The 54,015-nt window shown below is 61.7% G+C and carries 66 protein-coding genes and 1 tRNA gene (1 of these 67 only partly in view); 39 read left to right on the top strand and 28 right to left on the bottom strand.

The window, feature by feature from the left end; genetic code table 11:
* The 4 genes from CWO91_RS10110 to CWO91_RS10125 form a co-directional block, all read right to left on the bottom strand.
* The coding region (locus tag CWO91_RS10110) for a carboxymuconolactone decarboxylase family protein (RefSeq protein ID WP_208753009.1) at positions 1-237 on the bottom strand (237 nt) is incomplete at its 3' end.
* Positions 176-604 (bottom strand): MerR family transcriptional regulator, encoded by a 429-nt coding sequence (locus CWO91_RS10115; protein WP_130213402.1) that lies wholly within the window; start codon positions 602-604, stop codon positions 176-178. The genes CWO91_RS10115 and CWO91_RS10110, both read right to left, overlap by 62 nt.
* Before the next feature lie 144 nt (positions 605-748).
* Positions 749-1,762 (bottom strand): Bug family tripartite tricarboxylate transporter substrate binding protein, encoded by a 1,014-nt coding sequence (locus CWO91_RS10120; RefSeq protein ID WP_165405335.1) that lies wholly within the window; start codon positions 1,760-1,762, stop codon positions 749-751.
* A 110-nt stretch (positions 1,763-1,872) separates the two neighbouring features.
* A complete protein-coding gene (locus tag CWO91_RS10125) occupies positions 1,873-2,355 on the bottom strand; it encodes an outer membrane protein assembly factor BamE (protein ID WP_165405336.1) in 483 nt (160 codons plus the stop codon).
* A 98-nt stretch (positions 2,356-2,453) separates the two neighbouring features.
* Between CWO91_RS10125 and CWO91_RS10130 the strand changes: the two genes are divergently transcribed.
* The 22 genes from CWO91_RS10130 (at position 2,454) to CWO91_RS44150 (ending at position 16,674) form a co-directional block, all read left to right on the top strand.
* The gene (locus tag CWO91_RS10130) at positions 2,454-3,005 is read left to right on the top strand and encodes a ubiquinol-cytochrome C chaperone family protein (protein WP_130213338.1); all 552 of its coding nucleotides are present in this window, start codon (positions 2,454-2,456) and stop codon (positions 3,003-3,005) included.
* Complete coding sequence (locus tag CWO91_RS10135; protein WP_130213339.1) at positions 3,002-3,571, top strand: YceD family protein; 570 nt, start codon at positions 3,002-3,004, stop codon at positions 3,569-3,571. Before CWO91_RS10130 ends, CWO91_RS10135 begins: the two co-directional genes overlap by 4 nt.
* A 297-nt stretch (positions 3,572-3,868) precedes the next feature.
* Positions 3,869-4,930 (top strand): phosphate acyltransferase PlsX, encoded by a 1,062-nt coding sequence (gene plsX, locus CWO91_RS10140; protein WP_130213340.1) that lies wholly within the window; start codon positions 3,869-3,871, stop codon positions 4,928-4,930.
* Entirely contained in the window at positions 4,927-5,907 is a 981-nt protein-coding gene (locus CWO91_RS10145; RefSeq protein ID WP_128933372.1) for a beta-ketoacyl-ACP synthase III, read from the top strand. Before plsX ends, CWO91_RS10145 begins: the two co-directional genes overlap by 4 nt.
* A gap of 131 nt (positions 5,908-6,038) precedes the next feature.
* Positions 6,039-6,380: an integration host factor subunit alpha gene (locus CWO91_RS10150; protein ID WP_176945860.1), complete on the top strand. Its 342-nt coding sequence runs from the start codon at positions 6,039-6,041 to the stop codon at positions 6,378-6,380.
* A 24-nt stretch (positions 6,381-6,404) separates the two neighbouring features.
* Positions 6,405-6,983: a MerR family transcriptional regulator gene (locus CWO91_RS10155; protein WP_130213341.1), complete on the top strand. Its 579-nt coding sequence runs from the start codon at positions 6,405-6,407 to the stop codon at positions 6,981-6,983.
* 112 nt (positions 6,984-7,095) lie between these two features.
* Positions 7,096-7,173 (top strand) — tRNA-Pro (locus tag CWO91_RS10160).
* A gap of 193 nt (positions 7,174-7,366) precedes the next feature.
* Entirely contained in the window at positions 7,367-7,573 is a 207-nt protein-coding gene (locus CWO91_RS10165; RefSeq protein ID WP_130213342.1) for a helix-turn-helix transcriptional regulator, read from the top strand.
* A gap of 64 nt (positions 7,574-7,637) precedes the next feature.
* Complete coding sequence (locus CWO91_RS42830) at positions 7,638-7,895, top strand: hypothetical protein (RefSeq protein WP_165405337.1); 258 nt, start codon at positions 7,638-7,640, stop codon at positions 7,893-7,895.
* On the top strand, positions 7,876-9,180 hold the full coding sequence (locus tag CWO91_RS10170; protein ID WP_165405338.1) for an AAA family ATPase: 1,305 nt from the start codon (positions 7,876-7,878) through the stop codon (positions 9,178-9,180). Before CWO91_RS42830 ends, CWO91_RS10170 begins: the two co-directional genes overlap by 20 nt.
* A 336-nt stretch (positions 9,181-9,516) precedes the next feature.
* The gene (locus CWO91_RS10175) at positions 9,517-10,392 is read left to right on the top strand and encodes a hypothetical protein (RefSeq protein ID WP_245471191.1); all 876 of its coding nucleotides are present in this window, start codon (positions 9,517-9,519) and stop codon (positions 10,390-10,392) included.
* Between the two features lie 523 nt (positions 10,393-10,915).
* On the top strand, positions 10,916-11,440 hold the full coding sequence (locus CWO91_RS10180; protein ID WP_130213345.1) for a hypothetical protein: 525 nt from the start codon (positions 10,916-10,918) through the stop codon (positions 11,438-11,440).
* 2 nt (positions 11,441-11,442) lie between these two features.
* Positions 11,443-12,033 (top strand): hypothetical protein, encoded by a 591-nt coding sequence (locus tag CWO91_RS10185; RefSeq protein WP_130213346.1) that lies wholly within the window; start codon positions 11,443-11,445, stop codon positions 12,031-12,033.
* A complete protein-coding gene (locus tag CWO91_RS10190) occupies positions 12,026-12,214 on the top strand; it encodes a hypothetical protein (RefSeq protein WP_130213347.1) in 189 nt (62 codons plus the stop codon). Before CWO91_RS10185 ends, CWO91_RS10190 begins: the two co-directional genes overlap by 8 nt.
* Complete coding sequence (locus CWO91_RS10195; RefSeq protein WP_245471192.1) at positions 12,207-12,716, top strand: HK97 family phage prohead protease; 510 nt, start codon at positions 12,207-12,209, stop codon at positions 12,714-12,716. Before CWO91_RS10190 ends, CWO91_RS10195 begins: the two co-directional genes overlap by 8 nt.
* Complete coding sequence (locus tag CWO91_RS10200; RefSeq protein WP_130213348.1) at positions 12,713-12,931, top strand: hypothetical protein; 219 nt, start codon at positions 12,713-12,715, stop codon at positions 12,929-12,931. Before CWO91_RS10195 ends, CWO91_RS10200 begins: the two co-directional genes overlap by 4 nt.
* A 6-nt stretch (positions 12,932-12,937) precedes the next feature.
* Positions 12,938-13,141 (top strand): hypothetical protein, encoded by a 204-nt coding sequence (locus tag CWO91_RS10205; protein WP_130213349.1) that lies wholly within the window; start codon positions 12,938-12,940, stop codon positions 13,139-13,141.
* A 142-nt stretch (positions 13,142-13,283) separates the two neighbouring features.
* On the top strand, positions 13,284-13,613 hold the full coding sequence (locus tag CWO91_RS10210) for a P27 family phage terminase small subunit (protein ID WP_130213350.1): 330 nt from the start codon (positions 13,284-13,286) through the stop codon (positions 13,611-13,613).
* A complete protein-coding gene (locus CWO91_RS10215; protein ID WP_130213351.1) occupies positions 13,613-13,867 on the top strand; it encodes a hypothetical protein in 255 nt (84 codons plus the stop codon). Before CWO91_RS10210 ends, CWO91_RS10215 begins: the two co-directional genes overlap by 1 nt.
* Positions 13,867-14,139 (top strand): hypothetical protein, encoded by a 273-nt coding sequence (locus CWO91_RS10220; RefSeq protein ID WP_130213352.1) that lies wholly within the window; start codon positions 13,867-13,869, stop codon positions 14,137-14,139. Before CWO91_RS10215 ends, CWO91_RS10220 begins: the two co-directional genes overlap by 1 nt.
* Before the next feature lie 130 nt (positions 14,140-14,269).
* Entirely contained in the window at positions 14,270-14,887 is a 618-nt protein-coding gene (locus CWO91_RS10225) for a hypothetical protein (protein WP_130213353.1), read from the top strand.
* A 161-nt stretch (positions 14,888-15,048) separates the two neighbouring features.
* Positions 15,049-16,674, top strand: a complete 1,626-nt coding sequence (locus CWO91_RS44150; protein ID WP_245471193.1) for a carbohydrate-binding protein — start codon at positions 15,049-15,051, stop codon at positions 16,672-16,674.
* A gap of 83 nt (positions 16,675-16,757) precedes the next feature.
* Here CWO91_RS44150 and CWO91_RS10235 read toward each other — a convergent pair whose 3' ends face one another.
* Positions 16,758-16,940, bottom strand: a complete 183-nt coding sequence (locus tag CWO91_RS10235; RefSeq protein ID WP_433995551.1) for a hypothetical protein — start codon at positions 16,938-16,940, stop codon at positions 16,758-16,760.
* A gap of 130 nt (positions 16,941-17,070) precedes the next feature.
* Between CWO91_RS10235 and CWO91_RS10240 the strand changes: the two genes are divergently transcribed.
* A complete protein-coding gene (locus tag CWO91_RS10240; protein ID WP_130213355.1) occupies positions 17,071-18,321 on the top strand; it encodes a hypothetical protein in 1,251 nt (416 codons plus the stop codon).
* 15 nt (positions 18,322-18,336) lie between these two features.
* A complete protein-coding gene (locus tag CWO91_RS10245; RefSeq protein WP_130213356.1) occupies positions 18,337-19,071 on the top strand; it encodes a hypothetical protein in 735 nt (244 codons plus the stop codon).
* A 156-nt stretch (positions 19,072-19,227) separates the two neighbouring features.
* Here the strand turns inward: CWO91_RS10245 and CWO91_RS10250 are convergent, their stop codons facing one another.
* From CWO91_RS10250 to CWO91_RS10260, 3 genes are read right to left on the bottom strand one after another with little or no spacing between them, the layout of a single operon-like run.
* A complete protein-coding gene (locus CWO91_RS10250) occupies positions 19,228-19,491 on the bottom strand; it encodes a hypothetical protein (protein ID WP_130213357.1) in 264 nt (87 codons plus the stop codon).
* A 30-nt stretch (positions 19,492-19,521) separates the two neighbouring features.
* Entirely contained in the window at positions 19,522-20,295 is a 774-nt protein-coding gene (locus CWO91_RS10255) for an Abi-alpha family protein (protein WP_165405340.1), read from the bottom strand.
* Positions 20,296-20,335: 40 nt separating this feature from the next.
* Positions 20,336-20,647 carry a hypothetical protein gene (locus CWO91_RS10260; protein WP_130213359.1) on the bottom strand — a complete coding sequence of 104 codons (312 nt, stop codon included), beginning with the start codon at positions 20,645-20,647 and terminating at the stop codon, positions 20,336-20,338.
* Positions 20,648-20,789: 142 nt separating this feature from the next.
* Between CWO91_RS10260 and CWO91_RS10265 the strand changes: the two genes are divergently transcribed.
* Positions 20,790-21,038, top strand: a complete 249-nt coding sequence (locus CWO91_RS10265; protein WP_245471194.1) for a DUF6894 family protein — start codon at positions 20,790-20,792, stop codon at positions 21,036-21,038.
* Between the two features lie 41 nt (positions 21,039-21,079).
* Here the strand turns inward: CWO91_RS10265 and CWO91_RS10270 are convergent, their stop codons facing one another.
* The gene (locus CWO91_RS10270; RefSeq protein WP_130213360.1) at positions 21,080-21,331 is read right to left on the bottom strand and encodes a hypothetical protein; all 252 of its coding nucleotides are present in this window, start codon (positions 21,329-21,331) and stop codon (positions 21,080-21,082) included.
* A 135-nt stretch (positions 21,332-21,466) separates the two neighbouring features.
* Here CWO91_RS10270 and CWO91_RS10275 point away from each other — a divergent pair, with 135 nt between their 5' ends.
* The gene (locus CWO91_RS10275; protein WP_130213361.1) at positions 21,467-21,688 is read left to right on the top strand and encodes a hypothetical protein; all 222 of its coding nucleotides are present in this window, start codon (positions 21,467-21,469) and stop codon (positions 21,686-21,688) included.
* Positions 21,689-21,765: 77 nt separating this feature from the next.
* Complete coding sequence (locus tag CWO91_RS10280; protein WP_130213362.1) at positions 21,766-21,993, top strand: hypothetical protein; 228 nt, start codon at positions 21,766-21,768, stop codon at positions 21,991-21,993.
* 376 nt (positions 21,994-22,369) lie between these two features.
* On the opposite strand, the gene CWO91_RS10285 is transcribed toward CWO91_RS10280, so the two are convergent.
* Positions 22,370-22,528, bottom strand: coding sequence for a hypothetical protein (locus CWO91_RS10285; RefSeq protein ID WP_245471195.1), 159 nt, complete (start codon positions 22,526-22,528; stop codon positions 22,370-22,372).
* Between the two features lie 132 nt (positions 22,529-22,660).
* Here CWO91_RS10285 and CWO91_RS10290 point away from each other — a divergent pair, with 132 nt between their 5' ends.
* Both CWO91_RS10290 and CWO91_RS10295 read left to right on the top strand, forming a co-directional pair.
* On the top strand, positions 22,661-23,107 hold the full coding sequence (locus CWO91_RS10290; RefSeq protein ID WP_130213363.1) for a hypothetical protein: 447 nt from the start codon (positions 22,661-22,663) through the stop codon (positions 23,105-23,107).
* Between the two features lie 138 nt (positions 23,108-23,245).
* On the top strand, positions 23,246-23,491 hold the full coding sequence (locus CWO91_RS10295; RefSeq protein ID WP_130213364.1) for a hypothetical protein: 246 nt from the start codon (positions 23,246-23,248) through the stop codon (positions 23,489-23,491).
* Positions 23,492-23,503: 12 nt separating this feature from the next.
* On the opposite strand, the gene CWO91_RS10300 is transcribed toward CWO91_RS10295, so the two are convergent.
* The 8 genes from CWO91_RS10300 to CWO91_RS10330 all read right to left on the bottom strand — a co-directional run bounded on the left by CWO91_RS10300 (position 23,504) and on the right by CWO91_RS10330 (position 30,893).
* Positions 23,504-23,824, bottom strand: a complete 321-nt coding sequence (locus CWO91_RS10300; RefSeq protein WP_245471196.1) for a hypothetical protein — start codon at positions 23,822-23,824, stop codon at positions 23,504-23,506.
* 7 nt (positions 23,825-23,831) lie between these two features.
* Positions 23,832-25,031 (bottom strand): tyrosine-type recombinase/integrase, encoded by a 1,200-nt coding sequence (locus CWO91_RS10305; protein WP_165405341.1) that lies wholly within the window; start codon positions 25,029-25,031, stop codon positions 23,832-23,834.
* Between the two features lie 734 nt (positions 25,032-25,765).
* Complete coding sequence (locus tag CWO91_RS42835; RefSeq protein ID WP_165405342.1) at positions 25,766-25,936, bottom strand: hypothetical protein; 171 nt, start codon at positions 25,934-25,936, stop codon at positions 25,766-25,768.
* A 733-nt stretch (positions 25,937-26,669) separates the two neighbouring features.
* Positions 26,670-26,861 carry a hypothetical protein gene (locus CWO91_RS10310; RefSeq protein ID WP_130213366.1) on the bottom strand — a complete coding sequence of 64 codons (192 nt, stop codon included), beginning with the start codon at positions 26,859-26,861 and terminating at the stop codon, positions 26,670-26,672.
* Positions 26,862-26,932: 71 nt separating this feature from the next.
* Complete coding sequence (locus tag CWO91_RS44155; RefSeq protein ID WP_091893378.1) at positions 26,933-27,142, bottom strand: PRC-barrel domain-containing protein; 210 nt, start codon at positions 27,140-27,142, stop codon at positions 26,933-26,935.
* A gap of 95 nt (positions 27,143-27,237) precedes the next feature.
* Complete coding sequence (locus CWO91_RS10320) at positions 27,238-27,654, bottom strand: DNA ligase (RefSeq protein ID WP_349643570.1); 417 nt, start codon at positions 27,652-27,654, stop codon at positions 27,238-27,240.
* A gap of 1,700 nt (positions 27,655-29,354) precedes the next feature.
* Positions 29,355-29,867: a septal ring lytic transglycosylase RlpA family protein gene (locus CWO91_RS10325; RefSeq protein WP_245471197.1), complete on the bottom strand. Its 513-nt coding sequence runs from the start codon at positions 29,865-29,867 to the stop codon at positions 29,355-29,357.
* A gap of 393 nt (positions 29,868-30,260) precedes the next feature.
* A complete protein-coding gene (locus tag CWO91_RS10330) occupies positions 30,261-30,893 on the bottom strand; it encodes a TetR/AcrR family transcriptional regulator (RefSeq protein ID WP_165405343.1) in 633 nt (210 codons plus the stop codon).
* Between the two features lie 122 nt (positions 30,894-31,015).
* Here CWO91_RS10330 and CWO91_RS10335 point away from each other — a divergent pair, with 122 nt between their 5' ends.
* On the top strand, positions 31,016-31,981 hold the full coding sequence (locus CWO91_RS10335) for an alpha/beta hydrolase fold domain-containing protein (protein WP_165405344.1): 966 nt from the start codon (positions 31,016-31,018) through the stop codon (positions 31,979-31,981).
* A gap of 122 nt (positions 31,982-32,103) precedes the next feature.
* Here CWO91_RS10335 and CWO91_RS10340 read toward each other — a convergent pair whose 3' ends face one another.
* On the bottom strand, positions 32,104-32,271 hold the full coding sequence (locus CWO91_RS10340) for a hypothetical protein (RefSeq protein ID WP_231088410.1): 168 nt from the start codon (positions 32,269-32,271) through the stop codon (positions 32,104-32,106).
* Between the two features lie 717 nt (positions 32,272-32,988).
* On the opposite strand from CWO91_RS10340, the gene CWO91_RS10345 reads away from it, so the two are divergent.
* Entirely contained in the window at positions 32,989-33,960 is a 972-nt protein-coding gene (locus CWO91_RS10345) for an SDR family NAD(P)-dependent oxidoreductase (RefSeq protein WP_130213369.1), read from the top strand.
* Between the two features lie 260 nt (positions 33,961-34,220).
* Entirely contained in the window at positions 34,221-35,333 is a 1,113-nt protein-coding gene (locus CWO91_RS10350; protein WP_130213370.1) for an alpha/beta hydrolase family protein, read from the top strand.
* 15 nt (positions 35,334-35,348) lie between these two features.
* Here CWO91_RS10350 and CWO91_RS10355 read toward each other — a convergent pair whose 3' ends face one another.
* Positions 35,349-35,855 carry a MarR family winged helix-turn-helix transcriptional regulator gene (locus tag CWO91_RS10355; protein WP_164935046.1) on the bottom strand — a complete coding sequence of 169 codons (507 nt, stop codon included), beginning with the start codon at positions 35,853-35,855 and terminating at the stop codon, positions 35,349-35,351.
* Positions 35,856-36,261: 406 nt separating this feature from the next.
* Between CWO91_RS10355 and CWO91_RS10360 the strand changes: the two genes are divergently transcribed.
* Positions 36,262-37,785 (top strand): porin, encoded by a 1,524-nt coding sequence (locus CWO91_RS10360; protein ID WP_130213372.1) that lies wholly within the window; start codon positions 36,262-36,264, stop codon positions 37,783-37,785.
* Between the two features lie 270 nt (positions 37,786-38,055).
* Here CWO91_RS10360 and CWO91_RS10365 read toward each other — a convergent pair whose 3' ends face one another.
* The 3 genes from CWO91_RS10365 to CWO91_RS10375 all read right to left on the bottom strand — a co-directional run bounded on the left by CWO91_RS10365 (position 38,056) and on the right by CWO91_RS10375 (position 39,961).
* On the bottom strand, positions 38,056-38,547 hold the full coding sequence (locus CWO91_RS10365) for a GcrA family cell cycle regulator (protein WP_130213373.1): 492 nt from the start codon (positions 38,545-38,547) through the stop codon (positions 38,056-38,058).
* Positions 38,548-38,621: 74 nt separating this feature from the next.
* Positions 38,622-38,819: a hypothetical protein gene (locus tag CWO91_RS10370; protein ID WP_007603456.1), complete on the bottom strand. Its 198-nt coding sequence runs from the start codon at positions 38,817-38,819 to the stop codon at positions 38,622-38,624.
* Positions 38,820-39,019: 200 nt separating this feature from the next.
* Complete coding sequence (locus CWO91_RS10375) at positions 39,020-39,961, bottom strand: acetamidase/formamidase family protein (protein ID WP_130213374.1); 942 nt, start codon at positions 39,959-39,961, stop codon at positions 39,020-39,022.
* Between the two features lie 168 nt (positions 39,962-40,129).
* Between CWO91_RS10375 and CWO91_RS10380 the strand changes: the two genes are divergently transcribed.
* From CWO91_RS10380 to CWO91_RS10390, 3 genes are read left to right on the top strand one after another with little or no spacing between them, the layout of a single operon-like run.
* Positions 40,130-40,897 (top strand): YdcF family protein, encoded by a 768-nt coding sequence (locus tag CWO91_RS10380; protein WP_165405348.1) that lies wholly within the window; start codon positions 40,130-40,132, stop codon positions 40,895-40,897.
* A 56-nt stretch (positions 40,898-40,953) separates the two neighbouring features.
* Positions 40,954-41,736 (top strand): DUF169 domain-containing protein, encoded by a 783-nt coding sequence (locus CWO91_RS10385; RefSeq protein ID WP_130213375.1) that lies wholly within the window; start codon positions 40,954-40,956, stop codon positions 41,734-41,736.
* Positions 41,737-41,745: 9 nt separating this feature from the next.
* Positions 41,746-42,924, top strand: coding sequence for a saccharopine dehydrogenase family protein (locus CWO91_RS10390; RefSeq protein WP_130213376.1), 1,179 nt, complete (start codon positions 41,746-41,748; stop codon positions 42,922-42,924).
* Positions 42,925-43,198: 274 nt separating this feature from the next.
* On the opposite strand, the gene CWO91_RS10395 is transcribed toward CWO91_RS10390, so the two are convergent.
* Positions 43,199-44,395, bottom strand: coding sequence for an FAD-dependent monooxygenase (locus CWO91_RS10395; RefSeq protein ID WP_130213377.1), 1,197 nt, complete (start codon positions 44,393-44,395; stop codon positions 43,199-43,201).
* A 147-nt stretch (positions 44,396-44,542) separates the two neighbouring features.
* Here CWO91_RS10395 and CWO91_RS10400 point away from each other — a divergent pair, with 147 nt between their 5' ends.
* The gene (locus CWO91_RS10400) at positions 44,543-45,013 is read left to right on the top strand and encodes a MarR family transcriptional regulator (RefSeq protein WP_165405349.1); all 471 of its coding nucleotides are present in this window, start codon (positions 44,543-44,545) and stop codon (positions 45,011-45,013) included.
* Between the two features lie 66 nt (positions 45,014-45,079).
* On the opposite strand, the gene CWO91_RS10405 is transcribed toward CWO91_RS10400, so the two are convergent.
* From CWO91_RS10405 to CWO91_RS10415, 3 genes are all read right to left on the bottom strand, one after another.
* Positions 45,080-46,342 carry an O-antigen ligase family protein gene (locus CWO91_RS10405; protein WP_165405345.1) on the bottom strand — a complete coding sequence of 421 codons (1,263 nt, stop codon included), beginning with the start codon at positions 46,340-46,342 and terminating at the stop codon, positions 45,080-45,082.
* Between the two features lie 223 nt (positions 46,343-46,565).
* Positions 46,566-48,116, bottom strand: coding sequence for an undecaprenyl-phosphate glucose phosphotransferase (locus CWO91_RS10410; RefSeq protein ID WP_165405346.1), 1,551 nt, complete (start codon positions 48,114-48,116; stop codon positions 46,566-46,568).
* 116 nt (positions 48,117-48,232) lie between these two features.
* A complete protein-coding gene (locus tag CWO91_RS10415; protein ID WP_130213381.1) occupies positions 48,233-49,366 on the bottom strand; it encodes a glycosyltransferase family 4 protein in 1,134 nt (377 codons plus the stop codon).
* A gap of 203 nt (positions 49,367-49,569) precedes the next feature.
* Here CWO91_RS10415 and CWO91_RS10420 point away from each other — a divergent pair, with 203 nt between their 5' ends.
* Positions 49,570-51,828 carry a GumC family protein gene (locus CWO91_RS10420; protein ID WP_130213382.1) on the top strand — a complete coding sequence of 753 codons (2,259 nt, stop codon included), beginning with the start codon at positions 49,570-49,572 and terminating at the stop codon, positions 51,826-51,828.
* Between the two features lie 232 nt (positions 51,829-52,060).
* On the opposite strand, the gene CWO91_RS10425 is transcribed toward CWO91_RS10420, so the two are convergent.
* Positions 52,061-53,242: a GNAT family N-acetyltransferase gene (locus CWO91_RS10425; protein ID WP_130213383.1), complete on the bottom strand. Its 1,182-nt coding sequence runs from the start codon at positions 53,240-53,242 to the stop codon at positions 52,061-52,063.
* Between the two features lie 125 nt (positions 53,243-53,367).
* Between CWO91_RS10425 and CWO91_RS10430 the strand changes: the two genes are divergently transcribed.
* Positions 53,368-54,015, top strand: partial view of a polysaccharide deacetylase family protein gene (locus CWO91_RS10430; protein WP_130213384.1) — the 5' portion only. It continues 396 nt past the right edge of the window; 648 of the gene's 1,044 nt are visible here — the first part of the coding sequence; it begins with the start codon at positions 53,368-53,370; the stop codon falls past the right edge of the window.

Raw genomic sequence — 54,015 nt, forward strand, 5'->3', positions numbered from 1 at the left:
TGTGGCGTTCCCCATGGCCGCGAGCGCTGCGATCGTTGCGATTTCGCGCGAACGGACGTCGAGCCCGGGCCGTGAGTAGATGTCGCCGAATGGAAATTCGAGTACATAAGTGGCGAAGTCTGGGGCGATGTCACCAAGCGCCGCCACGACCTTATGGCCGGCCTCTCCGTCGATCTCAGCGAGTGCGCGGCGACCGCGCTCCAACCGGCTTTCGCCGACGTTCGGGAAGTGTTGCATCATAATCCTTCATCCTCTGTTCCGTTTCGGCATAACCGCCGATCTTGGTGTCGAGGACGAGAAGACAGGCATTCAGTTCGTCGACGTGGGCACGCACGCTTTCACGGTGCCGCTCCAGCAGCGCGCGCCGCTCGGCCTCGGTGCCGCTGCCTCGATCCCGGAGTTCCGCGTAAAGCAGCATGTCCCGGATTGGCATGCCGGTCGTCTTCAGGCGGCCGAGAAACTCGATCCAGGCAAGGATCGAAGCGTCGTAGTCACGTCGGCTGGATCGATCCCGGTCGGCGTAAGGCAACAACCCGATCCGCTCGTAGTAGCGGATCGTATGGGCCGTCAGTCCGGAACGCCTTGCGAGTTCGCCGATCTTCATGCCCACCTGTCTCTCATCACGACGCACGCAAACTACGAGTTTGAGCGCGCTCTAAGTCAAGAGACATTCTGGCCCTGACTGTGTACGCGCGTCGCGCCGCTGGCGGTCGGCAGGTCCGGTCGGGCCATGCGGCGGGCCAGCGACCTACTGCACGTCCATCTGCAGCCCTTCCTTCTGGATGATGCCGGCGAATTTCTTCGTCTCGGCGTCCACGAAGGCGGCGAACTGCTCCGGCGTGCCGTAGTCGGCGCGGGCGCCCATGGCGGCGATGTTCTTCTTGATGTCGTCGCGCTCCAGCATCGCCTTGACCTGAAGATTGAGCGCGTTGAGCACCTCGGGTGAGACCCCCTTCGGCAGGAACACGGAGAACCAGGAGGACACGTCGAAGTTCGCCAGCTCCGGCGCGCTCTCGCGCATGGTCGGCAGGTTCGGCGCGAGCTCGCTGCGTTCGGTCGTGGTGACGCAGAGTCCGTTGAGCGTGCCGTTCTGCACCTGCGGCAGGCTCGGATAGAGATTGTCGAACAGGATCTGGATGTCGCCGGCGAGCGCGGCCTGGAGCGCGGGGCCGGCGCCGCGGAACGGGATGTGGGTCATCTTCAGCCCGGTGAGCTGGAGAAACCAGGCGCCGGTGAGGTGAGGGCTCTGGCCGACGCCTGAGGAGGCGTAGCTGAGCTTGTCAGGATTGGCCTTCAGGTACGCGATCAGCTCGGCGATCGATTTGATGCCGGTCTTCGGATGTGCCGAGACGATGTTCGGGATCCGGATCATGTTGGAGACCGGCTGAAGCTGGTCCGGCTTGTAGGTGAGGTTCTTGAAAATGCTGTAGGCGATCGCGTTCGGCCCGGGGTTGCCGACCAGGATGGTGTGACCATCAGGCTTGGCACGGACCACCTCGGCCGTTCCGATCGTGCCGCCGCCGCCGGAGCGGTTTTCCACGACCGCCGACTGGCCCCAGGCGGTTTGCAGATGCGCGGCGAGGAGCCGGCCCATGACATCGGTGGAGCCGCCGGCGGCCGCCGGCACGACGAGGCGAACGTTCTCAGTCGGCTTCCAGTCGGCCAGGCTCGATCGCGGCAGGATGGCTGCGGCCGAAAGACCGGCAACGCCGGTGAGCACGCGACGGCGGGACAACGAAATGTTCTGAAGTTTCTTGGACACGAATCCACTCCCTGCTTCTTGTTTTGCCGGGAGCGTAGGGAACCCGGCGCGCGACGGCAAGCCGCACGCGAGGGCAAGTGCCGCGCGGAGGGCGGCACGACGCCGCAGGCTCAGTTAAAGCTGAGCAGTTTGAACAGCGGCGCGAGGTAGCTCATCTCCTGGCCCGACGTCGCCGTGGTGCGGCTGATGAAGTCGAAGATCTTGCCGTCCTGGAGGCCGTAATTCGCCAGCCGGCGCACGCGCCGGTTCTTGTCGAAATAGATCGCGATCACGCGCTGGTCGACCACCTTCTGGTTCATGAAGGCGACCATGCGCTCGGAGCGCTGCGAGATGTAGTAGAACACTTCACCGTCGAGGGTCGCGACCGTGGAGGGCGTGCCCATCACGATCAGCACCTGGTCCTGGCTCGCGCCGATCGGAATCTGCTCCAGCGCGCCGGGCGGCAGGATGTAGCCCTTCTGGAACTGCTCACCGGTGCACCCGGCGAGGGCGGCGCCGACCAGGGTCGCGGCCGCGAGCATGCGCAGGCCGCGCCAGCGTGCATGAAGGCCGCGCTTGTCCGCACGCAGGCCGGTCTGGTTCGTCATCGTCATAGCGGAACTGATTCCGTCCCCTTGCGTCGCGCGAGGCGCTGAAGTACCGGGCGGAGGCTCTGAATGCAACACGCGCGCGCCCGCTTGCGGAAACCACAATGCTTTGGCCGTTCAATCACTTCAGGAAACCCCGGCTAACCCCGCCGGGCACCATTGAAGCCATCTATGGCATGATCGTGACGCAGGCGCGAGAACCCATATTTTACCGTGACTTGGGCGTACCGGATACGGTTAACGGTCGTTTCGACCTGTTGCTGCTGCATCTCTGGCTGCTGCTGCGCCGCCTGCGCACGGTCCAGGGCGCCACCGACCTGTCGCAGGCGCTGTTCGACCGCTTCTGCGAGGACATGGACGACAATCTGCGCGAGATGGGGGTGGGCGACCAGACCGTGCCGAAGCGGATGCGGGCGTTTGGCGAGGCCTTCTATGGCCGCGTCCAGGCTTATGACCAGGCCATGGAGGGCGCCGGCGAGGCGCTGGCATCGGCGATCTGCAAGAATATCTTGAACGGGACCGGCATGGATCAGGCGCAGAGGCTCGCGGCCTATGCCCGGGCCACGGAAGCCGATCTCGGCCGGACCGACGAGGCCGCGCTCTTGCGCGCGTCCTTCAAATTTCCCCCGGCAATCCCAGAGGATGTCATGCCATGAACCGACCGACGAGCGGATCTCAGCCCGATCCCTGGCGGGCGCCCGTCATCGTGGCGCAGGTCCCCGACACCGGCCTGCATCGCGAACTCGAAGCATCGGCGGCCGAGCGGCAGGCCATGGCCGAGATCGCGGGCGTGCGGGAGATCCTGTCCGCCCATGCCAGCTTCGATGTCGTGCCGAAAAGCGGCGGGCGGGTCCAGGTCACCGGGCTGGTCCGCGGCCGGATCGGCCAGACCTGCGTCGTCACGCTCGATCCGATCGAGAGCGAGATCGAGGAAGAGGTGGACCTGCTGTTCGCCCCCGAGGCCGAGGCGCGCCGGCTGGCCGACCTGATCGAGGAGGGGCAGGACGATAAGGAGCCGCCCGATGTCGCCGATCCCCCGGAGGCGATCGTCAATGGCATCATCGACCTCGGCCGTCTCGCCACTGACGCATTGTTCCTGGCGATCGATCCCTATCCGCGCAAGGAGGGGGCCGTGTTCGAGGCGGAGGCCACCGCCCTCGATCCGGAGGACCATCCATTCGCGGCACTGAAGGCACTTCAGGACAGGAAAAAAGGCAAGTAGCTCGGGATTTCCGGCGGGACCGCTTGGGGCGGGACACGAGCCGTTTGCCGCGATGGTTTGAAGAACGGTTATATCCGTTTGATTTCAATGCATTTCTTGGAGATTCATCCGTCCGCTCGCGGATCGTCCTGAATGCAAAAGGCTGGGGGCAAGAGGTTGTTTCGGGGTAACAAAACGCTATTGTCGCGCCCCGGTTCGGGTGCGGCGTGGCGCTTGGCCAGTCGCCATGTCCGTGGCGAACCCATTTTGCGGCCCCGCTAGCTCAAGACCGCACGAGACCAGGTTTCCAGGACTTTCATGCCAAGCAAGGTTCGCATCGCGCTGGACGCCATGGGAGGCGATGTCGGTCCCGCCGTGGTCATTCCCGGTGCTGCCATCTCGCTGGGCAGGCACCGTGATAGCGAATTCCTGCTGGTCGGCGACCGCGCCAAAATCGACCCCGAGCTCGAAAAGCACGCCGCGCTCAAGGCCGCCTCGAAGATCATTCATACCGACGTTGCCGTCAGCGGCTCGGACAAGCCGAGCCAGGCGCTGCGGCGCGGCCGCAAGACCTCCTCGATGTGGCTCGCGATCGATGCCGTGAAGAAGGGTGAGGCGGATGTCGCGATCTCCGCCGGCAATACCGGCGCGCTGATGGCGATGGCCCGTTTCCACCTGCGCACGCTGCCGGGCATCGACCGTCCGGCCATCTCCGCGATATGGCCGACCAGGCGCGGCGAGTCCGTCGTGCTCGATCTCGGCGCCACCCTCGGCGGCGATGCGCATCATCTGGTCTCGATGGCGGTCATGGGCGCGGCCAAGGCGAGCGTGCTGTTCAACAAGACGCGGCCCACGGTCGGACTGCTCAACATCGGCGCCGAGGAGATCAAGGGCCACGAGGAGATCCGCGAGGCCAGCGAGATCCTGCGTGCGAGGAACCTGCCCGAGCTCGACTATATCGGCTTCGTCGAGGGCGACGGCATCGGCAAGGGGCTGGCCGACGTCATCGTGACCGAAGGTTTTAGCGGCAACATCGCGCTGAAGGCCGCCGAGGGAACCGCGCGCCAGATGGCGGAATTACTCCGCAACGAGATGCAGCGGAGCTGGCTGTCCAAGCTCGGCTACCTCTTCGCGCGCAGCGCCTTCCAGGCCCTGCGTGACAAGATGGACCCCAACAAGTCCAATGGCGGCGTGCTGCTGGGGCTGAACGGGGTGGTGGTCAAGAGCCACGGCGGAACCAACGCCGAAGGCTTTGCCTATGCGATCGATGTTGGCTATGAGATGGCTCACTACGATCTCCTGAACAAGATCAATCAGATGCTCAACCGCGAGGGCGGTGCACTTAGTTCCGTGCAGGCCGCGCAGGAGGCTGTTTCGTGACGAAAATCCGTTCGGTCGTGCTCGGCTGCGGCTCTTATCTGCCGGAGCAGGTGGTGACCAACGCCCAATTGGCGGCGCGCATCGACACCTCCGACGAGTGGATCGTACAGCGCACCGGCATCCGTGAACGGCACATCGCGGCCGAGGGCGAGTTCACCTCGCACCTGGCGCTGAGGGCAGCGCAGGCTGCGCTCACCGATGCCGGCGTAGACGCGCAATCGATCGAGCTGATCGTGCTGGCGACCTCGACGCCGGACAATACGTTCCCGGCAACTGCGGTCGCCGTGCAGCACGGGCTCGGCATCAACCATGGCGCGGCGTTCGACCTCCAGGCGGTGTGCTCGGGCTTCGTGTTCGCGCTCGCCACCGCCGACAATTTCCTGCGCACCGGCGCCTATAAGCGCGCGCTGGTGATCGGCGCGGAGACTTTCTCGCGTATCCTCGACTGGAACGACCGCGGCACCTGCGTGCTGTTTGGCGACGGCGCCGGCGCGGTGGTGCTGGAGGCGCAGGAGCAGCCGGGCAATGCCGCGACCGACCGCGGCATTGTGACCACGCACTTACGCTCCGATGGCCGCCACAAGGCAAAACTGTTCGTCGACGGCGGACCGTCCTCGACCCAGACCGTCGGCCATCTGCGCATGGAGGGCCGCGAGGTTTTCAAGCACGCGGTCGGCATGATCACCGACGTGATCGTCGACGCGTTCCAGGCGACCGGGCTCAACGCCGACAGCATCGACTGGTTCGTGCCGCACCAGGCCAACAAGCGAATCATCGACGCCTCCGCCCACAAGCTCCATATCGCCCCTGAGAAGGTGGTGCTGACGGTGGACCGGCACGGCAACACCTCGGCGGCCTCGATTCCCCTGGCGCTCGCGGTGGCGCGCAAGGACGGCCGCATCAAGAAGGGCGACCTGGTCCTGCTGGAAGCCATGGGCGGCGGCTTCACCTGGGGCTCTGCCCTCGTGCGCTGGTAGCAACAGTCGATAAAATTTTGCCGGAATCAGCGCGATTATCGATGCCTCTGCATTGATGAGCGCTGTTGACCGCCGTATCGTAACCTCCTAATTTCAGACAACAATTGTTCGCCGTGATGTGGGGCAGGGCGATGACCGAGACCAGCAAAACCGTAACGCGTGTTGATCTGTGCGAAGCCGTCTACCAGAAGGTGGGACTGTCGCGCACGGAGTCGTCCGCCTTCGTGGAACTCGTGCTGAAGGAGATCACCGACTGCCTCGAGAAGGGCGAAACGGTGAAATTGTCCTCGTTCGGCTCGTTCATGGTGCGCAAAAAGGGTCAGCGTATCGGCCGTAACCCGAAGACTGGCACCGAGGTGCCGATCTCGCCGCGCCGGGTGATGGTGTTCAAGCCGTCGGCGATCCTGAAGCAGCGGATCAACGCCCAGCATCGCACCAACGGCGATGGCAGCAAGGTTCAACCCGAGGCGTAACCGCCTATCGGAAAGGATTGGCATTTGGACAAGGCGCCGGATGCGTTCCGAACCATCAGCGAAGTAGCGCAGGAGCTCGACATTCCGCAGCACGTGCTGCGGTTCTGGGAGACCCGTTTCTCCCAGATCAAGCCGATGAAGCGCAGCGGCGGCCGCCGCTATTACCGCCCCGACGACGTCGACCTGCTCAAGGGCATCCGCCGCCTGCTCTACGGCGAGGGCTACACCATCCGCGGAGTGCAGCGGATCCTGAAGGAGCACGGCGTCAAATCGGTGCAGGGCCTCGCCGATAGCGCGGCCGCGGTCTCGTTCGGGGCCATCGAGGATGCCATCGGCGCGAGCCTGATGGAGCCCGAGGACGAGGCGCCGATCAAGGGCGTCACCGACACCGACGATGACGACTACCAGGGCAACGAAGAGGAAGGCATCGACTTCCGCTTCGCCGAGATCGACGACGAGGACATCCTCACCACCTTCCGCAAGGGCGGCGCCGCTGCCGCACCCGCCGGCCCCAGCGCGCTGGACCGGGAGCGGCTCGGGCGGGCGCTCGCCGACCTCGTCGCCTGCCGTGAGATGCTGGATCAGGCGCTGAAGGACGGCTAGGGGCCGCTTTCCGCGGGCTTTGCGGGCAGTTCCGGGGGCTTTGGGCTGATACACCAAAATGCTGCGGCCTCGCCTTGCGCAAAGCGGCGATCCTAGCTAATGGAACGACATTCGGAGCGTGGCGCAGCCCGGTTAGCGCACTAGTCTGGGAGACTAGGGGTCGGAGGTTCAAATCCTCTCGCTCCGACCAACAAAATCAAGGACTTAGCGGGAGTCTGAAAAGCTGGCTATAAAGTTTGTAGCCATTATGTAGCCAGCCATATCCGCTTTAGCGCGAGCCCCCTGGCGAGGCGGCATAAAATTTTTCCGCAGTCTGTTTAGCAACCAGTCCCGTCGACCACACTAGTGTTGGTACATGCAACGCCAACACACGGAGGCAAACGGTGGCGAACATCAGGGTTCGGGAGGCGGCCGAGTATCTCGGCGTCTCGAAGTCCTTTCTGGATAAAGCTCGCTGCTACGGGACCAACGGTCCTGCGTTTATGCGTTTCGGCAAGGCAGTCGTTTACAGCACCGATGAATTGGATCGTTGGGCGCGAACTTGCACCGTCGCCAACGAAAACAAGCAGAGCTGCACCCAAGCCGCCTAAGCACGACTGGCCTTTAGCCAGGTGCACCGCCCCCGATGGGGCAACCCTGACCGGGGATCTCACATTGCGAATAGTTGACATCCGACCAAGCCCACCGGGCTCGACGACCCTCGCGCGCTTCGACCTGCAGCTTAACGACCATCTGCGCCTCTACAACCTGGGCCTTCGCCAGCGCGGCGACGAGCCCGCGCGCGTCATTGCGCCGAATGCTTTTCAACAGCGTGTCGCCACCTTTTCTCCTTCGTTCAATAAGGCGCTCGCTGAACTCGCTCTTAAATCCCTTGTGGAGCTTCAGGCCGCCGATGTCAGCACCAACTCCTGAGGCCACCGGTCGGAGCGGCAAGTCTCTCGCCGCGACCCCATTCAGATGGACCGATCCGGCGAAGTTGCCGCCCATCGGGATGGTCGCTAGCGCGCCAGCGCTAGAGGAAATCGATCCGAAGATCATGGGTTGGATGCGGCAGGCTATAGCTGCGCGCGACATTGTTGAGGCGTCCCAGCCGGTCGCGGCCAATGACAATCAGCAAGCCGACAATATCAAAATCATTGATCCTTCGGACTGGGAAGGGCAGCCAATCCCGGATCGGCGATGGTATCTTGAAGGCCTAATCCCAAACGGGCAGGTGACGTTGCTATCCGGTGACGGTGGCACCGGCAAAAGCCTGTTGGCGTATCAGGTCGGATTGGCCGGAGTACTTGGTATCGAAACGCTGGGGTTCAGGCCGGCAGAGGGCCGCGTCGTCTACTTTGCGGCGGAAGATGACGAGGGTGAACTAAAGCGGCGCGGCCACGACATCCTAACCGCTGTAGGGCGCACGTTTGCTGACCTGAAAGGGGGCATGCGCGTTATCCCGATGGCTGGCAAGGACGCCGAGCTAGTGTCCGAAAAACGCCGAAGCCGTGAACTTGAGCTTACAGCTCTGGCCCAACGGATTACGGACCTGTTGGCGGACTTCTTGCCGAAGCTTCTGATCCTCGACACGGCAGCTGATGTGTTTGGCGGCGATGAGATCAACCGCAAGCAGGTTCGATTCTTCGTGTCGATGTTGCGCCGCTTTGCAATGGACTTCGACCTGGCTGTCCTTCTGCTCTCGCATCCATCGGTGCAAGGCATGCAGTCCGGCACGGGCCTGTCAGGGTCGACGGCATGGAATAACTCGGTGCGATCGAGGCTGTATTTCACCGCAGACAAGACCGATGAGGATCTACGTCTGCTGAAGAACATGAAAGCGAATTACGGCAGGAAGGGCGCCGAAACCAAACTGCGTTGGCATGAGGGGGCTTTTGTTCTTGACGATGGCAAGCCGACAGCGCACGCGGCCTTGTTAGCCAACCATGCAGACGAAGTGTTCCTCAAATTACTTTCGTCCATCAACGGAAGCGGCAGGCGAGTGTCGTCTTCCAGAAGCACCGCGTATGCGCCAACCGTTATGGCGGCCCTGCCGGAACGCGAGGGTACGAGTAAGAAGGCGCTGGAGGAGGCGATGGCGAGATTGTTTGCTGAAAACAAGATCGCGGTCGTCAAGGAAGGTCCACCGTCCAGGTCGCGTGAGCGATTGGTGGTGGTCGAGGATGAAATCCGCCAGAAGCGGATGGCGCCAACCTAGGCCTTCCAACGGTCTACCAACGCCCTACCAACGGCTACCAACGGGGTGTGTGTTCCAACCCCCTTATACCCCCACCGTTGGGATGGAATCCCAACCCGGTTGGTAGGCCGGTTGGAATTCCACCCAAGAAAGGCGCTAATTTCCTTCAGACCAGTTTCCGCAGCTAAGCGCCTGATCTCTTTAGCCCTAAGGCCGATTTCCAAAAGTGTGCAGCCGGAAACCGGCCACGCCAAGAGCCAGCAAATGGCCAGTACGTCACGTCACCTGAGACAATCTATGAATCATACCCCGCTCGAATCACGCCTCGCCCGTGCAGGCAGGCGTTCAGATCTCCGCATGCTCCAAGACTACGCCGCGCCGCCGACAACTTCGGCATGGTTCGCAGCCAACGATAACGAGGTCGGCAGCACACAAGTTGACAGGATAGTGGAGATCCGGCCGAGCCCAGCGGAGCAAATGCGCATTGTCGTGAATGACGCCATCAGGATCCGCGGCGGCTACGGCCCGATCACGCATAGGGAGCTTGATGCCGCAGCCCGGCGCAACTTGAAGGTTGAGGACGGGCGCATAGTGAAATGGCGGGGCTCCGATAACCGCTGGCACCACGCTGCGGAGTTATTCCGGCAAGTGAAGGGCGGTCGCCGCAAGACCGATGAGGAGCGGCTTGCCGACAATCAGCGGCACCTTTCGATTAGCGGTAGCGGCGGGTTTCCGGTGGCATCGACCTATCGTGAGCGTGGCTCCGAGGGTGAGGATTATCGACGCATGCGCTCAGCCCATTGGGCGCAGAGTCTGTGTGCATGCAATGACAATCGACGGATGGAGATAGACCGCACGGGTCTAGGTTCGCGCGCCACATTCGCTGAGGCGAGGAGCAATGCCGGCCTTGCGCCAGCAGAACGGTGCCCGACTGCCATTGCGCACGGTGCCGAGTTCTTGGCCTATCGCGTGCACAGCAATCCGACCGCAGCGAAGGGCAGCTTCGTAGGTGCGCCAGACGCAGCTGAGAATGCCATCGTGGCCGGCATTGACGCGCCACGTATCGCGGCTGCGCTCGGAGAGCATCGCGAGGTGTTGGAAGCCAGCTTAGACGGCATGACCGCTCGCGAGATCGCCGCAAAACGTGGCTGGGGCAGCGGCAAGGCAGGCGAGCGCAAGAGCGTGGCACTGCAGGACGCAGCACTGGTCACGCTGGAGAAGATCGCCGCCTAGCAATGAAGCCATGGTCTAGCCTCATTTGAGACTGGAATCGCCGATCAATATCCCCCGCGCTACAGCGGGGAGACGGCGAGACGTGGCGAAGGAGCGGAGACGCAATGTCTATGCTGCACAGATCTTGGTCGACGGCAGTCCTGTGCGGTGCAAGGTCCGCCACCTCACGGATTCCTCTGCGATAGTCCAAGTCGATAACGCGCCTTTCGTGCCCGCATTGTTCGGCCTGCGGGTTCCAGGTGCCGGCTTGGACACTGGCTGCTCGGTTGTGTGGCGTGATGAGCGCCGTCTCGCTGTGAAGTTTCTGAACTAGCGACCTGCTTTTTTCGTAGACACGCGTCCCCGCCCGCAGGTGGGACCGTATTGACATGTAGGGATGTGCTCATCCCGACGTGACGTGCATCTTGGCGAGCCGGCCACCACCCGGCGTCGCCATCTTTTCCGGCCGTAGCGCCGTGAAGCCGCGCAGTCGGCTTTTTATTTGGCCGATCAATCGCAATTCTTAACAATGGAGAATGGCCGCGTGGCCAGCTTGAACAACGCGCTCGACAGCATCGAGCGCCATCTTGATTTCCCGCGAAGTCGAAGCGCCGGCATTGCGAGGCGCATGCAAGAATCCAGCATCCTACCGATCGGCGCACCTGGCGTCGCGCCGGAACTGGACGAGGACAACGTGCTCGATCTCGTCGTTGCGTTGGCATCCGACGTCACCTTGCATGAGGCACCTGACGCGGTTCGCGCTTTCCACGCGATGACGCCTGGTGGCATGAGCTCAGCTGATGCGCCATCATCGATTCCAAACGCGCCAATCGCCATCGCGATCTTGATCGAAGATGCCCGGTCCAGCGTTGTGGATGCGCGTGCATCCAAGATTGAGGTTTCGTGCAATTGGCGAGCCGTCGCGATTCACGGGCCAAACGGCGCCGTTAAGCGCTTCAGTCAGCCGGGAGTGAATTGCGCTCACTGGCAATCTAACGGTCATCACAAGTCAATCACTATCAACGTCGTCGCACTTGCTGACGCGCTCGACGAGCTTTTTGGAGAATAACCTTGGCACCTTTGAAAAAGAAATCCGTCGACGAATACCGCGTGCCCTCGCTTATCGAAGCCAGCCCGGAACATGCTGGCCTAGTAGCGAAACATACTGAACTGCAAACCCGCTATAACGAACTGAACGCAGAACGCGCCTTGCTTCGGCGGGAGGTCAAGGTAGCTAAGGAGGCGGAAGCATCCGGTAAGAAACCGATTTCGCTCGCCGTCGCCGAATTGCTTGGCGACAACGCGGAAGAAAGCGTCGCTAGCCTTTCGAAGAAACTGCGCGAAGTCTCGGCTGAGATGGCGAACAATGAGAGCGCAACGGAGATATTGCGGCGACGTCTCGACGAATCGCGGAATGCTGCGAGCAAAATCGTTTGCGACACCGTGCTTCAGGAATACCGGCGCCGTCTTAGCGCATTATGCGAAGCCGCGCGTGCTCTGGAAGCCGCGCGCCAGGACGTTGACGAGCTGTTGGACCAGCTGGACGTTGAAGACGTTAACAAAAACTATTTGCGTCCGATTGCACCCCACTTCATGGGCGATCGGCGCGACGGCCGCGTGAGCCACTTTCTGCGTGAAGCGAAGGAGGCGCACAATGTTTGAACGGGCAACCACAAAACGCGCGCTATCGAGCAAGCAGTCGCGCCGCATCAAGCTGCCGGGCAAGGCAGAGGTTTACGCCAATACCGATCCTATTGAGATTGCGCGCGAACTGCGGGCGAAATCGAAGCTCGGCAAGCGCGAGGCACGGTTGGCCGCCGCGGAGAATAAGGCGCGTGGCTGATAACGTCATTTCGGGATTCGCTGTGGTGTTCGGGGTCGAAACAGTTATCGGTGGCTATTGGCGGGAAAGGATCGCCCGTGGCGCGTTCACTCGCACTCTGAAGGAGCAGCCGGACATCGTGATGCTCCTAAATCACGATACCGGGCGCGTACTCGGGCGGACCACAGCAGGCAGCCTTTCCCTCCGAGAGAATAGTGCTGGCCTGTACTTCTCTCTGACTGTCGATCCGTCCACGCCAGAAGGCCAGACGGCGCTTGGAACGGTTGGCCGGCAGGATATCCGCGGCTGCAGCTTCGGTTTTGTGATCCGTGCTGAGGAGTGGGCCGATGGCGACGACCGATTGCCGTTGAGAACGATTACAGATGTTGATCTGTTCGAGATCACCCTGACCGCATTTCCGGCCTATCCAACAACGACAGCCGCCTTGCGCGCCAATGCCAACAGTCAAGCCGCCCGTCGCCGCATCGAGGCGGCGCAGCGGAAGCGAGGTATTCTGAAATGACAATCAACGGCCTGGTGCACTCGTGGGATCGCTACAGGCATCGCGGCATCGCCGAATTGGATGACTGCAGCACGGTGCAAATTCATGCGAACAACCTAGCAGTGACGCGGCGTCGTCCCGAGTGGCAAGGCCCGTTTGAAATGCGCGCCGGTGATCGCTTCGAATGCGTCCGTGACGGTGATGGGCGCGTTGTTGATGTTCTGCGGGTGTGGTGAGGTACAATGAGCTACGCAACTAAGGTTTATAAGGAAGTCGGTGGCGACAAGATGACTGTCGTCGCTGGTGGCAGTATCCAGATTGGAAACGTCACGTTCACCGTGAATGCCGCAGGCAAGCTGCTTGTAACTGGGTTGCCGACCGTGAATCCCAATGTCGCTGGTCAGCTGTGGGCCAACAACGGCGTGCTGACGATCAGCGCGGGCTAACGGGTCTGGGGAGGGGTGTGGAACGGCCTTCCAGACTGCGCCATAGAACACCGGCCGCCACACCTAAACAATCGCGCGCGCTGCCCCGGTTCAACTAGTTGCGGCCTGCCACGCGAGCCCATTATTCAACGGATATTTAGATTTGAAACACGCCATTCCGACGCATCTATCCGCGCCATCTCGGCGCTGGATCAAACAGATTCTGGCCGATTTCGACCTTGAAAGCTTTCATTTTCGTCTCTTGGTGAAGGCCGCTGAGGCCTGGGACCGCAGCGAGCAGGCCCGAGAGCAGATCGCAATAGACGGCATCACCGTACCGGATCGGTATGGTGTCCTGAAGGCGCATCCGGCCGTCGCCATCGAGCGGGACTCCCGGTTGGCGTTCGCGCGCTTGCTCCGAGAGTTGGCGCTTGACGCCGCGGCACCTGATAGCCGGCCACCGCGCACCGCCGACTATGGATCGCGTCGCTGATGCCGGTTCGCAAGCGGAAGGATCGACGCAAGCAGGCTGCTGGGCTGGAGGAATGGGAATCCGCATTCGAATCCGGCTTCGACTTCTTCGGAGAGCTTGCCGACGCAGGCGTTGCGACCGACGCTTACGGCCGTCCCGACCGGGACGAAGCGCACAAGGCGTGGCAGCGGTTCGGCGCTGAGTTCATGCAGATTCCGCGTCATCCAATGCTAGGGCAGCCATGGGCTCTGGAGGAATTCGGGGATCCGCGCTGATGCCGACTCGGCTGAAGTGCAACAAGCGGCGCCGCAGCGTCTATATCACCCCCGAGGCGGTCGCACTGTTTCGGCAAGGCATCGAAGAGCGTGACGAACATAAGCTACGCGATATCAAGAGAGCGCTGGCTGCTGCCCTCGGACGCTCAAAATTTCGCGCCAGCCCGCTCGATCCACAACCACGGTCGTTGATCGGCGGTGACACTGAGCCGGTCGAGATCGTGCTGGCGCTCAGGGCCGCGCTGATGAAGTCGGCGGGACTATCAATCTAACGGAGTGACACACAATGCCAATCTTTACTGCAATCGCGGTGGCCGTAACAGGGCTTGCCGCTGGCACCTTCATCGACGAAGCGGAGATCGTGCACGTTGATGAAGAGTCTGAGGAAGAGGAAGACGAAGAATGACGGCGATCAACGTCTTCAAATCTTCGGACGCGGTCCACATTTTTAGCGACGGTGCCTTTCACCTGTCTGGCAAATTGCGTGGTATCGGGACCAAGGTTCACACGATCCCCGAGCATAACGCAGTCTTTGGCGTTACCGGCCTGTCGGTCATACCAACCCTGTTGGCGGCACAGTTGACCGAAACTCAGTTCCCCGGTCTTCGATCGCTTGCAGACGCGATGGCGGATCTGGTCAAGACGTGCTCCGCTCGGGGCAAGGCAGTCGGCCACCATTTGACCGGGCGATGCGATGTCGTCTTGGCAGGCTGGTCCGAGAATGCCGGCGCGTTGATCCACGTCGTCGAATGTCATCTTGACCACAATCTGTTCAAAGGAGGAGCGGTCGAGCGGTACATCCGGCCCAGCGTAGCTGGCTCGGCCGATATGCGTTTCCCAGAGGATGGACTGCAGTTGCTAGCGAAGCAGCGCGCAGCAAAGTTTAGCCGACCTGATGCAGGAACGTTCGGTAGCGTGACAGTCGGCGGGCTTGTCGGAGGCTTCGCTCAGCACACCCAGGTCGGTGCTGACGGAATCCGGATTAAGGTTCTGAAGCGTTGGCCAGACGAAATCGAATGACTGAATTAGTCACAGATGTGCGCATTGCTGGTCAAGAACCAGCTCTTTCCGTCCGCGAAGCAGTGACGCGACTTAAGGCCATCCTCCGTGAGTGCGCAGAAGACGACGGCAAGCGAAAGCTATACTTCGGATATTTAGAAACGTCGCTAGGAGATCTTTGAGTGACAGCACTTAATTCATACTCCACCGGCACCGCTACCGTTTCGGCGGGCGGCACGACCGTCACCGGCACCGGCACGATCTGGTCGGGTGTCAATGCCCGCCCTGGCGACATTTTCCAAATCGGCAATTATCAGTCGGTCATTTCGGACGTCGTCGACACCGGCACGCTGACTATTCCGCCGTGGGGCGGCGGTGCTCAGACCGCGGTCTCATACAAGATTTGGCAGGTCTCGCCGCAGCGTTTTGCCGGCGCGCAGGCAATGGCGGACGTTTCGACGCTGGTTGCGGCGCTGAATACGGATGGGTTTTTCTTTTTTGTTGATACGACCGAGACGGTGCCGGACCCGTCCCTCGGCAACGATGGTCAATATGCTTTCCAACCGACCACCGGCAAAACGTGGGTCAAGTCGGGTGGCGTCTGGACCTATCTCGGCATCTTCAAGGCGTTTCAACTGAGAGGCGCGTGGAGCGGCGCGACCGCCTATTCAGTCGGTGATGTCGTGTCGCTCAGCGGTTCAAGCTACGCTTGCGTGCTCGACCACACCAACCACACACCTCCGAATGCCACCTATTGGCAATTGCTCGCTGGCAAGGGCGACACTGGCGCCACCGGAGCGACCGGCGCCGGCTATGGCGGCACGTCGACCACGTCGCTCACGATCGGAACGGGCTCGAAGGCGTTCACCACGCAGTCAGGGCTCGCCTACCAGAACGGCGCGCGCGTGCGGGCCAGCTCGGCGGCGAATACGTCCAACTGGATGGAAGGTCTCGCCACCTATAGCGGAACGGCGCTAACCATTACTGTCGACAAGACCAACGGCAGCGGCACACTTGCCGATTGGAATCTCAACATTGTCGGCCAACCTGGCGCGGGTGACGTTTCGAGCGCTAATGCGTTGTCGGAATATACGGGTGTCGCTGCGACAGCGAGGGCAAATCTGGGCATCAAGCAGGCTGTTGCTCTCGCGGCAAGTCAAGATTTCAACGCGGTCACGTCGCCGGGAACTTACTACACTGTTGACGCATCCTCTACGAATGCGCCATCGGCTGCGTTTTACTTCTTGCGTGTTGAGACCGGCTCAGGGCTAACCGTCACTCAATGGGCCACGCTTTCTAACAATACAATCAGCTACGTTCGTGCTCGCGATTTCACTGGTGTTTGGACCACCTGGAAACAAATAGTTGATTGGACTGGTGCGGGTCACCTTCCGGGGATTGCTGGCAACACAGCAGCATCAACTGGCGAGGTCGGCGAGGTTATCTCAGCGAGCGGAACATCTGGCTCGCTTTCGAATGGTGTTGTCGCCGCTCTCGGCTCCATCTCTCTGACGGCAGGAGACTGGGATGTTAGTGCTACCGTACAATTTAACGCGAGCGGCGGCACCACGAGCACAGACTACAACGGGGCGATCTCCACGACGACCGCAAGTCTGACCCCTTACGGTACTTCAATTGCGTTTACCCAGCGCATCGTGTCGAGTGCCGACCATAGTGAGAATTTTGTCATTCCGCCTGTTCAGGCCCTCATAAACTCGACCACTTCATTTTATCTCAACGCGCGGTCTGCGTTTACCGGCACGGCACCGACGTCCACTTGGTCAATCCGTGCACGGCGGATGCGTTAATGGTAGAGCCGGCGCAGCGACTCGATGGTTTGGCGGTACTCGTCGATTGCCTCACGCGCCATTCAAGCGAGCGCGGCCCTCTATCACCGCTGATGACCTAAATCGACCCCTAACACGAGCGCCTTCTGACGGAGCGCTCCAACGGTGCGCTTCATCTCCTTTGAAATCTTCGCGACCGGCGTCCGGTCTTTCGAATGCTTTTTGAGCGTCCGCAAGTCAGCTGGTGTCCACTCGCGGCGAACGGTTTTCTTTGTCTTCTTGGCCAAACGGCGCTCCTTCAAATGTTGAGGGGCGAGGTCTAACAACATCGCGCAGTGCGCGCAACCATGCCGGTCATTAAACTTCACCGACTGGCTGGAAATTCAAAATGCAACCTGGCATTATTAAGGAAATAAATTGTCGAACGATCTCGTAGTTCAGCTCGGTGCGAAGCTGGACCAATTCCAAAGCGACATGAATCAAGCCGGAGACATCGCGGACAGCGCTGTCTCGCGGATTGAACAGTCGTTTGCGAATCTCAACCCAACTGCTGGCGGCTTCGCGTCGCTTGGCGCGGCTGCGGCCGGCGTAACTGGACTTGTTGGCGGACTACTTGCGGCGCTTACCAAGGTGAATAGCGAGCTCGCCGACCTGCAGAAGAATGCAGAATATACCGGACTGACTGCTGAGCGATTCCAGCAGATTCAATTCGCGGCGGGTCAGGGCGGTGTTTCGTCACAAGAGTCCGTCAACGATCTGCGCAAGGTGGCCTCACTACTGGCAGATGCCAAGGAGAACGAAAACTCTTTGACGAGGCTGCTTGATGCAAACAACATCAAGTACAAGGACCGTAACGGCCAGGTTATCAGCCTGAACCAGCTTCTGGTGATTGCTGGCGATCTTCTTAATAAGTTCGGTTCAATGCCAGAGAAGACGAAGGCCGCGCAGATGCTCGGACTTTCCGAGAGCTGGGTTGAGGCACTTCGCAATGGCAGCAAGTCATTCGAGGATATTGCGCAGGGTGCCGAGGCGGCTGGTGTAATCATCGATGGCGCTACCGTTGCTAAGGCCGCTGCTTTTGATCGGGCGTGGAAACAGTCATCAGCGCAACTTGCAGCGCAGTTCAAGTCGACTGCGGCGGATATCGGTGGCTGGCTGGATGATCTGATTGGCAAGGCGGGGGAGCTAGTAAAAGCCGCGCTTGAATCTCAAAACATCCAGTCCGGTAGTGGGCAAGAAAAATTTAATGCCTATGCTGACGCCGCCGCTATTTTCTTAAAGAACGCAACGGGCGCAACCCAGAGCGTTGATCAACTGACTGACTCGATCGATCGTCTGCAGAAATCCGGCAGCGGCGATCCAGAAATTGTCGCTGGCCTCGAACTTATCCGGGCCAAGGCGCAACTCGCCCGTGACATGCTGCAGGCTGCGGCCGAGCAGCAGTCGAAGGTAGAATTTCCTGGCGGCGTTCCCACTCCAGCAGCGCGCCCGGCTGCAGCTAACAACGCAGATCCAAATGCGGCGAAGCTTCCGTCTCGTGCCAGTGACGGCGCTGCAGATGCTTACGACCGCGCCACAGAATCCATCATAAAGCACACGGCGAGGGCGATCGCGGACACCGTCGCAGTAAGTAAGGGCGCGGTGGCGCTGGCCGCGGTGCGGCCCTAGATTGGAGGTTCGGATATGAGCGCGATAAACGGTTTCGTTCGAAGTAACGCAGCATTCTTGCTGACGGACGGCCTTTCTTATTTTGAAGGCATTCCGGACGATGTGAATCTCAATAAGGCTCATCGCCTGTACGGGTTGAATGCCGTGGTCGCTGCGACTGGACCGGCACAGTTCGGCGAATGGATGTCCACACGGCTCGCTTACAAGTCATTCGATAATTTGATCGAAACCGCAGAATGGCAGATTACTCATCATTTCAAGCGCTACGCGCGCGAGTATCGCGATGGAGACGCGGTATCTTGTGTTGTGCTGGCCGGTTGGCATGAAAAAGAAGAGCGACCAGCGATATACTCTATTGAGTTGGAGACGGCCGGCACCCCAAAGGCATTGTTGGTCAGACAGAGCGCTGAGTTTGAGGAAAAGCACGTTGCGACCAGTTTGACAGAATTGCCAATCATAGCGATGCCGCCGCCCTCGCGTGAGGAGTTTCAAGAGGCAGGCTTTGACCTTATTGCCGACGTGGAGAAGGTCGATCCTGAATCGTATCTGCTGCACTGCATGGAGATTCAGCGTCGCAAACGCTTCGATGGACGCCACGTTGTTGGCGGCCATGCGGTACTTACGACCATCACACGCGAGGGCGTTGCCCAGCGCGTCGTGCACGTATGGCATGAGGATCAACCCGGCAAGAGGATTGAGCCGGCACCGATTGATTGGTCTGCATGGCAGGCGGAGCGGGTGGCGGCGTGAGGGGGGGCGCGGGGCTGCAGACGCAGATTGCCCAGCTTAAGACTGAATTGCACACCCGCGTTGTTGCGGCAGTGAAGGACGCAACAGCGCGGAGGGTGTTAAGGTGAGGGGAGTTAAAAAATGAGCGAATTCACTCTAATTGCGTCCAAGTTCAGTCTATCCGTCGAAGGAAACAAGTCCTTCAAAAAGCCTGACGACTGTATCAACGACTGCCTTCTCCTGTTCAAAGGGGAGGCCGGTGACTTCACCGTTCTTGACACCAAGAATAAGCTTTTGCTGAAAGTCAAAGACAGCCTGTGAGCCGTTCAGCGCGTGCATCTCTACGACCGCCTGTCTAAGCGCCGTCCACAGGTGCAAAATCACCAAAGCGTTCTGCGGTCCATTCAGGTCTTCTGATCGCATTTCAATCTTGTCAGTCATCTCTTCCTCGCCCGTGATTCTAGCTGCAAACTATAGCGGATGCGTTTGGGATGATGTCGGTGTTGGCCGGACGGCTTTCATAAACTCCAGGCCAAACGCTGTGAGTTGATATCGGGCGAACGTTCTGGACCCAGTCTGGGCGGCCCCTCCAGCGAACAACGGCTCTGCATTTTTGAACTGGAGAACCGACGCTAGCCCCAACTTGTCTAGATGCTCGATATATATGTGAACATTGTCTGGAGACCGAAGCTCATGCCGCGGTAACTCATCCACTTCAATCTTTCGATTGAAGAATCGGTTAGTGGCTCCATCGTAGTCGTCAGTGAACTGAAATTTGTAGTGATCGTTGTTTAAAAGCTTATCGTGGATCGTCCTAAGTATCACCGCTTCATCTTTTGATAACTGCTTGATCAAAGGCGCAAACGCGGGATGCGCGCGGTCGGCCATCTGTCGATCGAATGCTTTGGAAAGCAACTCATTGTACATTTCGGTTATCAGCGTATCTTCGGGCTCATACTTGATCGCTTCTAGTATCGGCCCAGCAATCTGCGGCGCAGGTAGAATTCGCTGTTCTTGTGGTACGTTCCTGACTGACCGATCAAGAAAAGCGACATAGCGGTCCTGAAGCGCCGCTGTGAATTGCAAAGGCGCGAGAGCGAGTCGGAGAGTCTTCACAAAGTCGGCTAGCGCGGATCCGGTTTCCTGCATCGCGGGGGAAAGCCCGTCGTGGTAAGCTTCCTTGATAGGAATCTGCTTTACAAGTTCGGTTGCGACAGCGCTCGCTAAGTCTACTTCGTTTGCCAAGTGGCTCTCCAAATCTCTTCTTCCAGCACGAAGCCCCGGACTACCGAGTAACGCGAACGTCGCCGTAGTCTTCCTCAATCGGCCGCTCACCATCAAAATCTGTGTGAGCGAGTAGGGCGCCGATACCAAACAGCACCATACCGCCGATCCACACCAGGCACGTTGCAGTCAAATAGGCGGAAGTCCCGACGCCAATATTGCCGGTGAGCCCGAATAGAGTGCCGGCATTGAATAGCAGTCCGATGACGCCCCAGAACCAGAAAAGTACGGCAAGTAATCCCTTGGAAGCGCCGTAGTGGCCTCTGAGCCGGAACGTGCGCTCCCAGCTCTCTTTCGATTTGAATAATCCCATTGAAATCCCCCGGACCCACGACAACTTTACAGAGTGGGGAGGAGGCTGGGCAACTGGATTTTGCTTGGCACGGTGACCTGACACAGGATCTCCGCTACGCACCTGTCATTTTTGACAGGTTCGGCCCATCCCGAGATGGCGCATGATCGCCCAAAAGACGAGGGCCATCGCTGTGCAGCGCTACTATTTTCCGATCATTCACAAGGGGCAATTACAGGCGGACGATGCGGGGGAGATGTTCGGCTCGGCCAATCTTGCGAGGCAGTATGGCGCTCGTGTCGCTCGGGATATTGGCGGCGATCCCGAGTACGATCCCGCTAACAGCACCGTGGTAATAGTGGTTGACAGCGCTGGGGCAGAGATCGCGCGGCACGTGGTTGTTGGTGTGTAGTCCCGCCGCGCGACTGGCCGAAACCTAGTCGTCTGGGCGAACTACTCCTTGATCTGGAGATCCTTCAGAACGCGCGCGGCTCGGGCGCGGGCTCGCTCCAACTTAGCTTCCCTGGCCTCAAATGCAGCAAGCTCTGATTCAAGGCGCTCGTAAATCGGCAAGTATACTTCCGCCTTTTTGCCGGCGCGGTGCATGACCAGAGCGAGCCGGTCGAGGCACCATTCCAGCCTGGCGACGGTGATTGGATTGTCCGCCGTGCTTGGCGGGCTGCGCTTCGTAGATCGCTTGGCCATTGTGCTGCGCCTCCAACGCTCATCGTGGAGCGCAGGGAAGGGGACAGCAACTATTCTTTAGCGGTGCCCCTCTCCCATGGCCTGCCAGGCCGCTTCGCGTATTGAAACCAAACCCGCCCAAGAGAATTGCAGTGCATGGAAATCCATCTTGTTCGGGTGACCACCGACGACGGTCAAAATCGATACTGGTTGGCGGTCGCCCCAGATCAAGATGCGGCTGTCCAACTGGTGTTGGACGCCGTCCCCGAGGGCTGGGCGGCTAGTCCGAGCGGGCTTATGGCGAAAGATGAGTTTGCGACAGTGGGCTTACGATCGGGGGAAGTTCGCGAGGTCAACGTCAAAGCCGGGCTGTCCTGATGTTTCGGCTTAACACCGCGTGGCATTTTAGCGCGGCGCGAGCCTTATTGGGGAGCCTTTGGCGAGTGGAGAGTCCCATGTCCGAACGTCGCGAGCTCTATCGCAGTCCGAACGGTGATTCCTGGTTCCTAGGGCGGGAGCCGACGAACGGCTACGCATTCATCATCCATCAGCCGAATGCCCCCTCCGGAGGGCGACTCTCGCACATTGAACTCGGCGAGTTCTTGCGTGACCGGAAGGGACCCGAACAGCAAGCACTGTTGCGATTGATCGGCACGCTGGTGGAAGTGCCACCGTACGCGTAGCACGGGGTGGGGACGGGCTGGCGGCAGGTTCACGCTGCGGGCCTTGAGGCTTAGGGAAGAGGCAAGCCCTCTGCCGACAAGGCCTTCGCCTCGTCGGCCAGCCGTTTACGTCGCACCTGGTGCATCGTTGGAAATGGGGCGCCAATCTCGCGCGCCTTCGTTTGGACGGACTGCACAGAGCGCTTAAGCACGACCGAGGTGCGAGAAACCGAAACGCCGGTTTCAGCCGAACTCCGAAGGAAGTCGATTTGCTCTGGCGTCCAGGATCGTGATGTCATGCGGGGCATCAGGTTGCAACGGGACGCCACTTGTAAAGTTCCGGCACGCGGATGGAAGTGGCAAACATAAACCTTGCTGCACACAGCCACTTGAGGGTTTAGGCCTTGGGCTTGGTGCGCAGCGCTTGCTCCACCAGCCTGCGGATGGCCTCTGGCCTAGTCATGCCCCCGCCCTGTCCGGCGATCCATGCATCCAGCTTTGCGAGCGGATCATCGAGGAAGCGCACACCGACAAGCGTACCCTTGCCAGTGGTCACCGGGCGACCGCGCCTTTTTGTGTTAACTCTAATTGACTCTGCCATGATTAAGTGATAACACAAAATCAGGCCGGGCGAAAGCGCCAACTCTCGCACCGGCCCTAACCGCAGCGAGAAAGGATCTTCTTCGCCATGGCTGCCACCGAATCTACCACCGTTTTGCAATTGCTCTACACGCACCGCAGCATCACCGACCTCGCCCGCCGTCAGATTTCATCGCCAGCCAGTGACGGCTTGCGTGATGCAGCTGCAGGCATACAGAAGGAAATCATCAGTACGCCATCGGCGAGCTGGGCTGAGTTTGGCGCGAAGGCGTGCCTCCTTATCAACGAACTGACTACTGATCCCACCACGGGCTGGCTGGATGCGATCCGCGAAAGCCTGCGCGCTGACGCGCAGCGGCTGGGGCGCGGCGGCCTGAGGCGTCTAATCGTCATGGCGCCTCCGCGAGGATGCCGCGCTGTAGCTCCACGAAAAACGGGCCGACACAATGTGCCGACCCGTTTCCCAATAAGGCGTGTTTCTACGCACGGTAGCGCCGACCAGTACGACCGACCGGTTTCTACCCCGCTTGTATAACACGCCCTTAGCTGACGGCAATTCGGTGTCGCCGAGGCCCGATCCATCGAAGCGCCTCACTCGCGAGAGTGGGGCGCTTTGCTTGCTCTCTTTGCCGACTGACGCTAACGCTGGCTAGGCTGCCTTTAGGGGAGTGCGGTGAGCAAGGCTCGCGAGTTTATCGATTTCTGGACCGAGAACAGCATCCACGCTGTCGAGCAATATCGGACTGCCGGCGCATCTCAGGATGTGGCGGAACTCAGCCGGCGTCTTATTGAGGCTGCCAAGGGGCAGGGTATTTCAGAGGCCGACTTGCAGGCCGAAATTGGCGAAATCTCGGATTACATTGGAGACCGGCTCAAGGCGGCGAACGACGCTGAGCGCGAGCGGCGTAAGTCGACCTAAAGGCCTAGATCCTCACTTATCCAACCTATGAACGTCCCCAGGCTGCAGGTTAAGCTGTTCGAATAAGCGCTGCTGCTTAGGCGACATAGCAACATTTAGCACCTCCGCAGTCCATCCCTCAGGAACGGCGGCGAGGACAAGTGTTATCGCTTGGCTCGGTTTGGCGAGTGCGATCCAAATTTGCGTTGTTGTGTCGTCCGCCGTCACTTGAACAACGGTGAAGGTGTTGCCGAACGATTCCGCCATTTCGTTTAATGCGGCCCGCGAGCGCGTTGTTTCTAATGTGAAGTGCCTTAGTTGCAGTGGGACTGTGACCGCACTGCGGCTTTTCATTGGTGGGCTATTTCCCGTTCAGCGCAGCAGCGATCTTGCCTCCGATAGCTTCAACAGCACGGCGCGCGGCCTCGTCTGCCAAGTGGGCGTACCGGTGTGTGGTGCTCGGGTCGGCATGACCGAGCAGGGTACCGATCACAGGCAGGCCCATCTGATCGCCGATTCCGACGCTGGCAAAGCTATGCCGCAGGTCGTGGATCCTGACGCCAGTCACACCAGCCCGCTTGCAAATGGCAGTCCATGGGCGCTTGAGGTCTGCGCGCGGCTTCTCATTCTTAGTCGCGGCCGATTCACCCGCAATCACAAATGCGCCCAGCCTGGTCAGGCCCTTAATGATCTCGATGGCGGCGGTTGGCAGGTAGATCATTTTCTTGCCGGTCTTGGAGTCGGGCAACCGCAACACACCGTGCTGCAGATCGACTTCATCCCAGCGCAGGTGCAGGATCTCCCGCAAGCGCGCGCCGGTCAGCATAAGAAGCCGGATTGCGGCGGTGGCGTATGGTGACATTTTCACAAGCTGCCCGACAGGCGCGTGCTTCGCCTCGCCGGCATCTACTGGCAGGCCAACGGTCTCGGCCTCTATCATGGCGTTGCCAATCGCCAGCAGCTCGGCGGTCGTCAAATAGCGCTCGCGGCCTTCCTCTTCGTTCAGTTTGGCGCCGGACGCCGGATTCGTACCTTCCGGCACGTGGCCGTGCCGTGCGCCCCAACCGTAGGCCGCAGACACGAGCTTGATCGCCCGATTAGCGGATACGCGGGCCTCGCGCGTCATCAGTGCGTGCGCGCGCTGTACGTCAACCCTGGTTAGCACCACGGCTTTGGTCGAGCCCATCCGAGGTTTGACGTGCTTCTTCAGCAGCATTCGATACAGCCCGGCGGTTGACGCCTTCTTGTGTTCGGCCACGTACTCGTCGATGTATTTGGAGACCAATTCCTCAACCGTCAGGCTGGCCCGCTCGTCGCTCCTATTCTGAGCAAGGTCTTTTCCCAGCGCCGCGTTAGCAATCGCCTTACGGGCCGCCTCGCGGGCCTCAGCGGCCTTCAGAGTGCCAACCCGCCCTAGCTTCAGCCGCTTCTTGGATCCCCCGGCCACGGGGCGGAATTCCGCGAAGTAGGTGCCGGTGCCCGTGGTCGTCCTGTAGAGACCGAAGCCGGCAAGATCGTCGTCGAAATAGTAGGTTGTCTTGTTCGGAACAGCGGACTTCATCAGCGCCGCTACGCTATCGGTCGTAATCCTAATCGTCGCCATGCCCCACCAAATTTATAGCCAGTATGTAGCCAGCACTCTGACTATTGTCCTAGAAAAGGCAAGCGGTCATTGGTTGGATAACGTTTGATTCACAGATGTTTTTTGCGCTTCGTCCAACGTCTGGAATGGCTATAAAACGGGTCGCGTATAACTGGGAGACTAGGGGTCGGAGGTTCAAATCCTCTCGCTCCGACCATTTTTTCCAACTCATCTGTCGGGTGGATTGACCGTCGGTGTGGGGGCTGCTCCCAGCCGCGACGGATGCGTGTGACCAGAAGCGCTGGCCGCTTCGGCGGCCGGTGCATCAAAAAGTCGAAAAACAGCCCCATGCACAGTAGCGATGTCATTGGAGAATAACGTTTTTCCGAATCGATTTGACGCGTCGGGCAAAACAGGGGCATGATGTCATCATGCCAGCGGTGTCGTGATGGGAAGTATCTCCGACAGCCGGCTCCGTATCCCATGTTGGTAATGCGCGGAATTCGGAGTGCGCCATTTGCGAAGCGTCGGCACGCTCGCCAAGTTCGGGTGGCGCGAAATGCAAGTCAGCGTCAACTAACTCAGATCACGCAAAACTTTTGCAGAACGTCGCGCCGAAGGACGCGCCGCAGGCAATCAAGCCTTTGGCGGGTTCGTCGATAGCATGATGATGGGCCGATTTCCTAAGAGTCGCTTAACGTCTCAGGTCGTCGCTACTGCCAAAGCCGGCGAGTGAGGTTGAGAAAGCCGGCGAAAGGCACGCCAACCAAAATGCCGACAGTGCCGTATGCGATCGCGAACAGCGCCGCCATCCATGGCCCTGAACTTGTCGCTATCCCGTAAGCCGCACCAAGCCCGCCAAGTGCTCCAGCAATAACGATCATATTGCGATCGTTGGGCGCCTCAACGTTGTGAATGGGCGATCGCTTACGATCCAGGATCGGAGGACCAAACGGCTGCCTTGACCCCGCAACTTGGGCAGGCAGCATCGTTCCCAGAGACCGAGTGTCCGCAGTCGTAGCAATCGATCAGTTTCTTGAGCTGTCTCATGCTGGGGGCGGCGTTACTCTGCTGCCCCCTTTTAAAGCGATTGCGGGTGGGCGGTCATAAAATTGACTATATATTATTTATTTAATATGATTTAATATTGGGGCGTTAATTGTACAGTGCCCGTGCCTGAGGCTTGGAGCCTAGAACATTGGGCATCTCCCTCAGCCACGCATCTTGGGGCAGGGACCCGGGTGGCATGGATCGAGATCACCTTGACGCGATGTCCATTGATGAGCTGTGGGCGCTGCACACCGACGTGGGTCAGATCCTAGCAGTCAGACTGATCGCAGCAAAGCGCGACCTTGAGGAGCGGCTTAAACAGCTTCGCCAGAGAGCAGACTGGAAGGAACCGGGGATAAAACACTAAGGTACGACAGAGCCCCGGCGAGAGTGTTATAATTCGTGATTAATTCGCATTAACTTATTTATTTTTTTGACTTGTGATGTGATTTAATTGTTGGCTCGGTATGCAAAAAGCGCGGCGCGGCCTGCCTACTCCATTTCCCTTGCGCCTGCTTGGAAGGTCCGGCCATGACTGGTCTCCATCATTTCCAGAATTCCCCAGCGTCAATGCGATCGGCCGCTCCCTTCGAATGGGCCAACTTGCCCGAGGCGGGCAATCGCGGCGGTCGAGCGGATGCCGCTGCCGCTGTTCTTCGGCACCGCTTCGAAGCGCTCGCTGCTCAGATTGCCGAATTGGAAGCACTTCGCGAACTCGTCCTTGAGGCTGAGCAGAAGATCGCCTCTTGAACTGAACAACGCAGCTGCCTCCGCTCATGTCGGCTGTCCGCGCCAGATGAAACGCCTGCCACAGCGCAGCAGCACCAAGGTCACTTCTGCGCCAGCTTAATCGTTGCCACGGGCCACTTTCCGGGATGGCCAGCAATGGAAAGACGCAAGCCGTGCGCTTCGTCCAAGTACAATTCCTCGACAGTCCCTGCTGTGCCGTCCGTGAGCACCACCGCCTTACCGATCAATTCTGTCTCGGCTTCGTGATATTCGCGTAGAATAGCAGAGGCGTGAGCTTTAGCCCGAGGCATCTGCCGCATCTCGTCCTGGCTATGCGAGCAAAACCGCCTAGACTGAACTGCGTTCCTTTCGCCTATCGGAGTAGAAAGGGTCGGCGAGACGGAGATCATAACTCCCGATCCATCGCAGCATGGCTGCGGTTCTTCACCTTGATCCAGTGCTTCTGCCGACCGCCTCGGTACGGCCGATCGCGATGCTTGGAGACCAAGCCCTCAAGTCCCATCCGGCAAGCCGCCCGAAATAAGTCGGGCCCGATCTCGCCGCGCTCGAAGGGTGCCACACTGATCCCATCCGGCCGGCGGGCCAATAGCTGCTGCAGATTTGCTTTGCGCAGGTGGAGGGGCAGGGACCGCAGATCATCGCCGCCCATCACGAGGATATCGAAGGCGTAGAGCTGCACCTCATGGTCGTGTTGACGGCTGTGCAGAGCGTTGAAGTCGCTGATGCCGTCCACGCCGAGGATCACGGCCTCGCCATCGATCACAAAGCGCTTCTGCCGGTTCTTCAGCGCGGCCTCAGCAATCTAGGGATAGCGCTTCGTCCAGTCGGTGCCGTTTCGAGAGAGGAGGCGCACGCTCTCGTTCTCACGAAGCGTTCGCTGCGTCATCCAGACACAATGCCGATTAACTTGGATTATTGTTTAAATTTTAAATGCCAGATAAACTCTCATTTAATTCGCAGGCTGCTCGGGGGAGCGCAACCTAGGAGAGTAGATATTCATGAAGATCACCTTGGGCGTTCTTTCCGCAGCGGCATTTGCTCTGACTCTGGCGATGACCGTGTCACCTGCCTCGGCTTGCAACGGCAACGGGAATTGTCCCAACGCGCCCGGCCAAAATAAGCCAGGCCATGTCAGTGGCGCCCCGGGGCCGATCGCGGGCGCAGGTCTTCCCCTTCTTGCGGTTGGATACGGCGTGTACTGGCTAGTAAGACGGCGGCGGACCCGCTAGTCGCACGTAGTCGTCCCGCGATCGCTTTATGCCTGAAATTAGGACAGGAACATTCCCGCGATTACCAAGTTTTCCCGATACCCTTCCCCAAGGGTGACCCCGAGTGGCCCCAGCTCCAATCCCGCCAAATATCCCCGCGAGCTGGGGCCCTTTTTCGAGGCCTCAGCTTCATCCCATTGCCCGGAGCTGAGGCCTTTTCTTCGCGCCCGTGATCCGGCCGCCCAGATGACCCTCGCGAACGTGCCGATGGGAGAGAGATTCCGCCAAGAGCGAGTTGAGGTAAGCCACTAGATTTTAGGAATAAGGACGGGCCCACGCGTCAGCCCGGAATTACGGTGACATTGCTGGACTGCACCCCTAAAGTGAGACACGATAATTACAGTGACAGGCATCGCCGGTCATCCGGTCGGTGAGTTTGCGCACGAGCTCGGTGTAATTTTCGTCGGCAATCAATGGCATTGCAATTCCCTTTAGCCCACCATTAGCGGTGCGCCGCCATAGATTCATATTCGCGGAATCGCGTCAACCCATTGAATTACTTGCGGAATGTGAGTCAGCGCTGACTTACTCGCGCTGCCCTGACCAGCGAATTTCCCAGGGCGGGATCGGTAATGATTCGACATTCGATTTAATTCTAGTTAATTTTAGTCGTTTAAATGGAGCGGGAGCCGATTATGTTAAGATTAATTTTCGTCCCTGTTTTGGTAATGGGTGTAGCGTCCGCACAAGCGCAGCAAGGCACCGCTCCGAAAGGCTCGGTGGATCAAGCAAAACTCGCGAAATGCAGACAGCTAGCTAAGGATCGCGGCTTCACTTCGGGGATGGAGAATGCGAAGGGAGCTAATGGACCGCGACAGTTCGTGATCGCTTGCATGCAAGGGAAGCAAAGCTAGTAGTTACCCGATCACTTTTGCGCGTCCGGCGACATTGCTGACGCTCGCATGATCCTTTGGACCTCGCTGTAAGTCCATTCAGCTTCCCGGCGAAGGGGATGGTTGATGGTGAGTGTGCGGGGCCCGACGTGGATACTCGCCGGTAGTTTCGCATGCTGTAGGTGCCCAACCGTCATCGCAGGGCTTCGTGTCGATCTTGAACTTGAATTGGGAATTGCGGTGACAGTGCTTCAACTGATCTAACGCGCCTTCCACATCATGTCGGAGGACTCTACCTCGATCCAAATAAGTGCACTATCACCGCAATTTCTGAATGATGGCGCATTAGCGTCGGAGTTCTTTTAATTGCAGGCAATTTCGCTTCGGCGCCGGTTGTGTGTTCACAACACCTCGGCACGAATCTGAGCCACGCCACGATCCGTAATCCCCAAGCTGCGCGCAGCAGCCAGCGAAAGGTCGAGGACACGACTGCGGACGAACGGACCGCGGTCATTGACTGTAACGATGACGCTTCGGCTGCCGTGAGTGACGCGCAACTTGGTGCCGAAAGGCAGGCGGCGGTGCGCCGCTGTTAGCCGATTACGATCAAACGATGAACCGCTCGCAGTCTTGCCTTTGAAATAAGAATAGTAGGAGGCTTTGCCGGAAAAGACTCGATTAGAAGATTGGGCTCCGAAACGGTCTTTCGAGGGCTCTTCCGGAGTCGGAGGTTGGGCTTGCTGTGGGGTCGAAGGTGGCGCTTGCGTTTCGTCCTTCTTTGTCTGGTCGAGCCCTTCAGGAGCTGGCTCCGCGTGAGCTTTTGGAATGATGAACCACCTCTCATCGAAGGTTTGCGCGACAGCAGGAGTCGAGTAGATCGCCATCCAAGCTGGGATTGTTGCAATCGTGATCATTCTACAAAGAACTTGCATGATCGGCCTCACGCATGAAAACTGATGGACAATGCAAACTCATCGGCCTGTGTTCCTGCACACGCATTCTCGTGCAGACAAAGGTGAGTGCATACCGATGGTTCGATGCGTAGTTCCGAGAGTACTTAGGCGCAGCGCAGCAAGCAGTTGTCTCGCTGCGGCGCATCACGCCGTAGATCTGCAACCCGAAGGCACGAGATTGCCGCGTCCAGCAGCCGCTGCTTGGCTTCTCCGATAGCGTAGTCCTTCGATCTCGAAACTGCTCGAGCTTCGCAATTTGCGTTAGCTGCCAAAACGCTCGTCGGGCAAGGTAGAGATCGATAACCTTCTGGGACTTGTCGACGCTCTAGCAATGAGCGCTTGCAATATCGACTGCTAAGCGGTTGGTCGCAAATACCCCACCAGCATCCGCGTCGTCTCGTCCACCAGCGTCCGCACCATTTTCTCCGACAGCATCTCGGCCTGGTTCAGCACGGTGTTGTGCGCGACCGCTTCGATCGCGCTCACGCAGATGAACGTCGCCAGGGCCGGGTCGATCTTGCGCATCTCCTTGCGGCGGCTTTCGAGATAGGTGCGCACGAGAGCGTGGACCTCGCGGTTGAAGGCTTCGACGTCTTTGAGCTGGCCGGTGCGCGGGATCTGCTCGGCGAGGACGCGGTGCAGCTTCGGGTCGATGCGGTGGGCTTCGATTGCGACGGTGACGAGTTTTCTCACGGCATTTTCGATCGGCAGGTCGGCGACTTCGACGAGCGCGGCGCGGACGAGGCCCATGATCTCTTCATTGTGACGCTCGATCACGGCGGCGACGAGGGCCTCCTTGCTCGGAAAATACTGGTAGAGCGAGCCGACGCTGACGCCGGCGATTTCGGCGATGCGGTTGGTGCTTGCTTTCTCGAAGCCTTCGCGGACCAGAATGCGAGCGGTTGCCTCGACCAGCGCATCGACGGTGGCGCGGGATCTCGCCTGCGAGGCATTTTTCCGGGGTTTTGTCGGCGGTTTGCGCGCCATGGCTTTGAGATCCGAATGCGAGTAGGAAAAGCGAGCGAATGCTCGCATTATATCCACATATGGCGGCGGGTCGGCAAGCGTCTCTGTCGCCCCGAGAGATCAAGCCAGGCGGAGAGGTGGCCATGAGCGTCGCAAAGATGTTGTCGTCCCTGCAGTTTTGCCCTGACTTCGGCGCGTTGCGCAGCGGAGATCCCGCGCCGAGCTTGCAGAGCCGCTGCTTCAATGCGCTGTTGCGGCAGCTTCCGTTCAAGCAGCAGCTTGCCTCAGCCGAGGCCGTGCAGGCGCGTGTTCAGAAGCTCGCATTACAGCCGGCCTCGTATGAGCCGACGGGACTGGGCCGCGGCGTCGAGGTGACGTTGACGAAGATGGGCGGCTGGCCTGTGTACTACACCGCACCGTCGTCGGGCCATGAGGGCTGCAATCACGTCATGTTCCTGCATGGCGGTGGTTTCATCAACGAGATCGTGCCGGCGCATTGGCGCTTCATTGGCGAGATGACGCGGAAGGCGCGCGTCGTTTGCGTCGTGCCGATCTATCCGCTGGCGCCGCGCGCGACCGCGAAGGAGATCGTGCCGGCGACGGCGGAGCTGTTGCGCATGCTGCTGGAAGACGCGGGGGCCGCAAAGGTCACGGTGGTCGGCAATTCCGCCGGCGCCGGTCTTGCGCTCGCCGCCTGTCAGTGGCTGCGCGATCGTGGGCACCGGCAGCCGGCCCGCCTGGTGCTGATCTCGCCCGCGGCCGATGCCTCGGTCAGCCGTGCGGAGCAGGTGGCGCTTGCGGCACGCGATCCCATTCAGGACATTCCGGGCATCGTCGAGGCAGGACGGCTCTATGCCGGCGAACTCGATGTCGGTCATCCCTTCGTCAGTCCGCTCAACGGCGCTTTCCGCGCGCTCGCGCCGATGACGATCTTCTCGGGCACGCGCGACCTTCTGTATCCCGACAGCGTCGATCTTGCGGAGCGGGCGAGGGCAGTGGGTGTGGCGGTCGAGCTGCATCTGCTCCGTGACCAGCCGCACAATTATGCGCTGATGCCGACCCCGGAGGGGCGACGTGCGCGTGCGCTCATTTTGCGCGCAGTGGCTTAAAGGAAGGGCGTGATCGTTGTCACAGAGCGCGGCGGCTCAATGAGGGTGGCGGTATAGAGCTCATGCGGAGGGAGAACGGGCGCGCCTCCGGGGCGTTTCCTCGATGTCGTAGTTCTACGGGCCTACGCGTGGCCCTTGATCTCGTAGTGGCCCGGCACGCATTTGTAGCGCTCGAGGCGCCAATTGGCGTGATAGATCGGATGCTCGCCCATCCATTTCGCCAAGGGGGCCTGTGCGCCGATCGCGCATTGCATCATCGACATCTCGGGCGTCATGTTGCTGTCGGTCACGATTTCCTCGACGCAACTGCCTGAGCTTATTGCGCTTAGCCGGCAGAGCACGGCAACGACGGTCACGAACATTCCTGTCACCTCATCGGTTGTTTCTGACCACGAAGAGGATGCAAGCGGAGTGCCAGAGCCTGTGACACGCAAACAACACGCTGGCCCGGCCGAATCGCCCCAGCGTCCACTTCCATTGGGTGATTCGGATTGTAAAAAAATTCCCCCTAACCCGAAGCCGGACAAATACGGGAACCGTAGCAAAGAATGACCACGTCTCGGCACCGGGCCGCCGGCGCTTCACATGCCGCGCGCAGCAGGCAGAGCTATCGCATGAGCTTCCCGGCGACGACAGAGCAAGCGCCTCGTCCTTCGAGACGCCCGCTTTGGCGGGCTCCTCAGGATGAGGCTGGACGGCGTCGGTGTGATTGAAACTGCGGCCGCGCACTCCGCCCTCATCCTGAGGGCCCGCCAACGGCGGGCGTCTCGAAGGATGTGCCGCGGGGGAAGGTGCCTCACATGCGATAGCCCCGCACGCGGCAGGCAGCTCGTACCGACCTCATGACGATTGCACCGGAGCGGCCAATAGTCCGTCCGCCGAAATAACTGAACATGGCAGGCGCCGCTTTTACCTGCGGATGCGGTGCTGCTACAGTTTTGCGCGCGCCCCCGGTGAGCGGCGCTGCGACGAAGAAACATACCGACAAGGGGAGGGATCGAAGTCCCATGAAAGATTTTGCAGGAAAGATCGCGGTCATCACCGGCGGCGGCACCGGAATGGGGCGCGAGCTGGCGCGGCAGCTCGTGGCCGAGGGTTGCAACGTCGCGATGTGCGACGTCTCGGAAGCGGCGATGGCCGAGACCAAGCGGCTCTGCGAGGTCGAGAGGCTGCCGCAGGGCCTGCGCGTCACGACGCATGTCGCCGACGTCGCGATCGAGGATCATCTCAGGCGCTTTCGCGACCAGCTCGCCGAGCAGCAGAAGACGGATAAGATCCATCTTCTGTTCAACAATGCCGGCATCGGCGGCGGCGGCAGTCTGTTCACCAATACGCGCGAGCAGTGGGAGCGCACCTTCAACATCTGCTGGGGCGGCGTCTATCTCGGCGTGCGCACCTTCCTGCCGATGCTGGTCGCCGCGGACGAGGCCCACATCGTCAACACCGCGAGCGCCAACGGCTTCTGGGCCTCGATCGGCATGAACCAGGCGCACACCGCGTACAGCTCGGCCAAGTTCGCGGTGAAGGGATTTACCGAAGCGCTGATCAACGACCTTCGCCTGCACGCGCCGCACGTCAAATGCTCGGTGGTGATGCCCGGTCACATCGGTACCTCGATCGTCTCCAATTCGCGCAAGGTGCAGAGCAGTGACGGGTCCGAGAGGCTCAATGCCGACGAGGTCGCGTTGACCCGCAAGCGCATGGTCGCGGCCGGCGTGCCGGATGCCGACAAGATGTCGGACGACGACATCCAGGCGGCGTTTGCCGAGCGCGCCCGCAGCTTCCTGGAGGATGCGCCGACGACGGCGGCAGAGGCGGCGAAGATCATTCTCGACGGAGTCAAGGCGGAGCGTTGGCGCATTCTCGTCGGCGAGGACGCCAAGCGCCTCGACGAGCGCGTGCGCGCCACGCCGGAGCAGGCCTACGACCGCGCCTTCTACGAAAGTTTTACGCAGGAGGTCGGCTGGCGGCTGGGCTGACCGCTCGAGAGGCGCGGGGATGTAGGTATGATAATCGTCATGGCAAGAGGTGCGCCTGTGATAATGCGTGCCACCTCTTGCCAATTTTCTTGCCGGTGTTCAGCGCTTCATGCCGAATTCGAATGTCACGCATGCGACACGTTCGTGCGTTCAAGCGATGGTGATCTTAAACGGGTCTCATTTGGCGCACGCCAGCTTGGTCGGCGAACCAAAATAGTCTAGTCAATCAGGAGTAACGCGACGATAGAGCGTAGCTCCCGATGATACCCGCATGCCTCTCCGACGACTGGACCCTTTGCCCGGAGAGAGAGGACATCTCCGCTGAATTCACGCGGCTGCTCACCGCGGCCCAGGAGGGCGGCGCCACGATCGCCGAATGCCTGATGATCGTGCGGCAGCTGAAGCGGGGCAACGATCAATCCTGGCATCGCGAGTGGAAGAAGCTGGCGCAGGCCAACCGTCAGCGTGCCGAAGCCGCCTTCGCGGAAGGCCATTTGGCGACGGCACAGCGCAATTGGCTGCGTGCGATGAACTATTACGGTGCGGCGGCGATGCCGCTGGACCCGGCCGACGAACGCCGCTGGGTCGCAGTGCTCGCGATGCAGGAGTGCGCCCGCCGCTATTTGTCCGCGCGCGGCCCGGCCGGCGAGGTCGTGACCATCCCCTGGATCGACGGACATGCGCTGCAGGGCTACTTCCTGCCTGCGTCGTCGGGAAGAGGGCGGGCTCCGACCGTGATCTGCATCGGCGAGCCCGGCCACCGCAAGGAAGAGTTTCTGTTCAAGCTCGCGCCGCATGCGCGCGAGCGCGGATTCTCGATGCTGGCGCTGGACCTCTTCGGCGACCAGCGCGACGATTTTCTCGACGTGCTGCTGCGGCGCCGGGATCTCGAGAGCTCGGTCCCGTGCGTCATGGACTATCTGGAGACGCGCAGCGACGTCGATTTCGGGCGCGTCGCGATCGTCGCGGACGGCTGGGGCTCTTCCTTCGTCGCGCGCGCCGTGTTGCAGGAGCCGCGGCTTGCCGCCGCCGTCTGCGACGGCGGGCTGTGGGATCTGCACGAGCGGGCCTTCTTCGCCAGCCGATTCGCGATGAGCGACGTCAGCATCGTCCCGGTGCCGCATGCCCCGCTGATGGCTTCCAGCGCCGACTGCCCGGTGTTGATCACGCTCGGCGAGGACGGCTGGCTCAAGGCCGATCGGGCCCGTCAGCTCGTCCAGAAATCCCGGCTCGGAAGCTCGGACGTGATGCTGAAGGTGTTCACTGCGGCGGAGACCGGCGCGGCGCAGGCGCATGCGGACAATCCGAGCCTTGCCAACGAATACATCTTCGACTGGCTCGAATCGCGGCTCGGCGCGGCCGGGCGGATCTGATCTAAGGCGCGCGCGTCAGAAGTCGAGGGTGAGGCGGACGCAGGCCTTCTCGAGGCGGGACTTCAGCATTGCGAGCTTGGCGGTGAATTCGGTGAGCTCATGCTCGTCGAACTCCTGGAAGACGAATTCCTTGATGGTCTTGTACTGCTCGTTGAGGCTCGCCAGGTGCTTCTGCGTCTTCTCGGTCAGGGACAGCCGGACTACCCTGGCGTCGGTCGGCGAGGGGCGACGGCGCAACAGGCCCTTCTTCTCGAGCAGCTTGGACTGGGTGGTGACGAACGAGGGATCGACGTGGAGGAGCTTTGAGACGACGTTGACCGGGATGCCGTCGTCCTTGTCGAGGTCGGAGATGGCCATCAGGATCAGCCATTGCGGGCCGCTGATGCCGAGCGTCCTCGCCCAGAACTGACGCAGCTCCTCCAGATACATGTTGATCGACGATATCTCCCAGGTGAAGCGCCTGATGATATCCAGATTTCCGATGGAGCGCAGGCGCGCACCCTCTTTCCTCGTTGCGGACACAGCGTCACTCCCGTGAACTGATTCTTCGGGCCAGTGTTCGTGGCAGGCCATAGTCCACGCAAGCCTGCTCTGAGGCAAGTGCAGAGCAGAGTTATTTTGTCACGGAAATTACAAAGATGATCAGCTCAGCAGATTGACTCACCCCCCGGTGTTGCGCGCGGGGCACAGGTTAGTGAAACAATAAAGCTGACTAAATAAACTATTTTGATTAGCGGAAAGACGCAGGCATATTGGCCGGTGACGGTGGGGGGTACTCGATCGTCCCGTTGCAGGTGGTTCGCTCACGTCCCTCGCGTTTCAAGCGGGTGCGTCCGAAGCGCGAAGCGGCCGAGCGGATTGAAGAGACGGGGATCTGGGGGGCCTCACGGTCCAGTCTCCGCAAAATGAGCAACTTGGAGGTTTTAAAATGAAAGTAGTGAAGAGCCTTTTGCTCGGCACTGCCGCGGGTCTGATCGCCGTGGGTGGAGCCCAGGCGGCCGATCTTCCGGTCAAGGCCAAGGCGGTCGAATACGTGAAGATCTGTTCGCTCTATGGCGCGGGTTTCTACTACATCCCGGGCAGCGACACCTGCATCAAGCTGGGCGGCTATCTGCGTGCTGAAGTCGCGCTCAATGCGGGCGGCAACTACAGCGCTCAGTACAACGGCGTCTTCGCGGCGAACAACCGCCTGACGAACTACTACTCGATGCGCGCTCGTGAGGATCTCAACATCGATACGCGCACCGCGACCGAGTACGGCGTGGTCCGCACCTATTTCGATGCGGTCTTCACCTGGACGACCGGCAGCTATGTCGGCACCGGCTCTGCCACAGGTGCGACCGGCTACAGTGCCACGACGGCTGGCTCGTCCACCATCAACCCGACGGACGGCGGCATCTCGGGCGGTTCGCTCGGCGTCTACTACGCCTTCATCCAGTTCGCCGGCTTCACCATGGGTAAGTCCGTGTCGCAGTTCGACGCGCCCTGGATCAACTATCCCGGCAACAACTTCGACCAGCTGGTCGGCGGCAGCGGCTCGACCAACGGCGTCGCCCAGTTCACCTACACGGCCGATTTCGGCCAGGGCGTGACGGCGGCGATTTCGGCGCAGGACCAGACTCAGTTCTTCACGACCAACCTCTGGAACACGGCCGGCATGAGCACGACAGGCGTGCTCGGCGGCGCTTACGGCTCGAACGACATCGGCGGCACTCGGTCTCCCGACCTCGTCGGTATGGTCCGCGTTGACCAGGCCTGGGGTCTGTTCCAGGCCTCGGTTGCCGCACACGACAACCATGTTGCTTACTACGGCGCGACCGAGACCACTGGCCACCCCGAAGACAAGTGGGGTTGGGCGGTTCAGCTCGCTCTGTCGATCAAGAACATTCCGACCGGCGCAGGCGACGTGATCAACATCTCGGGCGTCTACACCGACGGCGCGAGCCGCTACAACTTCCAGTCGCTGGCAGCGACCAGCTACTCGATGTTCGGCAGCTCGAACGCGGCGTATCAGAGCATCGGCTTCGCCGGCGTGTCTGACGCGGTGTTCGGCCCCGGCGGCGGCCTCGAGCTGACCAAGACCTACGGCTTCCGTGGTGCCTACACCCACAACTGGAGCCCGTACTGGAACACGGCGCTCTACGGCGCGTGGGCTGCGGTCAACTACAGCGGCACGGCGAAGGGCCTGATCTGCGGCAGCGCCGCGTTCGCGACCCTGACCGGCACCTGCAACCCGGACTTCAACATCGGCCAGGTCGGTGTCATCACCCGCTGGACGCCGGTGAAGGGGCTGACCTTCTCGGCCGACTTCACCTACAGCCATCTCGACCAGAAGTATTCGGGCGTGATCACGACCGGAGCACTCACGAGCGTGGCCAAGCCCGCGGCCACGTATGAGCTGAAGGACCAGGACACCTACAGCCTGCTGCTGCGCGCCCAGCGCAACTGGTAAGCTCGGTCTTCGGACATGAAGCAGCCCCGGCGGGAAACCGCCGGGGCTTTTCTTACGATGAGAGGGATTCGGAAATCCGGCAGCTTTCCACGCGGCCGATGAAGACGAGCTATGCGATTCGATCCTCCTCAGACTTATTTACTTACCTGAGTTACTAAGCTATATAGCTCTCAGCCGATTACGAAAGTTGCGGCTCTTAGCTTCACGCTAAGCCTCCAGAAACCTCCGGTGATGCCCCGCCGGAGGTTTTTCGTTTTGGGAATGCCAGTTTCAGCCGCCCATGGCGCGGCTGCGCGAGTTCGGCCGGTAGGCGAGGCGGCTGTGGCCGGCGCAGTAGGACTGGCCGTCGGGCGCAGTATTGCCGCAGAAGCAGAAATCGTCTTCGCCCGGCGTCGAGATTGGCCAGCGGCAGCGATTCTCGGAAAGCTCCAGCAGCGAGCAGCGGTTGGCCTCATCGATCGGCTCTGCGACCACTTGCATGTCGGTCTCGCCGTAGATCGTGGCGAGCATCTCGTATTGCAGCCGCGGAACGGCCCTCCGCGCGCGCGCCGGCCCAGAACCCCTGTCGTGAACCTTGCCGTCGTCGACCGTCCGGCCTCGCGTCAGATTCAACCGGGACAGCTTGCCGATCACCGCGTTGCGGCTGACGCCGATGTCGGCGGCGATCTCGCGGCAGGAGAGGCCGGCCTCGAAGTGCCGCTTCAAGAGTTCAATGCGTTCGTCGGTCCAAGTCTGTGAAGCAGTCGGGGAAACAGCAGGCATGTGTAACGGTCCCAGGTTGCGAGATGTCGGCCATCCGCCTCTCGAGATCGGTCCGCCTCACGTCCGGCGCGCGCTCACGTCCTGCCATTGTCGCGGATCGACAAAAGCCCGTCCTTGATGGCGAGACGGATGCCTTCCTCGATCAAGGTACGTGCGACGCCGGGGACGCTGGTGCCGTGGGTGCCCTGTCTCACCAGTTTCTCCAGATAGGTGATGGTCGAGAGCGCCAAGGTTACGGGAATACGGTCAGTCTCGGCTTTTTCGGTGGCCATGGCCCGAACGCTAGCCTCTTACTCGGGTACATAAAAGTAACGATTAAGACTCTATTTAGGTTCGAGGGCGGAAGTCAAATCCGGGCTAGGCCGATGCATCAGCCCATTGGAATCGCTTGAGAAGTTCGGGCATGGCGCGGCGCGCCGCCCGAACGGCCGGGCGGCGGGATGCATCGACACGTCAGGGAAGAGTGGCTGGCTCAGCCGTGCACGATCGCCTTTTCGATCATGCAATGGATGCCCTTGGCGCCATTGACGGTCTGGGTCACCCGCAGATCGGCGGCCAGGCTGCACAGCGTGTAGGCGTCCTCACGCGACAGGTTTCGCGTCTCGCCGAGCAGCGCGATCATGTCGCGGAGCGCGCGCACCACGCACTGGTCGAGGTCGGGGTCCATCGCCATGGTCATGTAGTGCGTCGCCGTCTCGGCGCGGGGATAGTCGAACTTGAGGTCCTTGCGCAGGGTCAGGCGGAAGCGGCCCCGGAGTGCAGTCTCGATCGCGGTGACGCAGACCTCGCCGTCGCCTTGCACGCCGTGGCCGTCGCCGCAGGAGAACAGCGCGCCCGGCACGAACACCGGCAAATAGAGCGTCGCACCCGCGCCGAGCTCCTTGTTGTCGAGATTGCCGCCCATGGCACGCGGGATCAGCGAGGAGATGCGGCCCCAGCTAGGTGGCGGCGACACGCCCATCACGCCGAAGAATGGTTTGAGCGGCAGGTCCAGGCCCCATGGCATGCGACCGACCATCCGCGACCGGTCGAGCGGGATGTTCAGGATACGCGTCTCGTGGAAATCGTCGGGCAGGGTGCCGGACAGCGGCTTGATCATGTTCCAGCCCCAATCCTGGCGGAGCTGGACGTCGAGGATCTCGACCGCGAGCACGTCGCCGGGCTCGGCGCCTTCGACCGCGATCGGGCCGGTGAGGATGTGGCCGGGCAGCATGCGCTCGTTCCTGGCGTGAACCTCGAACATCTCCGGCGGAATGTGAAACTTGTTGCGATCGGGCAGCATGTCCGGACCGCCGCTGATGGTGTCGACCGTCACCTCATCGCCGCTGGCAATGGTGAGGACGGGCTTGAGCGCGGCTTCGAAGAAGCCCCAATGACAGGTTTCGGGGCTGGAATGCAGGTGATGATGGGTCATTTGCCGCGTCCGGTTGGTTTCATCGGCCGCGGGCTTGACCCGACGATCGATCCTCTTTCAAGAAGATTTCTGAAGAAGGCCGGGCCGGTCAAGCCCGCGCATGACAGGCACGATCATTTCAGCGAGGCTCCCCTGTTTTTCGCTCTTTCCAAGACCCTCGGCGTCGCGCTGCTGCCGATTAATCTCCTGGCCGAGCTCGGAATCCTGTCTGTCGTGCTGATGGCGACGCGCTTTGCCGCGCTCGGCCGCAAGCTCGCCGTGACGACGCTGGTTCTGCTCGCGCTCGCGGCGTTCTCGCCGCTCGGCAATCTCCTGATCTATCCGCTGGAGTCGCGCTTTGCGCCCTGGGATCCATCGCGCGGTGCGCCCGACGGCATCATCGTGCTCGGTGGCTCGGTCGACACCGATCTGTCGGCGGCGCATCGCACGCCGGTCGTCGCGCACGCGGCCGATCGTCTGTTTGCGCCGGCCGAGCTTGCCCGCCGCTATCCCAATGCGCGCATCGTCTTCACCGGGGGCACGTCGAACCTGGTCTCGACCAACGCGAGGGAAGCTGATTATTCCGCACCAGTCCTGGAGAATGTCGGCATTGCGAAGGAACGCCTGATCCTCGAGCGCGACTCCCGCAACACCTGGGAGAATGCCATCTTCACGAAGCAATTGGTGTCACCGAAGCCGGGCGAGCGCTGGCTCCTGGTGACGTCGGCCTTCCACATGCCGCGCTCGATGGGAATCTTCCGCAAGGCCGGATTTGACGTCGAAGCCTATCCGGTTGACTGGCGAATGGGCGGACGTGACGATCTCTTCTCCTTCACCAAGATGGGCGCGGACGGCCTTGGCCGAACTGACGTCGCGGTGCGCGAGTGGATCGGCCTCGTCGCCTACCGTCTGATGGGCAGGACTGGCGAGTTGCTTCCGGGACCCACCAAGGACTAGAACGAGAGCCGCAAAACAAGAACAGACGGCGCGCGATCGCCGGCTCGGAGGACGCCATGCAACAGCAGAGTGCGGACAGGATCGATCTTGCCGGCCTCGTCGCCGATCTCAACGGCCTGCTGCGGCTGAAGACGACGGTGATCGGCATGAAACTGTTCGCGCGCGCCGCGGACATGGAGGCGATCCCAAAAATCCGGCGGCCGAACGCGATCCACACCACCGACCAGATCGTCAGCATGGCCGCGCGTCTGGGGTGGACCGTCGGCATCACGGCCGACGATCTCGTGGGTGCGCAATGCCGCGCGGTGATCGGTCTTGCGCCGCAGGATGAAAAATGGCTCGCCGGCGAAAATTACGTCGGCGTGTGGCACGGCACGGCGGAAGATGCACGCAAGCGCCAGGAGGCGCTGGACGTGGTGCCGTTCGGGCAGTATCAGGCGCTCGCCGTCAGTCCGCTGGCGAGCGGCCGGCTCGATCCGCCCGACATCTGCCTCGTCTACGCGACGCCCGGCCAGATGATCATCCTGATCAACGGGCTGCAATATACCGGCTACAAGAAGTTCGAATGGGGCGTGGTCGGGGAGACCGCTTGCGCGGATTCCTGGGGGCGGGCGCTCAAGACCGGGGAGCCCAGCCTGTCCTTGCCATGCTATGCCGAACGGCGCTATGGCGGCGTGCCGGACGAGGAGATGCTGATGGCCTTGAAGCCCTCGCATCTTGCGAAGGCGATTGAGGGCATGAAGGCGCTGGCGAAGAACGGCCTGCGCTATCCGATCCCGCCCTATGGCATTCAAAGCGACGTCCGTGGCGGCATGGGCGTGAGCTACGCGAAAAAGTAAAGGCCGATCATGAGCTCTGCGAAATTCGACATCGTCGTCTACGGCGCAACCGGTTTCACCGGCCAGCTCGTCGCCGAATATCTGGCGGCGCATTACAAGGACGACAAGGCGCTGAAATGGGCGATGGCCGGCCGCAGCCTCGACAAGCTGAAGTCCGTGCGCGAGGCGATCGGCGCACCCGCGGATACGCCGCTGATCGTGGCGGATGCGGCCGATCCTGCATCGCTGAAGGCGATGGTGGCGCAGACCAAGTCGGTGATCACGACGGTCGGTCCGTACCAATTCTATGGCGAGGGCTTGCTCGCGGCCTCCGTCGCCGGCGGCACCGATTATTTCGATCTCTGCGGCGAGCCGGTCTGGATGCGGCAGATGATCGACAAGTACGATGCGGCGGCCAAGGCGAGCGGCGCGCGCATCGTGTTTTCCTGCGGCTATGATTCCGTGCCGTTCGAGCTTGGCACCTTCTTCGTGCAGGAAGAGGCCAAACGCGTGTTCGGCGCGCCGGCTGCGCGCGTGAAGGGCCGCGTGCGCGACATGCGCGGCACGCTGTCAGGCGGCACCGCGGCGAGTGCGAAAGCGACCTTCGATGCGGTTGCCAAGGACCTCAGCCTTGTCGCCATTCTCAACGACCATTTTGCACTGACGCCGGGCTTCACCGGCCCGAAGCAGCCGAAGGGCAACAGGGCGGCTTATGAGGAGGATCTGCAATCCTGGGCCGCGCCGTTCATGATGGCGCTGATCAACACCCGCAACGTCCATCGTTCCAACATGCTGATGGGCTTTCCCTACGGCAAGGACTTCGTCTACGACGAGATGGTTCTGACCGGTCCCGGCGAGAAGGGGGAGGCCAACGCAAAGCGCGTGATGGCGGCCAATGCCGAGAAGACCGGCCCGAATGCGCCGAAGCCGGGCGAGGGGCCGTCGAAGGAGGAGCGCGAGAGCGGTCTCTTCAATCTGCTCTATGTCGCGATCGCACCTGATGGCCGCATGGTCCGCGCCGGCGTCACCGGCGACCGCGATCCCGGCTACGGCTCGACCTCGAAGATGATCTCCGAATGCGCGATCTGCCTGCTGCGCGATGCGGCCGACGTTCCGGCCGGCTTCTGGACGCCGGGCGCAGCGATGCAGCACAAGTTGATCAAGCGGCTGCGTGACAACGCGGGGCTGACGTTCGGGGTGGAGAAGTAGGCGCGCAGTATCGTAGGGTGGGCAAAGCGGAGCGTGCCCACCACCTACGAAGCGATATTGCGGAGAGATGGTGGGCACGGCGCTTTGCGCCTTTGCCCACCCTACGGCAGCTGACGTTTCAGGTAGAGAGTTAAGCGCGACGTGCGCGCCCAAATGACGGTGTCATCGTCCGGCTTGACCGGACGATCCAGTATTCCAGAGAAGGCATTGATTGAATCGAGAGGCCGCGGCGTACTGGATGCCCCGCCTGCGCGGGGCGTGACAGCGTCCGCCGCTACACCGCGCGCGCGTCATACGCGTACATGAAGTCCATGCCCTTGGCGCCCAGCGGTAACAGCCACTTCAGCATCTGATTTCTGACCCACGCACCGGTGGCGCTGAACTCGCGCTTGCTGTTGCCGTTGCGGCGGGCCATGGCGACGATCCTTTCGGTGCGCGGGCGCCGCTCGGCCTCGAAGGCCTGGAAGGTGGCGCCGAGCTCCTGGCCCTCCTGCATCAGCCGCGCGAGCCGCATCGCGTCCTCCAGCGCGAGCGAAGCGCCCTGGCCGGCGTGAGGGCTGGTCGCATGCGCGGCATCGCCGATCAGCAGCGAGCGCTTGCGCGACCAGGTCGGCAGGGTCGCGACGTCGAGCGTGTCGGTGACGACGATGTTCTCGGCCGCTTCGATGATGGCAGGAATCGGATCGTGCCAGCCGCGGTGGAAACCGCGCAGATGCTGCTTCAGCGTCGCGTGATCGAGCGCGCGGAACATCGTGGCGTCCATGCCGTGCGCCGGCTGCGTGCTCCACCACATCACGCCGTCGCTCGGATCGAGGCTGCAATAGCCGTAGCCGAAGAAGCCGCTTTGTCCGAACGTGGTCTCGACATGCCGGCCGATAGGCCTGCCGTCGAGCACGGCGTGCGGGACAAAGCCGCCGAAGCCGATCAGTCCGGTGTTGAACGGCTGCGGCCCGTCCGGCACCACCTGGCGGCGCGCCACCGAGTGCACGCCGTCGGCGCCGATCAGGAAGTCGCCCTCGGCCGTGGTGCCGTCGGCGAAGTAGGCGATGATCGGCTGGTCGCCGCGGTCCTCGATCTTGATCAGACGCTTCTCGAAATAGAGTGAGACGCAGGCACACCAGGCCTTGTCGATCAGGATTTCGTTCAGCGTGGCGCGGGAGATGTTGACGGCCGGCTGGCCGAAGCGCCGCTCTAGGTCGCGGTTGATCGACCCGAGCCGCTCACCGTTCTGCGAATAGAAGTCGAAGGACTCCGCGACCGAGCCGCGGCTGATCAGCTCTTTCGCAAGGCCGATCTCGTCCATGACATGCATGCCGTTCGGTGCGATCTGAAGGCCGCCGCCGATGCCCTTCGAATAGGGCCAGGCCTCGTAGATCGCGGACTCGATGCCCGCCCGGCGAAGCAGGATCGCGGCGACGGGCCCGGCGATGCCGGCGCCAATGATCAGTGCTTTGCGGGGACGGTACGACATGGCTTGCTCCCGACGTTTCCGTGGTGCTAGGAGAAATTACGGTCGCTAAATCTCTTAGTGACTAAGATATATATCGAGTAAGAGAAGAGGTCGGCCTTGTCAAGGGCGAAGGCGCGCGCTGCGCTGTTGCAGGAACTCGAGGAGGCGATGCGCAGGTCGTCCGCGCAGGGCGTGCTCTATGGCCAGACCGTTGCCAACGTTGCCGGAATTGCCAATTCCGACCTCGAATGCATGGACATCCTCTATCTCGAAGGCCGCGTCACTGCGGGCCGGCTCGCCGAGGTCACGGGGCTCACGACCGGCGCCATCACTGGCGTGGTCGACCGGCTCGAAAAGGCCGGGCTGGTGCGCCGCGAGCGGGACGAGAAAGACCGCCGCAAGGTCTTCATTTCCGTCGTGCCAGAGAAGGCCATGAAGATCGGCGAGCTCTACGTGCCGATGCAGCAGGCGATGGAGAAGGTTTTTGGCGCCTATTCCGACGAGGAATTGCGACTGCTGCTGCGCTTCGCCAATGAGGGCTACAAGGGCGTGCTCGTGGCAACAGAGGCGCTGAAGAGTCTGCTCGACACGCCGCCGGAAAAGCGGCCCGCTCTCAAGCTGAAGAAGCTTCGTCGCTAGAGCGTTTTCGAGCGAAGTGGATACCGGTTCGCGTGAAGAAAACGAGTCAAAACAAGAAACCAGACATTACCGTTCCGATTCCATCGGAACGGTAATGTCCCTAATCTTGTAGACCTGCGCGGCCGCGATCATGCCCCACATCGCGCCGAGCATCATCCAGAAGTGCCGCCAGTGGTCGGTGTCGATCACAAAACTTTCGCCGACAGTGCCGACGAAGGCGGAAAATACCGCGAGATAGGCGCGCTGCCAGGGCACGCGAACGAAGATGTGGCGGAAGCCCATGATGACGGTGGTGAAGACCAGCGCGGGATAGCACACGCCGGAGAGCCAGCCGCCGGACATGAAGGCGTTGAGATAGGAGTTGTGGGTGTCCTCGGGGAAGTAGCGGTGGAATTGCAGGGGGCCGATGCCGAACGGCAGGTCGAGCGCCATCTCCGCACCGAGGATGTGGCGGCCGAACCGGCCGAAGCGGCCCTCGTCATAGCTCTGGTCGAAGCTCGCGCGCTGCTTGAACATCTCGGCAGTGGAGTCGAATGACAGCAGTACCGCGATCAAGGCCAGCCCCAGCACCGCGGCGACGATCGCCATGATGATGATGCGAGAGCGCTGCGCGTTGGTGCGGCTGGTCAACACCATCAGCGCTAGCATGAAGGCGGAGGTCAGCACTAGCCCGCCCCAGGCGGCTCGGGAGAAGGCGAGCAGGATCGCCAGCGACATGATGCCGAAGGCGATGACGTTGCGGAACGCCTTGCCGAGCTTGTCCGAAACCACGCTCTGGAGCGCAAACAGCGCCGGCAGGATCAGGAAGGCGCCGAGCACGTTGGGGTCCTTGAACGTGCCGCGCGCGCGTCCATAGAGCGTGAGGAGGTCGTTGCCGCCGGGGACCAGGTGGAAGTAGCCGGCGACCGCCAATAGCGAGGCGACCATGGCACCGACCACGAGCCCGCGGCGGAGCATGTCGAGCCGGGCCGCCGTATCCTCCGAGGTGACCATCGCGAAGAACACCACGGTCACCGCCATGTACCAAGAGGTCGCGATCCAGCTCACCACCTCGGACTGCTCGAACAGCGGGATCGCGCTGATCGTGTAGCCGACATTGAGCAGAACGAGCAGCGCGACCAGTGGCATCAGCGCGAGCCTCAGCCGCAGGCCGGTGGCGAAGAAGGTGACGCTCGCGAGCAGCGTCGCGATCTCGTAGGGGCTCGGCTCGATGAACACGATCGCGCCGGACGCGCCGACCAGCCACACCAGCGCGCGCTGGAGCGCCAGCACGCCGGGCGCAGCCGGCGCGGCTACATTCACTTCACCGGCTCTCGCCGCATAGGCCATCACACGCTCATACGCTTACGCTACTGGTACGCCACAAATACCGCTGTCATCGCCCGGCTTGCCGTCTTCGCTGACGCTTCGCCGGCCTAGGATCGAAGTGCCCGGCGAAGCCTTTTGGCGGAGCCGGGACCGGGCGATCCAGTACTCCGCGGCGCCTATTGCGGAAAACGATTGGCGCTGCGGAGTACTGGATGCCCCAGTCAAGCCGGGGCATGACCACAACTCAATACGCGTTCTCGTTCTTGGTCAGCAGCGAGATCGGCGTCTTCAGGAGAATGTAGAGGTCGAACAGCACCGACCAGTTCTCGATGTAATAGAGGTCGAACTCGACGCGCTTCTGGATCTTCTCTTCATTGTCGATCTCGCCGCGCCAGCCGTTGATCTGGGCCCAGCCGGTGATGCCGGGCTTGACCCGGTGGCGGGCGAAATAGCCATCGACGGCTTCGTCGAACAGGCGGCTCTGCAGCTTGCCCTGCACCGCATGCGGACGCGGGCCGACCAGGGAGAGATTGCCAGAGAATACCACGTTGAAGAGCTGCGGCAGCTCGTCGAGGCTGGTCTTGCGGATGAAGCGGCCGACGCGCGTGACGCGTGGATCGTTCTTGGTCACGACCTTCGAGGCGGTCGGATCGGCCTGATGGTGGTACATCGAGCGGAACTTGTAGACGTCGATCCGTTCGTTGTTGAAGCCGAAGCGCTTCTGGCGGAACAGCACCGGGCCGGGGCTGTCGAGCTTCACCGCCAGCGCCACCAATCCCATCACCGGCAGGGCGGCGAGCAGCGCGAGGCTGCCGACGACGCGGTCGAACAGCCACTTCATCACTAGATCCCAGTCGGTGATCGGCGCCTCGAACACGTCCAGCGTCGGCACCTCGCCGAGATAGGAATAGGAGCGGGGACGGAAGCGAAGCTTGTTGGTGTGTGCGGAGAGGCGAATGTCGACCGGCAGCACCCAGAGCTTCTTCAGCATCTCCAGGATGCGCGTCTCCGCCGAGATCGGCAGCGCGAACAGCACGAGGTCGACACGGGTGCGGCGGGCGAACTCGACGATATCGTCGACCTTGCCGAGCTTGCGCGCGCCGGCGCAGGTGTCGAGCGCGCGGCTGTCGTTGCGGTCGTCGAACACGCCGAGCACGTGGATATCGGAATCCTCCTGCGCCTTCAGCGCCTCGACGAGCTGCTCGCCGTTGCTGTCGGAGCCGACGATGATGGTCCGGCGGTCGAGCCGGCCCTCGCGCGCCCAGCCGCGCACCAGCGAGCGCAGGACGAGACGCTCGGCCATGAGCGTGGCGAGTCCGAGGAAGTAAAAGGCGGCAAGCCACAGCCGCGACACTTCGCTGCCGAATTTGGCGAAGAACGAGATGCCGATGAACAGCAGGAAGACGAACGACCAGGACGAGATCATCCGCGTCATCTGCCGGAGCTGCCCGCGGAACAGCTGCACCTGATAGATGTCGGCGGCCTGGAAGCAAACCACGGCGGCGACGGCCACGGCGATGATTTCCCCGGGGTAAACCCAACTGAAGGTACCGGCGAGCGGCATGACATAGCCGACATAGAGCGCAATGCCGACGAGGCTGAGCAGTGCGAAGTCAGCCAGGCGGACGAAACCGGCGATCACGATCGGCGAATAGGCGCGGGCCACCTTCTGATTGACGACCTCGAGCGCAGCGGGCGAGAGCCGGCGGCGGCGCTCCACAAAGGGTTGGGCGGCGGGCGTCGCCGCGGCGCTGGTCGCGGCATCGAGCATCGAGCGTGCGTTGAGCGGTTCCACGGGCGTCCACGTCCATTCCAAAGCCCGTGGCACGACCTTGCGCACCCGGGCGAGCATCCCCTGGCACTCGACTAGCGAACAAATCGGAAGATTTTCTAAAGCGGGCTTAAGGATGGTTAATGATTGGAAAATGCGTCGCGATAGGCGGCGAGCACGCCGTCGACCATCGCGGCTTGCGAGAAATGTGCCGAGATGCGCGCGCGCAAGGCGGCCGCGCGCTGCGCCGTTGCTTGCGGATCGTCGAGTGCGGCCGCGATCGCCTCGGCCATGGCCTCGGAATTGCTCGGCGCGAACAGGGCCGGACTCTCCGCCCCGAAGATCTCGGGAATGCCGCCGATGCGGGACGCGATCATGGGAATGCCGGCCGCGCCCGCCTCGATCACGACATAGGGCATGGAATCGCCGCGCGAAGGGACGACCAGCAGCCGCCCCTTGGAGAAGCCGTAGCGCGCCTTGACATGCCCGATGAAGCGGATCGCGCTGGAGAGGCCGAGCCTCTCGACCTGAGCCTTCAGCGCCGCGGTTTCCTCGCCGTCGCCGCCGAGCGTCAGCGTGACCTTCTTGCCGCCCTCGTGCAGGCGCGCCACGGCGTCCACCAGCAGATCCGCGCCCTTGATGTGCCTGAACTCGCCGACATAGGCGAGATCGGTGGTATCGTCGGCGGTCACGACCGGCTCGAACTCCTCCGGCGTGACACCGTTGAAGACGCAATGCACCACGCCCTTGGGCGTGCCGACGATGCGTTGATAGGTGTCGCGAGCAAACGCGCTCTCGAACAGGAACAGGTCGGTCGCGTCTATCAGCGTGCGTTCGAGCCGCGCGTAGAACTCGCCCTTGAAGGTGTTGAGGGGATAATGCAGCGAGCCGCCGTGCGGGGTGTAGATGCGGATGGTGTCGTCCGAGCGCCGCCGCATGCGGATGAAGGCGCCGGCCTTGGCGCCGTGGCCGTGCATGACGTCGGGCTTGAGCGTCGCGATCAGGCGCCGCATGCGAAGCCACACCAGCACGTCGTCAGGTGACGGTTCGCGGCGGATCGCGAGCCGGTGCACGCCGAGCTTCAGCCGCGGCGCGAGCTCGGCAAGCGCCTTGTCGGCGCGCTCGCCGCCGGTGAGGCTGTCGGCGAGGATGCCGACATGATGGCCGCGGTCGACCTGGCCATTGGCGACGTCGAGGATATGGCGGAAGATGCCGCCAACGGGCGCGCGCACGGCGTGCAGGATGCGAAGCGGCCGTTCGGGAGAGGGGGGCATGATCAAAACCAGCGCTCGACGGCGGCTGCCGAACAATTCTCGCGAAATAATCGAGATGGATTAAGGGGCCTCGTGGTTAACAAACGGTGACGAGCGCGCGTGGCCCGGTCGGCGGACGTCGCGATTAACCCAGCGGCAACCTTAATGGAGTGTAATCGCTCCGGTTGAGATAGAGTCGCAGCGTTGCCCTGCGGGAGTGTTCGATGCGTTTAGCGTTCTGGCGTGCCGGCAAGGACAAGGCTGTGATCGAGCGGGCTGTCTCGAAGTCCAAGCCCGAAGCTGCGCCCAAGATCGAAGCCAAGGTTGAAGCCAAGATCGAAGCGAAGCCTGCGCCCGTTGTCGCAAGGCAGGCGCCAGTCGAATCCGGCGACATCGATTTGCATGCGCTCGGCGCGGCATTGGCGCGCAAGCGCGGCTGGATCGTCGTGCCGACGGTGCTGGTGCTCGTTGCATCCATTGCCGCCGTGAACCTCGTCACGCCGCGCTACAAGTCCGAATCGCGGATCCTGATCGATGGCCGTGAGAACGTGTTCCTGCGCCCGAACAGCGATCGCACCGAGGAGCGGCAGGCGCTCGACGCCGAGGCTGTCACCAGCCAGGTCCAGCTCGTGCTGTCGCGCGATCTCGCGCGCGAGATCATCAAGAAGAACAAGCTTGCCGAGCGACCCGAATTCGATCCGGTGCTGCAAGGCATCTCGCCGCTGAAATCGCTGGCGGCGCTGGTTGGCATCGGCCGCGATCCGTTCTCGATGACGCCGGAAGAGCGCGTGCTGGATGCCTATTACGAGCGCCTCCAAGCATACGCCGTCGACAAGTCGCGCGTGATCGTGGTCGAATTCCAGTCCGCCGATCCCGAGCTCGCCGCGCGCGTCGCCAACTCTATCGCCGACGGCTATCTCGTGCTCCAGCAGGGTGTGCGCCAGGAGCAGGCCAAGAACGCCAGCCAGTGGCTCGCGGGCGAGATCGAGAGTTTGCGCAAGAAGGTCTCCGACGCCGAGGCCAGGGTCGAGGATTTTCGTTCCAAGTCGAGCCTGTTCGTCGGCACCAACAACACCACGCTGTCGAACCAGCAGATGGGCGAGATCAATACTCAGCTCAACAATGCGCGCTCGATCAAGGCCGACGCGGAATCCAAGGCGCGCCTGATCCGCGAGATGCTCCAGAGCGGAAAGCCGATCGAGGCATCGGAGGTGGTGAACTCCGAATTGATGCGGCGGCTGTCGGAGCAGCGGGTGACGCTGCGTGCGCAGCTCGCCGAGCAGTCGTCCACGCTGCTCGGCAATCATCCGCGGATCAAGGAATTGAAGGCGCAGCTTGGCGACCTCGACAATCAGATCCGCGATGAAGCGGCCAAGATTTCGCGTTCGCTCGAAAGCGACGCTCGAATCGCCAGCGGCCGGGTCGACGGGCTGACGACGAGTCTCGAGCAGCTAAAGAAGCAGGCGGCATCCACCAACGGCCAGGACGTGCAGCTCCGCGCGCTCGAGCGCGAAGCCAAGGCGCAGCGCGACCTCTTGGAAACCTATCTCGCCAAATATCGCGAGGCCAATACCCGCGAGACCATCGATACCGCACCGACGGATGGCCGCATCATTTCGCGCGCCATCGTCTCGAACACGCCGGCCTATCCGAAGAAGCTGCCGATCGTGCTGATCGCGACCATCGCGACGCTGCTGCTGTCGTGCGGCGTCGTCGTCACCGGCGAGCTGTTGCGCCAGACCGCGCCGCGCGCGGTGGCTGCGGTCCTGCCGTCGCGGGTGCCGCTGCGTCATGAGCCGGTGGTCGAGCCGATGGTCGATCCGGTCGTCGACGAGCCCGGGCCGCTTCAGCCAGCGATGACGCCTGAGGCCGACATCACCGAATTCGCCGAGATCGAGCAGTTAGCCGAGAGCCTGCGTGCAGCGGGTGCGGCGGCGAAGAAGATCACGGTGCTCGGCACCGCCGCCGGCGTATCGATCACGCTCTCGGCGCTGACGCTCGCTCGGCATCTCGCGCGTGACGCACGCGTCGTCGTGGTCGATCTCGCCGCGTCCTCGCCGACCATTGCCGCGGTGGCCGTCGATGCCTCTGCGCCTGGCCTTGCCGAGCTGATGCAGGGCGAAGCGTCTTTCGCGCAAATCATCACCCGGGACAAGCTGTCGCGGCTGCATCTGGTCATGGCCGGCCGCCCCGGCTTCGATCGGAGCTTGCTGCAATCGCCGCGGGTGACGCTCGCGATCGATGCGCTGCTGCGAGCCTACGACCACGTGCTGCTGGATGCCGGTAGCGCCTCCGACCTGCCGGCTGAGCTGCTGACCGCGAATGCCCGCGCCGTCGTGGTGCCCGATGCATCGATGGCACCGGATGCACGCACGCTGATGCGCGAGCAGCTGAGGGCCGTCGGCTTCAGCGACGTGACGATGCTGAGCAAGCCGGTGCAGCCGACGGATGCAATGGAGACGCCGCGCGTGGTGGCGGCGTAGCCTCCGCCTTCCTTCCACAAGGAGAAGGGAAGGCACGGCTATCGCATATGACCTTAGAGCTTGGGGCCCTGGAGTTTCCACAGCGTCATGGCCGGGCTTGTCCCGGCCATCCACGCCTTGCCCAGTGATGCAAAGAACGTGGATGCCCGGGACAAGCCCGGGCATGACGACCTCTCGTGATTGTGCATATGCGATTGCCCCGGAAAAGAAGGGGAGCTCGCGGGTCAAGCCCTTACCCGAAAGCCTGCCGCAGCCTGCGCGCAAAATCGAACAGCATCTGGTTCTGTTTGACCAGTCGCTTGCCGCGACTCAGCGAGGACATCGCCATCGCCGCTAGCTTGCCGCGTGAGGTCAACGGGACAAAGCTGTCGAAAATGTCTTCGTCGTCCTTGCAGAACATCCGCTTGTAGTCGTCCGAGCCGATGCCGAGGTCGAGCGAGCGGCAGCCGCGCTCGGCGCAGGCATCGATGATGTAGCGCATCAGGATCAGGCCCGGGCTGTAGCGGGCGTGCTCGGACATCGTGTAGGTGTTGAACATCATCGAGAGGCGCTGGCCGTCGGCGACGCCGGCGAAGATCGCGATCACGTCCTCGTCGCATTCGAGCGCGTGGATGTCGATCGCGCGTCCGTCTCCGCGCCGGGCAAGGCAGGCGCTGCGGATGAACTGTTCGACGCCCGGTTCGGCGAAGACGTTCGGCAGCTTCTGCTCCGCCATCCGCGCCGGCTTGACGCGGAAAAACCAGTCGAGCAGGCGCACGATGTCCGCATCCGCAGTCGCAAGGTGGTAGCGGTAGCCGGCGAGGGCCTGGAGCTTCTTCTCCTTGCTCTTGAGGCGGCGACGGAAGGAATTGCTGATGCGCGATGCGGGCGGGCCGGCCGGCTCCATCGCCAGCAACGGGCAGCCATTGACCGAGCTCTGCTGCGGCAGCAGTGCGAACGGGTTCTGCTGGTCGTGCCAGCGCTTGGGTTGCTGCGTCAGCGAGAGGACGTCGACATGCTCGCGCAGCGGCGCAAGCAGCGCATCGAGATCCGCGAGAACGGCCTGTGCCGCGAATTCGGCGTTCCACAGGCCCATGTTGAAGGTGGTATGCTTGCCGCCCATGAAGCAGGCCGTGCGCACGCCGTGGCTTTGGCGCAGTGACAACGGCAGCAGCAGGAGCGGCCTGTGCTCGACGTCGCGGGCGATCACGATGAATGGGCGCGCGCCCTCGCGTTCGCCGACCAGCTGCTGCCAGGGACCGAGCAGGTCAAACCGCTGATAGGGCGTGAAGAGGTGGCCGTTCTCCTCGAAGGCGCGCCAGACCGCCTCGGCCTCGCCGAGATCGGTGACGATATCGACCTGGGCGATGCGGCTCGTTTTCGACCGCGCTGGCGCTTCTGCCGCCCGGCTTTGCATCGCCGCAGCCATGGTCATTCACGAAACCTGTCGAGAAAGCAAAAATATACGTATTTCGGCCCGTGGCCGACCTTTGCAAAGAAGTGTCAACAAAGGGTAATGATAATAGGAGGGGAAACAGGCGCCGGAGGGAGGTGTAGACCTTGGCATCCGACGACAGATGGCCGGCGCGTCTGCGGCTTGAGCTGGCCTGGTTCAGCGGTCAGGCTGCGCTGCGCAGCCGTGGTGCCGGCGCCATCCTGCGCTTCGCGCATGTGCGGCCGCGGCGGCGCGGCCGATTTCAGCCGCTGGGCCAGCACGAGATCACGCCGCAATTCCTCGATCGCGCCATTCGCGCGCTGAAGCAGTGGAAGTACGATTTCCTTGGCATGGACGAGGTCTGCCGCCGCGCGGTGACACTGCCGGAGAAACGGCGCTTCGTGGCACTGACCTTCGATGGCGCCAGCAAGGATCTCATCAATTTTGCCTATCCGGTGCTGGCGCGCCACGCTGTGCCCTTCACGATCTATGTGCCGACCGCGTTCCCCGATGGCGTCGGCGAAGCCTGGTGGCTCGGGCTCGAACGGATGATCGCGCGCGAGAGCCGCATCAGCCTGATCATGGACGACAAGGAGCAGCGCTTCACCGTCACTGACAATGCCGAGAAGCTGGCGGTGTTTTCGTATATCGAGGGCTGGCTGCGTTCGCTGCCGCCGGCGGATCTGTCGGCGGCGATTGCCGATCTCTGTACCCGCTACCGGATAGACCTCGCCGCGCTCTCGCGCGATGCGTCGATGGATTGGGAAGACCTG

Source organism: Bradyrhizobium genosp. SA-3, from assembly GCF_004212635.1.
Taxonomy (GTDB): domain Bacteria; phylum Pseudomonadota; class Alphaproteobacteria; order Rhizobiales; family Xanthobacteraceae; genus Bradyrhizobium.

What these genes read in the sequence shown, in the direction of transcription:
- CWO91_RS10115 (WP_130213402.1), bottom strand. Translation starts at nt 604, where the DNA reads ATGAAGATCGGCGAACTCGCAAGGCGTTCCGGACTGACGGCCCATACG.
- CWO91_RS10125 (WP_165405336.1), bottom strand. Translation starts at nt 2,355, where the DNA reads ATGACGATGACGAACCAGACCGGCCTGCGTGCGGACAAGCGCGGCCTT.
- CWO91_RS10130 (WP_130213338.1), top strand. Translation starts at nt 2,454, where the DNA reads ATGCTTTGGCCGTTCAATCACTTCAGGAAACCCCGGCTAACCCCGCCG.
- CWO91_RS10135 (WP_130213339.1), top strand. Translation starts at nt 3,002, where the DNA reads ATGAACCGACCGACGAGCGGATCTCAGCCCGATCCCTGGCGGGCGCCC.
- plsX (WP_130213340.1), top strand. Translation starts at nt 3,869, where the DNA reads ATGCCAAGCAAGGTTCGCATCGCGCTGGACGCCATGGGAGGCGATGTC.
- CWO91_RS10150 (WP_176945860.1), top strand. Translation starts at nt 6,039, where the DNA reads ATGACCGAGACCAGCAAAACCGTAACGCGTGTTGATCTGTGCGAAGCC.
- CWO91_RS10170 (WP_165405338.1), top strand. Translation starts at nt 7,876, where the DNA reads ATGTCAGCACCAACTCCTGAGGCCACCGGTCGGAGCGGCAAGTCTCTC.
- CWO91_RS10175 (WP_245471191.1), top strand. Translation starts at nt 9,517, where the DNA reads ATGCTCCAAGACTACGCCGCGCCGCCGACAACTTCGGCATGGTTCGCA.
- CWO91_RS10190 (WP_130213347.1), top strand. Translation starts at nt 12,026, where the DNA reads ATGTTTGAACGGGCAACCACAAAACGCGCGCTATCGAGCAAGCAGTCG.
- CWO91_RS10200 (WP_130213348.1), top strand. Translation starts at nt 12,713, where the DNA reads ATGACAATCAACGGCCTGGTGCACTCGTGGGATCGCTACAGGCATCGC.
- CWO91_RS10205 (WP_130213349.1), top strand. Translation starts at nt 12,938, where the DNA reads ATGAGCTACGCAACTAAGGTTTATAAGGAAGTCGGTGGCGACAAGATG.
- CWO91_RS10215 (WP_130213351.1), top strand. Translation starts at nt 13,613, where the DNA reads ATGCCGGTTCGCAAGCGGAAGGATCGACGCAAGCAGGCTGCTGGGCTG.
- CWO91_RS10220 (WP_130213352.1), top strand. Translation starts at nt 13,867, where the DNA reads ATGCCGACTCGGCTGAAGTGCAACAAGCGGCGCCGCAGCGTCTATATC.
- CWO91_RS10225 (WP_130213353.1), top strand. Translation starts at nt 14,270, where the DNA reads ATGACGGCGATCAACGTCTTCAAATCTTCGGACGCGGTCCACATTTTT.
- CWO91_RS10245 (WP_130213356.1), top strand. Translation starts at nt 18,337, where the DNA reads ATGAGCGCGATAAACGGTTTCGTTCGAAGTAACGCAGCATTCTTGCTG.
- CWO91_RS10250 (WP_130213357.1), bottom strand. Translation starts at nt 19,491, where the DNA reads ATGACTGACAAGATTGAAATGCGATCAGAAGACCTGAATGGACCGCAG.
- CWO91_RS10260 (WP_130213359.1), bottom strand. Translation starts at nt 20,647, where the DNA reads ATGGGATTATTCAAATCGAAAGAGAGCTGGGAGCGCACGTTCCGGCTC.
- CWO91_RS10265 (WP_245471194.1), top strand. Translation starts at nt 20,790, where the DNA reads ATGATCGCCCAAAAGACGAGGGCCATCGCTGTGCAGCGCTACTATTTT.
- CWO91_RS10270 (WP_130213360.1), bottom strand. Translation starts at nt 21,331, where the DNA reads ATGGCCAAGCGATCTACGAAGCGCAGCCCGCCAAGCACGGCGGACAAT.
- CWO91_RS10275 (WP_130213361.1), top strand. Translation starts at nt 21,467, where the DNA reads ATGGAAATCCATCTTGTTCGGGTGACCACCGACGACGGTCAAAATCGA.
- CWO91_RS10280 (WP_130213362.1), top strand. Translation starts at nt 21,766, where the DNA reads ATGTCCGAACGTCGCGAGCTCTATCGCAGTCCGAACGGTGATTCCTGG.
- CWO91_RS10290 (WP_130213363.1), top strand. Translation starts at nt 22,661, where the DNA reads ATGGCTGCCACCGAATCTACCACCGTTTTGCAATTGCTCTACACGCAC.
- CWO91_RS10300 (WP_245471196.1), bottom strand. Translation starts at nt 23,824, where the DNA reads ATGAAAAGCCGCAGTGCGGTCACAGTCCCACTGCAACTAAGGCACTTC.
- CWO91_RS10305 (WP_165405341.1), bottom strand. Translation starts at nt 25,031, where the DNA reads ATGAAGTCCGCTGTTCCGAACAAGACAACCTACTATTTCGACGACGAT.
- CWO91_RS42835 (WP_165405342.1), bottom strand. Translation starts at nt 25,936, where the DNA reads ATGATCGTTATTGCTGGAGCACTTGGCGGGCTTGGTGCGGCTTACGGG.
- CWO91_RS44155 (WP_091893378.1), bottom strand. Translation starts at nt 27,142, where the DNA reads ATGCCTCGGGCTAAAGCTCACGCCTCTGCTATTCTACGCGAATATCAC.
- CWO91_RS10325 (WP_245471197.1), bottom strand. Translation starts at nt 29,867, where the DNA reads ATGATCACGATTGCAACAATCCCAGCTTGGATGGCGATCTACTCGACT.
- CWO91_RS10330 (WP_165405343.1), bottom strand. Translation starts at nt 30,893, where the DNA reads ATGGCGCGCAAACCGCCGACAAAACCCCGGAAAAATGCCTCGCAGGCG.
- CWO91_RS10335 (WP_165405344.1), top strand. Translation starts at nt 31,016, where the DNA reads ATGAGCGTCGCAAAGATGTTGTCGTCCCTGCAGTTTTGCCCTGACTTC.
- CWO91_RS10345 (WP_130213369.1), top strand. Translation starts at nt 32,989, where the DNA reads ATGAAAGATTTTGCAGGAAAGATCGCGGTCATCACCGGCGGCGGCACC.
- CWO91_RS10350 (WP_130213370.1), top strand. Translation starts at nt 34,221, where the DNA reads ATGATACCCGCATGCCTCTCCGACGACTGGACCCTTTGCCCGGAGAGA.
- CWO91_RS10360 (WP_130213372.1), top strand. Translation starts at nt 36,262, where the DNA reads ATGAAAGTAGTGAAGAGCCTTTTGCTCGGCACTGCCGCGGGTCTGATC.
- CWO91_RS10365 (WP_130213373.1), bottom strand. Translation starts at nt 38,547, where the DNA reads ATGCCTGCTGTTTCCCCGACTGCTTCACAGACTTGGACCGACGAACGC.
- CWO91_RS10370 (WP_007603456.1), bottom strand. Translation starts at nt 38,819, where the DNA reads ATGGCCACCGAAAAAGCCGAGACTGACCGTATTCCCGTAACCTTGGCG.
- CWO91_RS10375 (WP_130213374.1), bottom strand. Translation starts at nt 39,961, where the DNA reads ATGACCCATCATCACCTGCATTCCAGCCCCGAAACCTGTCATTGGGGC.
- CWO91_RS10385 (WP_130213375.1), top strand. Translation starts at nt 40,954, where the DNA reads ATGCAACAGCAGAGTGCGGACAGGATCGATCTTGCCGGCCTCGTCGCC.
- CWO91_RS10390 (WP_130213376.1), top strand. Translation starts at nt 41,746, where the DNA reads ATGAGCTCTGCGAAATTCGACATCGTCGTCTACGGCGCAACCGGTTTC.
- CWO91_RS10395 (WP_130213377.1), bottom strand. Translation starts at nt 44,395, where the DNA reads ATGTCGTACCGTCCCCGCAAAGCACTGATCATTGGCGCCGGCATCGCC.
- CWO91_RS10400 (WP_165405349.1), top strand. Translation starts at nt 44,543, where the DNA reads ATGCGCAGGTCGTCCGCGCAGGGCGTGCTCTATGGCCAGACCGTTGCC.
- CWO91_RS10405 (WP_165405345.1), bottom strand. Translation starts at nt 46,342, where the DNA reads ATGGCCTATGCGGCGAGAGCCGGTGAAGTGAATGTAGCCGCGCCGGCT.
- CWO91_RS10415 (WP_130213381.1), bottom strand. Translation starts at nt 49,366, where the DNA reads ATGCCCCCCTCTCCCGAACGGCCGCTTCGCATCCTGCACGCCGTGCGC.
- CWO91_RS10420 (WP_130213382.1), top strand. Translation starts at nt 49,570, where the DNA reads ATGCGTTTAGCGTTCTGGCGTGCCGGCAAGGACAAGGCTGTGATCGAG.
- CWO91_RS10425 (WP_130213383.1), bottom strand. Translation starts at nt 53,242, where the DNA reads ATGACCATGGCTGCGGCGATGCAAAGCCGGGCGGCAGAAGCGCCAGCG.